The sequence below is a fragment of the Kitasatospora sp. NPDC058184 genome (genome assembly GCF_042883725.1).
Classification (GTDB): domain Bacteria; phylum Actinomycetota; class Actinomycetes; order Streptomycetales; family Streptomycetaceae; genus Kitasatospora.
In genome coordinates, this window is sequence record NZ_JBHVVE010000004.1 from 397,686 (window position 1) to 455,356 (window position 57,671).

At 72.5% G+C, this 57,671-nt stretch carries 43 protein-coding genes and 1 pseudogene (1 of these 44 only partly in view); 21 read left to right on the forward strand and 23 right to left on the reverse strand.

Features of this window, described 5'->3' with window-relative positions; all coding sequences use genetic code 11:
- A protein-coding gene (locus ACFVXH_RS10365) for a methylmalonyl-CoA mutase (protein WP_049651459.1) crosses the window boundary here: on the forward strand, positions 1 to 717 show its end. Its footprint begins 969 nt before the window's first position; 717 of the gene's 1,686 nt are visible here — the last part of the coding sequence; its start codon lies beyond the left edge, outside the window; its stop codon occupies positions 715 to 717.
- A 73-nt stretch (positions 718 to 790) separates the two neighbouring features.
- On the opposite strand, the gene ACFVXH_RS10370 is transcribed toward ACFVXH_RS10365, so the two are convergent.
- Positions 791 to 1,456, reverse strand: a complete 666-nt coding sequence (locus ACFVXH_RS10370) for a TetR/AcrR family transcriptional regulator (protein WP_079271888.1) — start codon at positions 1,454 to 1,456, stop codon at positions 791 to 793.
- Between the two features lie 365 nt (positions 1,457 to 1,821).
- Between ACFVXH_RS10370 and ACFVXH_RS10375 the strand changes: the two genes are divergently transcribed.
- From ACFVXH_RS10375 to ACFVXH_RS10390, 4 genes are all read left to right on the forward strand, one after another.
- A complete protein-coding gene (locus tag ACFVXH_RS10375) occupies positions 1,822 to 2,823 on the forward strand; it encodes a tetratricopeptide repeat protein (RefSeq protein ID WP_049651460.1) in 1,002 nt (333 codons plus the stop codon).
- 732 nt (positions 2,824 to 3,555) lie between these two features.
- Positions 3,556 to 4,218, forward strand: coding sequence for a DUF6230 family protein (locus ACFVXH_RS10380; RefSeq protein ID WP_049651461.1), 663 nt, complete (start codon positions 3,556 to 3,558; stop codon positions 4,216 to 4,218).
- 132 nt (positions 4,219 to 4,350) lie between these two features.
- The gene (locus tag ACFVXH_RS10385; protein ID WP_074001462.1) at positions 4,351 to 5,019 is read left to right on the forward strand and encodes a DUF6114 domain-containing protein; all 669 of its coding nucleotides are present in this window, start codon (positions 4,351 to 4,353) and stop codon (positions 5,017 to 5,019) included.
- Positions 5,016 to 6,386, forward strand: a complete 1,371-nt coding sequence (locus tag ACFVXH_RS10390; protein WP_387822066.1) for a hypothetical protein — start codon at positions 5,016 to 5,018, stop codon at positions 6,384 to 6,386. Before ACFVXH_RS10385 ends, ACFVXH_RS10390 begins: the two co-directional genes overlap by 4 nt.
- Positions 6,387 to 6,460: 74 nt before the next feature.
- Here the strand turns inward: ACFVXH_RS10390 and pyk are convergent, their stop codons facing one another.
- The 7 genes from pyk to ACFVXH_RS10425 all read right to left on the reverse strand — a co-directional run bounded on the left by pyk (position 6,461) and on the right by ACFVXH_RS10425 (position 19,553).
- Positions 6,461 to 7,888 carry a pyruvate kinase gene (gene pyk / locus ACFVXH_RS10395; protein WP_049656903.1) on the reverse strand — a complete coding sequence of 476 codons (1,428 nt, stop codon included), beginning with the start codon at positions 7,886 to 7,888 and terminating at the stop codon, positions 6,461 to 6,463.
- A gap of 94 nt (positions 7,889 to 7,982) precedes the next feature.
- Positions 7,983 to 9,206, reverse strand: a complete 1,224-nt coding sequence (locus tag ACFVXH_RS10400) for an acetate kinase (protein ID WP_074001464.1) — start codon at positions 9,204 to 9,206, stop codon at positions 7,983 to 7,985.
- Positions 9,203 to 11,371, reverse strand: coding sequence for a phosphate acetyltransferase (gene pta / locus ACFVXH_RS10405; RefSeq protein WP_079271889.1), 2,169 nt, complete (start codon positions 11,369 to 11,371; stop codon positions 9,203 to 9,205). The genes ACFVXH_RS10400 and pta overlap by 4 nt, the downstream gene beginning before the upstream one ends.
- Positions 11,372 to 11,548: 177 nt before the next feature.
- Positions 11,549 to 13,978 (reverse strand): 1,4-alpha-glucan branching enzyme, encoded by a 2,430-nt coding sequence (glgB, locus tag ACFVXH_RS10410; RefSeq protein ID WP_074001465.1) that lies wholly within the window; start codon positions 13,976 to 13,978, stop codon positions 11,549 to 11,551.
- Between the two features lie 155 nt (positions 13,979 to 14,133).
- Positions 14,134 to 15,624 carry a phosphotransferase gene (locus tag ACFVXH_RS10415; protein WP_380740405.1) on the reverse strand — a complete coding sequence of 497 codons (1,491 nt, stop codon included), beginning with the start codon at positions 15,622 to 15,624 and terminating at the stop codon, positions 14,134 to 14,136.
- A gap of 252 nt (positions 15,625 to 15,876) precedes the next feature.
- Complete coding sequence (gene treS, locus ACFVXH_RS10420; RefSeq protein WP_074001467.1) at positions 15,877 to 17,601, reverse strand: maltose alpha-D-glucosyltransferase; 1,725 nt, start codon at positions 17,599 to 17,601, stop codon at positions 15,877 to 15,879.
- Positions 17,598 to 19,553: an alpha-1,4-glucan--maltose-1-phosphate maltosyltransferase gene (locus ACFVXH_RS10425; RefSeq protein WP_387822192.1), complete on the reverse strand. Its 1,956-nt coding sequence runs from the start codon at positions 19,551 to 19,553 to the stop codon at positions 17,598 to 17,600. Before ACFVXH_RS10425 ends, treS begins: the two co-directional genes overlap by 4 nt.
- Positions 19,554 to 20,595: 1,042 nt before the next feature.
- On the opposite strand from ACFVXH_RS10425, the gene glgP reads away from it, so the two are divergent.
- Positions 20,596 to 23,262, forward strand: coding sequence for an alpha-glucan family phosphorylase (gene glgP / locus ACFVXH_RS10430; RefSeq protein WP_049651957.1), 2,667 nt, complete (start codon positions 20,596 to 20,598; stop codon positions 23,260 to 23,262).
- A gap of 139 nt (positions 23,263 to 23,401) precedes the next feature.
- Here glgP and ACFVXH_RS10435 read toward each other — a convergent pair whose 3' ends face one another.
- Positions 23,402 to 25,249 (reverse strand): ABC transporter ATP-binding protein, encoded by a 1,848-nt coding sequence (locus ACFVXH_RS10435; protein WP_117489576.1) that lies wholly within the window; start codon positions 25,247 to 25,249, stop codon positions 23,402 to 23,404.
- Positions 25,246 to 27,120 (reverse strand): ABC transporter ATP-binding protein, encoded by a 1,875-nt coding sequence (locus ACFVXH_RS10440; protein ID WP_387822076.1) that lies wholly within the window; start codon positions 27,118 to 27,120, stop codon positions 25,246 to 25,248. The genes ACFVXH_RS10435 and ACFVXH_RS10440 overlap by 4 nt, the downstream gene beginning before the upstream one ends.
- 234 nt (positions 27,121 to 27,354) lie before the next feature.
- On the opposite strand from ACFVXH_RS10440, the gene ACFVXH_RS10445 reads away from it, so the two are divergent.
- The gene (locus ACFVXH_RS10445) at positions 27,355 to 28,782 is read left to right on the forward strand and encodes a family 2B encapsulin nanocompartment shell protein (RefSeq protein ID WP_074001470.1); all 1,428 of its coding nucleotides are present in this window, start codon (positions 27,355 to 27,357) and stop codon (positions 28,780 to 28,782) included.
- A gap of 7 nt (positions 28,783 to 28,789) precedes the next feature.
- Here the strand turns inward: ACFVXH_RS10445 and glgX are convergent, their stop codons facing one another.
- Positions 28,790 to 30,955, reverse strand: a complete 2,166-nt coding sequence (gene glgX / locus ACFVXH_RS10450; RefSeq protein WP_387822080.1) for a glycogen debranching protein GlgX — start codon at positions 30,953 to 30,955, stop codon at positions 28,790 to 28,792.
- Between the two features lie 175 nt (positions 30,956 to 31,130).
- On the opposite strand from glgX, the gene ACFVXH_RS10455 reads away from it, so the two are divergent.
- The 4 genes from ACFVXH_RS10455 (at position 31,131) to ACFVXH_RS10470 (ending at position 35,995) form a co-directional block, all read left to right on the forward strand.
- Positions 31,131 to 32,417, forward strand: a complete 1,287-nt coding sequence (locus ACFVXH_RS10455) for an Ig-like domain-containing protein (protein ID WP_387822083.1) — start codon at positions 31,131 to 31,133, stop codon at positions 32,415 to 32,417.
- A 196-nt stretch (positions 32,418 to 32,613) separates the two neighbouring features.
- The gene (locus ACFVXH_RS10460; protein WP_234348164.1) at positions 32,614 to 33,867 is read left to right on the forward strand and encodes an Ig-like domain-containing protein; all 1,254 of its coding nucleotides are present in this window, start codon (positions 32,614 to 32,616) and stop codon (positions 33,865 to 33,867) included.
- A 185-nt stretch (positions 33,868 to 34,052) separates the two neighbouring features.
- Entirely contained in the window at positions 34,053 to 35,297 is a 1,245-nt protein-coding gene (locus ACFVXH_RS10465; protein ID WP_387822086.1) for an Ig-like domain-containing protein, read from the forward strand.
- A gap of 197 nt (positions 35,298 to 35,494) precedes the next feature.
- Positions 35,495 to 35,995: an ATP-binding protein gene (locus tag ACFVXH_RS10470; protein WP_387822089.1), complete on the forward strand. Its 501-nt coding sequence runs from the start codon at positions 35,495 to 35,497 to the stop codon at positions 35,993 to 35,995.
- A gap of 372 nt (positions 35,996 to 36,367) precedes the next feature.
- Here ACFVXH_RS10470 and ACFVXH_RS10475 read toward each other — a convergent pair whose 3' ends face one another.
- The 3 genes from ACFVXH_RS10475 to ACFVXH_RS10485 all read right to left on the reverse strand — a co-directional run bounded on the left by ACFVXH_RS10475 (position 36,368) and on the right by ACFVXH_RS10485 (position 38,456).
- On the reverse strand, positions 36,368 to 37,240 hold the full coding sequence (locus ACFVXH_RS10475; protein ID WP_387822092.1) for a hypothetical protein: 873 nt from the start codon (positions 37,238 to 37,240) through the stop codon (positions 36,368 to 36,370).
- 209 nt (positions 37,241 to 37,449) lie between these two features.
- Entirely contained in the window at positions 37,450 to 37,650 is a 201-nt protein-coding gene (locus tag ACFVXH_RS10480) for a DUF397 domain-containing protein (RefSeq protein WP_387822095.1), read from the reverse strand.
- Positions 37,647 to 38,456 carry a helix-turn-helix domain-containing protein gene (locus tag ACFVXH_RS10485; protein ID WP_387822098.1) on the reverse strand — a complete coding sequence of 270 codons (810 nt, stop codon included), beginning with the start codon at positions 38,454 to 38,456 and terminating at the stop codon, positions 37,647 to 37,649. Before ACFVXH_RS10485 ends, ACFVXH_RS10480 begins: the two co-directional genes overlap by 4 nt.
- A 159-nt stretch (positions 38,457 to 38,615) precedes the next feature.
- Between ACFVXH_RS10485 and ACFVXH_RS10490 the strand changes: the two genes are divergently transcribed.
- Both ACFVXH_RS10490 and ACFVXH_RS10495 read left to right on the forward strand, forming a co-directional pair.
- A complete protein-coding gene (locus ACFVXH_RS10490; RefSeq protein ID WP_259316736.1) occupies positions 38,616 to 39,050 on the forward strand; it encodes an ATP-binding protein in 435 nt (144 codons plus the stop codon).
- A 100-nt stretch (positions 39,051 to 39,150) separates the two neighbouring features.
- On the forward strand, positions 39,151 to 39,678 hold the full coding sequence (locus tag ACFVXH_RS10495) for a GNAT family N-acetyltransferase (protein ID WP_380777389.1): 528 nt from the start codon (positions 39,151 to 39,153) through the stop codon (positions 39,676 to 39,678).
- A gap of 82 nt (positions 39,679 to 39,760) precedes the next feature.
- Here ACFVXH_RS10495 and ACFVXH_RS10500 read toward each other — a convergent pair whose 3' ends face one another.
- Both ACFVXH_RS10500 and ACFVXH_RS10505 read right to left on the reverse strand, forming a co-directional pair.
- The gene (locus ACFVXH_RS10500; RefSeq protein ID WP_074001478.1) at positions 39,761 to 39,982 is read right to left on the reverse strand and encodes a hypothetical protein; all 222 of its coding nucleotides are present in this window, start codon (positions 39,980 to 39,982) and stop codon (positions 39,761 to 39,763) included.
- Between the two features lie 46 nt (positions 39,983 to 40,028).
- On the reverse strand, positions 40,029 to 40,733 hold the full coding sequence (locus ACFVXH_RS10505; protein WP_387822102.1) for a hypothetical protein: 705 nt from the start codon (positions 40,731 to 40,733) through the stop codon (positions 40,029 to 40,031).
- Positions 40,734 to 41,014: 281 nt separating this feature from the next.
- Between ACFVXH_RS10505 and ACFVXH_RS10510 the strand changes: the two are divergent.
- The 3 genes and pseudogenes from ACFVXH_RS10510 to ACFVXH_RS10520 all read left to right on the forward strand — a co-directional run.
- Positions 41,015 to 41,740, forward strand: a pseudogene (locus tag ACFVXH_RS10510) (ATP/GTP-binding protein); the annotation flags it as partial.
- Between the two features lie 16 nt (positions 41,741 to 41,756).
- Positions 41,757 to 42,152, forward strand: a complete 396-nt coding sequence (locus tag ACFVXH_RS10515) for an ATP/GTP-binding protein (RefSeq protein ID WP_387822198.1) — start codon at positions 41,757 to 41,759, stop codon at positions 42,150 to 42,152.
- 313 nt (positions 42,153 to 42,465) lie between these two features.
- A complete protein-coding gene (locus ACFVXH_RS10520; RefSeq protein ID WP_387822105.1) occupies positions 42,466 to 43,584 on the forward strand; it encodes a protein-L-isoaspartate O-methyltransferase in 1,119 nt (372 codons plus the stop codon).
- A 302-nt stretch (positions 43,585 to 43,886) separates the two neighbouring features.
- Here ACFVXH_RS10520 and ACFVXH_RS10525 read toward each other — a convergent pair whose 3' ends face one another.
- Positions 43,887 to 45,146 carry a hypothetical protein gene (locus ACFVXH_RS10525; RefSeq protein WP_049649075.1) on the reverse strand — a complete coding sequence of 420 codons (1,260 nt, stop codon included), beginning with the start codon at positions 45,144 to 45,146 and terminating at the stop codon, positions 43,887 to 43,889.
- Between the two features lie 566 nt (positions 45,147 to 45,712).
- Here ACFVXH_RS10525 and ACFVXH_RS10530 point away from each other — a divergent pair.
- Positions 45,713 to 46,576, forward strand: coding sequence for a DMT family transporter (locus tag ACFVXH_RS10530; RefSeq protein WP_387822108.1), 864 nt, complete (start codon positions 45,713 to 45,715; stop codon positions 46,574 to 46,576).
- Positions 46,577 to 47,649: 1,073 nt separating this feature from the next.
- On the opposite strand, the gene ACFVXH_RS10535 is transcribed toward ACFVXH_RS10530, so the two are convergent.
- A complete protein-coding gene (locus tag ACFVXH_RS10535; protein ID WP_387822111.1) occupies positions 47,650 to 48,264 on the reverse strand; it encodes a hypothetical protein in 615 nt (204 codons plus the stop codon).
- A gap of 90 nt (positions 48,265 to 48,354) precedes the next feature.
- Here ACFVXH_RS10535 and ACFVXH_RS10540 point away from each other — a divergent pair, with 90 nt between their 5' ends.
- On the forward strand, positions 48,355 to 49,128 hold the full coding sequence (locus ACFVXH_RS10540) for a class I SAM-dependent methyltransferase (protein WP_387822114.1): 774 nt from the start codon (positions 48,355 to 48,357) through the stop codon (positions 49,126 to 49,128).
- Positions 49,129 to 49,443: 315 nt separating this feature from the next.
- Complete coding sequence (locus ACFVXH_RS10545) at positions 49,444 to 49,926, forward strand: nuclear transport factor 2 family protein (protein ID WP_387822116.1); 483 nt, start codon at positions 49,444 to 49,446, stop codon at positions 49,924 to 49,926.
- A gap of 55 nt (positions 49,927 to 49,981) precedes the next feature.
- Here ACFVXH_RS10545 and ACFVXH_RS10550 read toward each other — a convergent pair whose 3' ends face one another.
- Complete coding sequence (locus ACFVXH_RS10550) at positions 49,982 to 50,737, reverse strand: TetR/AcrR family transcriptional regulator (protein WP_387822119.1); 756 nt, start codon at positions 50,735 to 50,737, stop codon at positions 49,982 to 49,984.
- Positions 50,738 to 50,887: 150 nt separating this feature from the next.
- Between ACFVXH_RS10550 and ACFVXH_RS10555 the strand changes: the two genes are divergently transcribed.
- The gene (locus ACFVXH_RS10555; RefSeq protein WP_387822122.1) at positions 50,888 to 51,526 is read left to right on the forward strand and encodes an NADPH-dependent FMN reductase; all 639 of its coding nucleotides are present in this window, start codon (positions 50,888 to 50,890) and stop codon (positions 51,524 to 51,526) included.
- 22 nt (positions 51,527 to 51,548) lie between these two features.
- Positions 51,549 to 53,114, forward strand: coding sequence for an MDR family MFS transporter (locus tag ACFVXH_RS10560; protein WP_387822125.1), 1,566 nt, complete (start codon positions 51,549 to 51,551; stop codon positions 53,112 to 53,114).
- Between the two features lie 69 nt (positions 53,115 to 53,183).
- Here ACFVXH_RS10560 and ACFVXH_RS10565 read toward each other — a convergent pair whose 3' ends face one another.
- The 4 genes from ACFVXH_RS10565 to gcvT all read right to left on the reverse strand — a co-directional run bounded on the left by ACFVXH_RS10565 (position 53,184) and on the right by gcvT (position 57,663).
- Positions 53,184 to 54,551: an L-serine ammonia-lyase gene (locus tag ACFVXH_RS10565; protein ID WP_074001486.1), complete on the reverse strand. Its 1,368-nt coding sequence runs from the start codon at positions 54,549 to 54,551 to the stop codon at positions 53,184 to 53,186.
- 161 nt (positions 54,552 to 54,712) lie between these two features.
- The gene (gene glyA, locus ACFVXH_RS10570; protein ID WP_049649095.1) at positions 54,713 to 55,981 is read right to left on the reverse strand and encodes a serine hydroxymethyltransferase; all 1,269 of its coding nucleotides are present in this window, start codon (positions 55,979 to 55,981) and stop codon (positions 54,713 to 54,715) included.
- 80 nt (positions 55,982 to 56,061) lie between these two features.
- Positions 56,062 to 56,442 carry a glycine cleavage system protein GcvH gene (gene gcvH, locus ACFVXH_RS10575; protein WP_049649096.1) on the reverse strand — a complete coding sequence of 127 codons (381 nt, stop codon included), beginning with the start codon at positions 56,440 to 56,442 and terminating at the stop codon, positions 56,062 to 56,064.
- A gap of 99 nt (positions 56,443 to 56,541) precedes the next feature.
- Complete coding sequence (gene gcvT / locus ACFVXH_RS10580; protein WP_049649097.1) at positions 56,542 to 57,663, reverse strand: glycine cleavage system aminomethyltransferase GcvT; 1,122 nt, start codon at positions 57,661 to 57,663, stop codon at positions 56,542 to 56,544.
- Positions 57,664 to 57,671: the final 8 nt, after the last annotated feature.

The window sequence follows — 57,671 nt, forward strand, 5'->3', positions numbered from 1 at the left end:
GCCGGCGTCTCGCTGACCGCGCAGCAGCCGTACAACAACGTGGTCCGCACCGCCGTCGAGGCGCTGGCCGCGGTGCTCGGCGGCACCAACTCGCTGCACACCAACGCCCTGGACGAGACCCTGGCGCTGCCCTCCGAGCAGGCCGCCGAGATCGCCCTGCGCACCCAGCAGGTGCTGATGGAGGAGACCGGCGTCGCCAACGTCGCCGACCCGCTGGGCGGTTCCTGGTACGTCGAGGCGCTGACCGACCGGATCGAGCAGCAGGCCGAGGCGATCTTCCAGCGGATCCTGGACAAGGGCCGGGAGGACCACGAGATCGGCCCGATCACCTCCGGCATCCTGCGCGGTATCGAGGAGGGCTGGTTCACCGGGGAGATCGCCGAGGCGGCCTTCCAGTACCAGCAGTCGGTGGAGAAGGGCGACAAGCGCGTGGTCGGCGTCAACTGCCACCCGCGCAGCGTCACCCCGGAGCTGGAGATCCTGCGGGTCAGCCACGAGGTCGAACGCGAGCAGGTCCGGGTGCTGCGGGAGCGCAAGGCGGCCCGGGACGACGCGGCCGTCCGGGCCGGGCTGGACGCCATGCTGGCGGCGGCGCGCTCGGGCGAGTCGATGATCCCGCCGATGCTGGACGCGGTGCGCGCCGAGGCGACGCTGGGCGAGATCTGCAACGCGCTGCGCGAGGAGTGGGGCACGTACCAGGAGAACGCGATGTTCTGAGGCCGCGGCCGACGCGGAGCCGCCGTACGGGATCCCGTACGGCGGCTCCGCCGTGTCTCCGGCCGGGGTGCTTTCAGCCCGCGAGCATCGGTCCGAGCAGCAGGTCGGTGAAGCGGCGGGTCCACTCCGGGGTGATCGGCTCGCCGCTGACCAGGACGCGGTGTTCGACGGTGCCCGCGATGGTGTCGAAGATGATGTCGACCTCCTCGCGGGCCGAGGTGTCGTCGGTGTCCGCCTCCAGCTCGCCGCGGGCCTGGGCGGCCGCCCGGCCCTGGCGGACCAGCCGCTTCTGCGGGTCCACGATGGCCTCGCGGATCCGCCGCCGCAGCTGCCGGTCGCGGGTGCCCTCGGCGAACAGCGCGAGCAGCGCGGCCTGGGTCTCCGGGCGGGCCAGCAGGTCGGCGAACTGGGCCACCACGGCCTCGATGTCGGCCCGCAGGCTGCCGAGGTCGGGCATCACCAGCTCGTCGAAGAGGGTGGCGACGGCGTCCACCACGAGCTCGTTCTTGGACGGCCAGCGGCGGTAGAGGGTGGTCTTGGCGACCCCGGCCCGGCTCGCCACGTGGCCCATGGTCAGTCCGCCCCAGCCGAGTTCGGCCAGGGTCTCGCGGGTGGCGTCGAGGATGGCGCGGTCGGCGGCGGCGCTGCGCGGGCGGCCCTTGGCCCGGGCGGTGCCCGCGGGCGCCGGGCAGTCCTGGTGCGTGCCCTGCGGGCTCGCTGGGGGCTGGGCGGCCGGCACCGGGCCTCCTTGCGCTCTACTGGTAAGTAACTTGGGTGGGGCTGGTAACGGTAGCGACTGTTCGTCCGTTCGGGCAGCGGGGCACCCCGGGAAAGTGGGGCAGGTCACGTCCCCGAACCACCGGAGGGGCTTGCGGCCGGGCCACCGGCTCCAGTTACGCTACGACTCGTAGCGAAAGCAGTGACAACCAGGCGCCGCGTCCCGTGGGACGGGAGCGGCGCGGGCGCGGGTGGGGATCCGCGCCGAACGGTCCAGGCTACCGGGGGAGGGGCACGGCGCCCGGGAACCCGCACCGCGCGGTCCGCGCGGGGCGACTTTCCGGAGGTTGGTGCCCGCGAGCAGCGCGGACGGGGGAGGATGGTGCCATGCAGCCACGGAATTCGCGTCTCAACAGCTCCGCCCTGCGCGGTGCGGTCGACCTCGCCGCAGTGAAGGCGGCCGGCGAAGCCGCCCAGAAGGCCGAGCAGGCCCGGGCCGAGCGGGCTCGTCAGGCGTCCGCCGCCGATGCGGACGGAGCCGCCCCCGCCCAGACCGCCCACCAGCTCGTCATCGACGTCACCGAGGACACCTTCGAGACCGAGGTCGTCCAGCGCTCCACCGAGGTGCCGGTCGTCATCGACTTCTGGGCCGAGTGGTGCGGGCCCTGCAAGCAGCTGAGCCCGGTCCTGGAGGGCCTGGCCGAGGAGTACGCCGGCCGCTTCGTGCTCGCCAAGATCGACGTCGACGCCAACCCGCTGCTCTCCCAGCAGTTCGGCATCCAGGGCATCCCGGCCGTGATGGCCGTGGTGGCCGGCCAGCTGGTGCCGCTGTTCCAGGGCGCGGAGAGCGCGGCCAACATCCGTCAGATCCTGGACCAGCTGATCCTGGTCGCCGAGCAGCGCTTCGGCGTGGCCGGCCTGGCCGGTGGCGCGGCCGCCCCGGGCGAGGCCCCGGCCGCCGCCCCGCAGCGCCCCGAGGACCCGGCGCTGTCCGCCGCGCACGACGCGCTGGACGCCGGCGACCTGGGCGGTGCCATCCAGGCCTACCGGAACGTGCTGGCCGAGCAGCCGGGCAACACCGAGGCCAAGCTGGGCCTGGCCCAGGCCGAGCTGCTGAAGCGGATCGAGGGTCTGGACCTCCAGGCCGTCCGGTCGGCGGCCGCCGCCGACCCGAAGGACGTCGGGATCCAGCTCAAGGCGGCCGACCTGGACCTGGTCGGCGGTCACGTCGAGGACGCCTTCGGGCGCCTGGTGGCCACCGTCGGGCGGACGGCCGGCGAGGACCGGGACACCGCCCGGCTGCGCCTGCTGGAGCTGTTCGAGGTGATCGGCCCGGAGGACCCGCGGGTCGTCGCGGCCCGTACGGCGCTGGCGCGCGTGCTGTTCTGAGCCCGCTCCGGGCCGGCTCCCGGGCCGGTTCTGGGTCCGGATCAGGTCCGCTGCCTGGCACGGCGGATGACCTGCGGTGTCGCTGGTGATTTGGCGACAATCCGGTCAACTGAACAGAGGTTTACCAAATCTTGATTTCACCCGTGGGTGGTCACCTTGTGTGACCACCCACGGGTGTTTCGCTTGCGTTTCCGGCAGATTTCGCCGTCACGTTTCCTTCAAGACGTCACGCAGGGTGCGGCCCGGGTCGATTCCATGATCAACGCCACCTGATGTTGCATTACCCGTCAGTAAGGAACCTCTTGTGCTTCGCCCGGGATTCAAGCACGATCGGCCACGCCCGGTCCCGGGCTCCACACCCCGACCCCGGTCGGCCACGCGGAGCGCGGGATCCCCACCGGGCGGTCCGTCGGCCCCGGCCGGCGGGAGGGAGGGCAGGGGGGTATCCGCGGTCCCACGGCGGTTCCTGTCCTTCGACCGGCCGCGCGGCCCTGCGCGGTCGCTGGTTGTCGCTCGGGGGTGATCGCCGATGTCGTCGGTCCTGCCCGCCGCCCCGCAAGGACGGCCGGTGCTTGGACGGGAGGTCCGCTGCACGCGGGCCGCTCCCGCGTCCGACGACGCCCAAGGCGCTCTCCGCTACCGAGGACGTAGCTCTCTCCCATCCCAGGTCCCCACCGGTGCGGGACGCGCCGCCGGGGAGCCGGAGATGTACGTCCTAGAAGGAGGACTCGCATGTCCCAGACCTACGGCAAGACCCGCTGGAAGCGCTTCGCCCTGGTGATGGTGCCGAGCATCGCGGCCACCGCCGCGGTGGGCGTCTCGATCGCCAACAACGCGCTGGCGGCTTCGTTCAGCGTCTCCGGCCAGAGCTTCAAGGTCACCACGCCGGAGCTGCACGGCAGGAACTTCGCCCAGTTCGGCTCGATCGACGCGGAGTCGAACGGCACGCCGCACCCGGTCGCCGTCTCGGCCTTCGACGAGGCCACCATCAAGGGCCTCTGCCAGTCGGTGGTGACCGACCCCAACGTCATCCCCGGCCTGCCGTGGAAGCTGCCCAAGATCATCCTGCGTCTGGAGGCCGGCAACAGCGAGGACGTCAAGAAGCAGGTCTACGCCAAGAACCTGCTGATCGACCTCGACCAGCTGAACGCCGACGCCGAGTTCTCCAACATCAACATCGGCCAGGAGGCGTCGACCCTCAAGGGCGAGGCCACCCAGGGCTGGAAGTCCAAGCTCGGCGGCCTGCCGTCCGGTCAGACCGGCTTCGCCCAGGCCGCCGAGAAGGCCGACCTGTACAACGTGCAGCAGACCGCCTGGGCCACCTCGGCCGGCACCTTCAAGCTCCCGGGCCTGAAGCTCGCGCTGCACACCGACGGTTCCGGCGAGTGCTACTAGGCCGTTGACGGCGGCGGGCCGGGCCCGGCCCGCCCGCCCCGACGGCACCCGCGGGACCGGGGACGGTGCGTGCGCCGTCCCCGGATCCCGTGTCTCCTCCATCCCTCGTTCACACCATCGAGGAGCTGCACCGTGTCCAGCGCCCTTGCCTCCTACCGGCCCGCCGAGCACGAGAACCCCGCCCAGTGGCTGCGCCGGGTGTTCCGTACGTTCCGTCGGACGCGGCCGTACTACGGCGGTCTGCTGGCCATGATCGCCGGCGTCCCGATCATGTACTTCCCGTACGCCAAGCTCTCGTTGGGCGGCATGACGGTGGCCATGGCCACCACGGCGGGTGCCGGGTCACTGATCATCGGCGTGCTGCTGATCGTGCTCGGGCTGACCGCCTGGTTCCAGCCGGCCGTACGGGTCTTCGCCGGCATCGCCACCACGCTGCTGACGCTGGTCTCCCTCCCGGTCTCCAACCTGGGGGGCTTCGGACTGGCCCTGCTGCCGGGCCTGATCGGCGGCGGGCTGATGGTCTCCTGGGCGCCGCTGCCGGAGCCCAAGGCCGCGAAGGCGGCCGGGCGCGGACGCTGGGGCCGGGCCAAGGGCGGCGCCGGGGACGCGGCGGCCGGGAACGCCGTGGCGCGGAGCGTCGCCACAGAGCCGGCCACCGACGGCGCCGTCGAGGCGCCCACCGCCGAACTGCCCGCCCAGGGCGGGCCGCAGGCCGCCGAACCCGCGGCCGCCGTCCCGAAGCAGGCCGACACCGCGGACCGGAAGCGGGCCGCCGCCGTGGACCAGGAGGAGGCGCGGTGACCGGGCCGGCCGAGCCGACCGTTCCCGCGCAGCGCTCCGGCCGGCACGCGGCCCCGCGCACGCCCGTACGGGTCCGGCTGAGGGGCCGGGCACTGGCGCTGGCCGCGGTGCCGACCGCGCTGCTGATGGCCGCCGCCTACACGCCCAACCCGGCGGTCGCCGAGTCGGCGGCGGGCAAGCCCTGCGGCACCGCGCCGGCCGCCGTGCCGGACGTCGCGCCGGTCGAGACGCCGGTGCCCAAGAGCGAGCTGCCCGAGCCGCCGCCGGGCCCGTCCACGGCGCCGAGCACCGCGCCGAGCACCGCGCCGGGTACCGCGCCCACCGCCGGCCCCTCGACGGACCCGGGCTCGGTGCCGACCCCCGCACCGACCACCGGCCCGGCCCAGCAGCCGACCTCGCCGGTCAAGCCGTCGGCCGCCGCGACGCCCACCACCACCGGCCCGGCGGCCCGGGCGGGGCTGATCGACGGCCTCGTCGACGGCGTCAACCGGCTGCTCACCCCGAACGGCTCGCCGAGCCCGACCCCGGGCGGCGCCCCGACCACCACCACCCCCGCGGCGCCCGCCGGCCCGGCCGCTCCGGCCGCCCCCGCCCCGCACACCGAGGCCCCGCACCCGGACGCCCCGGTGCAGGCCCCGGCCGCCGCCCCGCAGGCCGCGCCGCCCGCGACCCAGCCCGCCGCCGACGAGCCCTCGCCCACCGCCACGCCGAGCGGCAGGGCGAGCACCAAGCCGAAGCCCTCCGCGACCCCGTCCGCGGACGCCTCGGCGACGCCCTCCGCGGGCGCCTCTGGCAGCCCGTCCGGCACGCCGACCGAGAACCCCGACTGCGATGTGGACGCCCGGGGCCTGACCGCCGGCGCGCCCGCCCCCGGGCACGTCGTCCCGGAGCAGAACTGGACCCTGAAGACCAGCCGGCTCGCCCTGCACGGCGCGGCCTTCCACGGCGTCTACGACGTGAAGACCGTGACCGGCAGCAAGCGCGTCCTGAAGTTCGTGGTCGACAGCGTGGACATCGACAACCTCGACATGTCGACCCTGGAGGGCAACGGCGTCACCTTCCACGTCCAGGGCGCCCCGGGTTCCACCTCGACGATGCGCAAGGGCCCGGTCACCATGTACGTGGAGCGGCTGTCCGGCCACCTCTCCAAGGTGCTCGGCCTGCCGATCCCGATCGACCTGGGCGAGATCACCCTCACCCCGGACACCCTGCCGCGCTGGCTGTACGACCTGATCGGCTCCATCCCGATCCCGCTGGACCTGGAGCTGACCGGCGTCACCGCCAAGCAGGCCGGCCAGTTCGGCGGCACCCTGCGCATCCCCGGGATGCGCCTGTTCAACGACGACGCCCCCTACAGCGACAAGTAGCGGACGCCACAAGGACCGTGGGGCGGCCCTCCGGAAGGAGGACCGCCCCACGGGCGTTCAGGCCTGACGGGTGCTCACTCGCCCCGGGTGCCCAGGTGGTGCACCTGCACCATGTTGGTGGTGCCGGGGACGCCGACCGGGACACCGGCGGTGACGATGACGGTGTCGCCCTCGCCGAGCCGGCCGAGCTTCAGCAGCTCCCGGTCGACCTGCGCGACCATCGCGTCGGTGGTGGCCACCTGCTCCGTGACGTACGCCTCGACGCCCCAGCTCAGCGAGAGCTGGTTGCGGGTGGCGCTGTCCGGGGTGAAGGCGATCACCGGGATCGGCGAGCGGTAGCGGGACAGCCGGCGGGCGGTGTCGCCGGACTTGGTGAAGGCGACCAGCGCCTTGCCGTCCAGGAAGTCGCCCAGCTCGCACGCGGCGCGGGCGACGGAGCCGCCCTGGGTGCGCGGCTTGCGGCCCGGGTTGAGCGGCTGGAGGCCCTGGGCGAGCAGCTCGCCCTCGGCCGTCTCGCAGATCCGGGCCATGGTGCGGACGGTCTCGACGGGGTACTTGCCGACGCTCGACTCGGCGGACAGCATGACCGCGTCGGCGCCGTCCAGGATGGCGTTGGCGACGTCGGAGACCTCGGCGCGGGTCGGGCGCGAGGCGTGGATCATCGACTCCATCATCTGGGTGGCGACGATGACCGGCTTGGCGTTGCGGCGGGCCAGGGTGATCAGCTGCTTCTGGACCAGCGGCACCCGCTCCAGCGGGTACTCCACGGCCAGGTCGCCGCGGGCGACCATGATGGCGTCGAAGGCGAGGACGATCTCCTCCATGGCCTCGACGGCCTGCGGCTTCTCGATCTTGGCGATGACCGGCACGCGGATGCCGACCTCGTCCATGACCTCGTGGACGTCCTTGATGTCGTCCGCGTTGCGGACGAAGGACAGGGCGATCATGTCGACGCCCAGGCGCAGCGCGAAGCGCAGGTCGTCCTTGTCCTTCTCGGACAGGGCGGGCACGTTCACGGCCGCGCCGGGCAGGTTGATGCCCTTGTTGTTCGAGAGCACGCCGCCCTCGATCACCACGGTCTTCACCCGCGGGCCGTCGACGCTGACGACCTCCAGGGCGATGACGCCGTCGTTGATCAGGATCGGGTCGCCGGCCTTCACGTCGCCGGGCAGGCCCTTGTAGGTGGTGCCGCAGATGTGCTGGTCACCGGGGACGTCCTCGGTGGTGATGGTGAACTCGTCGCCGTTGTCGACGGTCACCGGGCCGTTGGCGAAGGTCGCCAGACGGATCTTCGGACCCTGGAGGTCGGCCAGGACGCCGATGGCCTTGCCGGTGTCCTCCGAGACCTGGCGGACCTTGCGGTACCGCTCCTCGTGGTCCGCGTGGTTGCCGTGGCTCATGTTCAGTCGGGCGACGTTCATGCCCGCCTCGACGATGGCCTTCAGCTGTTCGTAGGAGTCCGTCGCCGGACCCAGGGTGCAGACAATTTTCGCTCGGCGCATATGGATCAGTCTATCCGTTCGTGTTATAGGTGCATTCGGCACGCACCGGGAGGAATCGCCGACGAAAGCTTCCGAGGAGTGAGACGGATCCGTGTCAGTCCTCGGACTCCCGGCGTTCCCGGTGCACCAGCGCGAAGGTCTGTCGGGCGATCTCCAGCTCCTCGTCGGTGGGCACCACGGCGACCGCCACCCGGGCGTACTCGGGCGAGACGATCCGGGCCTCGCCGGACCGCACCGAGTTCAGTTCCGGGTCGACGGCGATGCCCAGTTCCTCCAGTCCCGCGGTGGCCGCCGCGCGCACCGGCGCCGCGTTCTCCCCGACCCCGGCGGTGAACGCGATCGCGTCCACCCGGCCGAGCACCGCGTAGTAGCCGCCGATGTACTTGCGCAGCCGGTGGACGTACGAGTCGAACGCGAGCTTCGCGTCCGCGTCCCCCTCGTCGGCCCGGCGCATGATCTCGCGCATGTCGTTCTCGCCGCACAGCCCGCGCAGGCCGCTGCGGCGGTTGAGCAGGTCGTCGATCTCGTCCACGGACAGCCCGCCGACCCGGTGCAGGTGGAACACCACGCCGGCGTCGATGTCGCCCGACCGGGTGCCCATGACCAGGCCCTCCAGCGGGGTCAGGCCCATCGAGGTGTCCACGCAGCGGCCGCCCGCGACCGCCGAGGCGGAGGCGCCGTTGCCCAGGTGCAGCACGATCACGTTGACCTCGGCCGGGTCCTTGCCGAGCAGCCGGGCGGTGGCCCGCGAGACGTACTGGTGCGAGGTGCCGTGGAAGCCGTAGCGGCGCACCCGGTGCCGGTCGGCGACGTCCTTGTCGATCGCGTACCGGGCCGAGTACTCGGGCATCGAGGCGTGGAAGGCGGTGTCGAAGACGGCCACCTGGGGGAGGTCGGGGCGCAGGGCCCGGGCGACCTCGATGCCGGTGATGTTGGCCGGGTTGTGCAGCGGGGCGACCGGGATCAGCCGGCGGATCTCCTTGAGCACGTCGTCGGTGATCACGGTCGGCTCGGTGAACCGCAGGCCGCCGTGCACCACCCGGTGGCCGATCGCGGCCAGCTCGGGGGAGTCCAGCCCGACGCCGTCGGCGGACAGCTCCTCGGCGACGGCCTTGAGCGCGGCGGCGTGGTCCGGGAAGGCCTGGACGGTCTCGCGCGGCCCGCCGGTGCGCGGGGTGTGCACCAGCCGCCCGCCGGCCTCGCCGATCCGCTCGACCAGCCCGGCGGCCAGCCTGGCCCCGTCCAGCATGTCGATCAGCTGGTACTTCACCGACGAGGAGCCGGCGTTCAGGACGAGGACGCGGGTGCCCTTGCTCATGCGGGGAGCTCCTTGCTGTCCGACGCGAGGTCCTGGGAGGTGCGGTCCTGGGAGGCGTGGTCCTGGGACTGGATGGCGGTGATCGCGACGGTGTTGACGATGTCCTGCACCAGCGCCCCGCGGGAGAGGTCGTTGACGGGCTTGCGCAGCCCCTGGAGCACCGGGCCGACCGCGACGGCCCCGGCCGAGCGCTGGACCGCCTTGTAGGTGTTGTTGCCGGTGTTGAGGTCCGGGAAGATCAGCACGGTGGCCCGCCCGGCCACCGGGGAGCCCGGCAGCTTGGTGGCCGCGACCCGGGCGTCCACCGCCGCGTCGTACTGGATCGGGCCCTCGACCAGGATGTCCGGCCGCAGCTCGCGGACCAGCTCGGTGGCCTTGCGGACCTTGTCGACGTCCGCGCCGGAGCCGGAGGTGCCGGTCGAGTACGAGAGCATCGCGACCCGCGGCTCCACCCCGAACTGGGCGGCGGTGGCGGCCGACTGGATGGCGATGTCGGCCAGCTGCTGGGCGTCCGGGTCGGGGTTGACCGCGCAGTCGCCGTACACCAGCACCCGGTCGGCCAGGCACATGAAGAAGACCGAGGAGACGATCGAGGCGCCCGGCGAGGTCTTGATCACCTCGAAGGCGGGCCGGATGGTGGCGGCGGTGGAGTGCGCCGCGCCGGAGACCATGCCGTCCGCGATGCCCTCCTGGACCATCAGGGTGCCGAAGTACGAGACGTCGGTGACCACGTCCAGGGCCAGTTCGACGGTCATCCCCTTGTGGGCGCGCAGCTTCGCGTACAGCTCGGCGAACTGGCGGCGCAGCGGGCTGGTGGCCGGGTCGACGATCCGCACCTGGGCGCGGTCGGCGGCCGGGTCCTCGGCCGGGAGGTCGATGCTCAGGCTCGACGCCTTGCGGCGGACGGCGTCCGCCTCGCCGAGCAGGGTGAGGTCGCAGATGTTGCGGCGCAGCAGGATCTCGGCGGCGCGCAGCACCCGCTCCTCGGTGCCCTCCGGCAGGACGACGTGCCTGCGGGTGCCCCGGGCGCGCTCCAGCAGCTCGTGCTCGAACATCATCGGGGTGACCCGCTCGGACCGGCCGACCTCGATCAGGTTGGTCAACTCGGCGGTGTCGACGTGCAGTTCGAACAGGCCGAGGGCGATCTCGGCCTTCCGGGGGCTGGCCGAGGTGAGCTTGCCCTCCAGGTGGGTCAGGTGGGCGGCGGTGGGCCAGCTGCCCTCGGGGACGACCGCGACCGGGGTGCCGGGGGCGAGCCGGGCGGCCAGCGCCATCACGTTGGGGCCGGGGTGCTGGCCGAGCGTCAGCAGCACGCCGGCGATCGGCGGGGCGCCGGCGGCGTGCGCGGCCAGCGAGCCGATCACCAGGTCGGCGCGGTCCCCGGGGGTGACCACCAGGGCGCCCTCGGTCAGCGCGTCCAGGAAGGTGGGCAGCATGGCGCCGCCGAAGACGTAGCCGCGCACGTCCCGGGCGAGGCCGGCGGCGTCCCCGAGCAGCACCTCGGCGCCGGTCGCCTCGACCAGCTGGGCGACGGTGGGCGCGGCCAGGGCCGGCTCCTCCGGGATGACGTAGGCGGGGACGGGCAGCTTCTCGGTGAGGGCGCGCTGGATGCGCTGCTTGGCGCCGGGGGCGACCCGGTTGGCGATCATCGCCAGGGTCTGGCAGCCGAGGTCGGTGTAGGCGCGGTGGGCGCCCAGCAGCTCGGCGACCACCGTCTCGGGGTCCTCGCCGTGCCCGCCGACCACCGGCAGCACGGCGGCGCCGAACTCGTTGGCCAGGCGGGCGTTGAAGGCGAGTTCGTCCGGGATGCTGGTGTCGGCGAAGTCGGTGCCGAGCACCAGGACGGCCTGGCAGCGCCGCTCCAGCGCGTGGAAGCGGTCGACCAGCGCGGAGACCAGTTCGTCCTGCCCGTGGGCGGCCTGGAGGGCGGCGGCCTCCTCGTAGCCGAGGCCGTACAGCTCGCTGCTGGGCAGGTCGAGCCGGTAGCGGCCGCGCAGCAGCTCGACCACGTGGTCGGAGCCCGGCTGCCCGGGGGCGGCGTGCACCAGCGGGCGGAACACCCCGACCCGGTCCACCTGGCGGGTGAGCAGTTCCATGACCCCGAGTTCGACCGCCTGGCGGCCGTCCCCCCGGTCGATGCCGGTCACGTACACGCTGCGCGCCACGTGGTTGTCTCCGTCCCGTCGTCTCGGAAAGTGGTCATATCGACCATACCTTCGCACCCCGAACGGGTGTCCGCGAGCAGAGCGACGGGGTTCGGGCAAGGGGCGGAGGTCCCGCCCCGGGTGCCCGCCGACGGGGCGGGCACCCGGGGCGTCCGGGGCACCGGAGGCGCCCGGCGCTCAGCGCGCGGGGCGGAGCCAGACGGTGGAGAGCGGGGGGAGGACCAGTTCGGCGGACCGGGGCTGGCCGTCCCACTCCACCGGCTCGGCCTTGACCGGGTGGGAGTTGCCGACGCCGCTGCCGCCGTACTCCTCGGCGTCGGTGTTCAGCGCCTCCTCCCACAGCTGGTCGCGGCCCGCCAGCCGGGGCAGCCCGACCCGGTGGCCGTGCCGGACGACCGGCGAGAAGTTGCAGACCGCGACCAGCGGCGAGCCGTCGGCCGCGTACCGGACGAAGGAGAGCAGGTTGTCCTCGGCGGCGCCGCCGTCGAGCCAGCGGAAGCCCTCCGGGACGGTGTCCAGCTCCCACAGCGCCGGGGTGTCGAGGTAGCGCCGGTTGAGGTCGCGGACCAGCCGGCGCACCCCGAGGTGCTCCTCGTGGGCCGGCCACCGCTCGTCGAGCACCCACCACTGCGGGCCCTGCTCGTGGTCCCACTCCGCGCCCTGGGCGAACTCCTGCCCCATGAACAGCAGCTGCTTGCCCGGGTGGGACCACATGAAGCCGAGGTAGGCGCGGTGGTTGGCGCGCTGCTGCCACCAGTCCCCGGGCATCTTGGAGACCAGCGCCCGCTTGCCGTGCACCACCTCGTCGTGCGAGATCGGCAGGACGTAGTTCTCGGAGTAGGCGTACACCATCGAGAAGGTGATCTCGTTGTGGTGGTACTTGCGGTGCACCGGCTCCTTGGACATGTAGACCAGCGAGTCGTGCATCCAGCCCATGTTCCACTTCAGCCCGAAGCCGAGCCCGCCGGCGTCGGTGGGGCGGGTGACCCCGTCCCAGGCGGTGGACTCCTCGGCGATGGTCACCGCGCCCGGGCAGCGCCGGTAGACGGTGGCGTTCATCTCCTGGAGGAAGGAGGCGGCGTCCAGGTTCTCCCGGCCGCCGAACCGGTTGGGGGTCCAGTCGCCGCCCTCGCGGGAGTAGTCGAGGTAGAGCATCGAGGCGACGGCGTCCACCCGCAGGCCGTCGACGTGGAACTCCTCGCACCAGTACACCGCGTTGGCGACGAGGAAGTTGCGCACCTCCTTGCGGCCGTAGTCGAACTCCAGCGTCCCCCAGTCGGGGTGCTCGGCGCGCAGCGGGTCGGCGGGCTCGTACAGCGGCTCGCCGTCGAAGCGGGCGAGCGCGAAGTCGTCCTTGGGGAAGTGCGCGGGCACCCAGTCGACGATCACGCCGATGCCGTGCCGGTGCAGGGTGTCCACCAGGAACCGGAAGTCGTCGGGGCCGCCGAGCCGGGCGGTGGGGGCGTAGTAGCCGGACACCTGGTAGCCCCAGGAGCCGCCGAAGGGGTGCTCCATCACCGGCATGAGCTCCACGTGGGTGAAGTTCAACTCCTGGAGGTAGCGCGGCAGTTCCTCGGCGATGGCGCGGTAGGTGGTGAGGTCCGGCCGCCAGGAGGGCAGGTGCAGCTCGTACACCGACATCGGGGCCCGGTGGTGCGCGGCGCGGGCCCGGCGGGCCATCCACTCGCCGTCCTGCCAGGCGTAGTCGGAGGAGGTGACCACCGAGGCGGTGCCGGGCGGGCACTGGGCGGCCCGGGCCAGCGGGTCGGCCTTGTCCAGCACCCAGCCCTGCCGGGTGTGCACCTCGTACTTGTAGGTGGCGCCCTCGGCCAGGCCGGGGACGAACAGCTCCCAGATCCCGGACGAGCCGAGCGAGCGCATCGGGTGCCCGGTGCCGTTCCAGTGGTTGAAGCCGCCGATCAGCCGGACCCCGACGGCGTTCGGCGCCCAGACCGCGAAGGCGGTGCCGGCCACCCCGTCGACGGTGCGCACGTGCGAGCCGAGCGCCCGCCACAGCTGCTCGTGCCGGCCCTCGGAGATCAGGTGCAGGTCGAGTTCGCCGAGGGTGGGCGGGGTGCGGTAGCCGTCGTGCTGGCGCAGCGGCTCGCCGTCGGGGTACGTCACCAGCAGGGTGTACTCCGGCGGTTCGCCGCCGGCCACCAGGCCGGTGAACAACCCGCTCTGCTGGTGGGTGAGTTCGGCCGGGCCGTGGGCGGTCTCGACGACCACCCGCTCGGCGAACGGGCGCAGCACCCGGATCGCCGTGCCGCCGTGCACCGGGTGCGCGCCGAGCAGCGCGTGCGGGTCGTGGTGCTGCCCGCCCACCAGCCGGTCGACCTCGGCCGGCGGCAGCGGCGCCTCGGGCAGCCGCAGCGCCCCGGTGGGGGCCGGGCGCTCGGCCCCCCGGGGCTGCGGGGCCGCGAGTGGGTCGGCCGGGGACGGGAGGGCGTCCGGGGGCTCCGAGCCGGTGCCGGCGCCCCCCTCCTCCTCGGCCGCCCGGTGCGCCCCGTGCTCGTGGCCGGTGTGGCCTTCGGCGGGGAGCGGTCCGGCCAGGAAGGTGGCCGGTACGGGGCGGGTGGGGCGGCCGGTCGGGTCGATCGGCGTCACGGCGGGGTCCTCCTGCGGCGGGGTGGGCGAACTCCTGCGGGCGGGACAGGAAACGGTCGGGACAGGAAACGGGTGGGACGGGAGACGCGTGGTGCGGAGACGGGCGGTGCGGGAATCGGGCGGTGCGGAAAAGGCGTGGGTACGGGAAGGGCCGGTCAGACGGACAGGGCGAGCCGGTTGATCGCGGCCAGCGGGATCGGCAGCCAGCTCGGCCGGTGCCGGGCCTCGTACACCACCTCGTAGACCGCCTTGTCGATCTCCAGCGCCCGCATCAGCTCCGGCGAGGCGGCCGGGTCGGCGCCGCCGCCGGCGGTGTAGCCGGCGCCGTAGGCGGTGCGGTTGCGCTGGGCCCAGGCGGCGGCCAGGTGGGCCAGTTCCGGGTCGACGGGGCCGCCGGCCAGCAGGTGGGCGGCCGCGTAGTCGAAGGAGCGCAGCATCGCGGCGACGTCGCGCAGGGCGGGCTGCGGTTCGCGGCGCTCGTTGACGGACTTGGCGGGCTCGCCCTCGAAGTCCAGCAGCACCCAGCCGTGCGGGGTGCGCATGGCCTGTCCGAGGTGGAGGTCGCCGTGGATGCGCTGGACCGGCAGGCCGTCCGGGTGGGCGTCGGCGAGCTGCTGGAAGGCGGTGCGCAGGGCGGCCCGGAAGCGCAGCAGGCCGGGGACGGCGGCGACGGCGCTGTCCAGCCGGTCGGCCATGGCGCCGGCCAGCCGTCCGGTCTGGGCGCGGTCGAGCCGGGCGACGGGCATCGAGCGGGCGAGGACCCGGTGCACCTCGGCGGTGGCCCGGCCGAGCCGGTGCGCCTCGATGGCGAAGTTGCCGGGGGAGCGGTCCCCCTTGAGCCGGCCGACCTGGTCGAGGGCGAGTTCCCAGCCGTCCTCGGCGTCCGGCAGGTAGCGCTGCAGCAGTCCGAGGGTGGCGGGTTCGGCGCGTTCCATCCGGCTCTCGAACCAGGCGGCGACCCGGGGGATGCGGGTGGAGCCGGCCCGGGAGAGCGCGAGCGACAGTTCGAGGTCGGGGTTGGTGCCGGGGTGGATGCGGCGGAACAGCTTGAGGATGTACGAGGTGCCGTAGATGACCGAGCTGTTGGACTGCTCGGCGGTGGAGGCGCGGCCGGGGAGGTTGGCGGGCAGTCCGGAGCCGGGGGTGCGGCGGAAGGAGAGCGCGCCGAAGCGGTCCCCGGTGGCCAGGTGTTCGAGCAGCCGTCCGGTGAGTTCGGGGTCGTGCACCGCGTCGTAGAGGGTCGCGCCGTCGTACGGGCCCTGGCTGAGCCGGCCGAGCACGGCGCCGGGCCCGATGTCCCCGAGCCCGCCGGAGCGGATGCCGAGCAGCAGCTGGTAGATGTCGCCGTGCGGGGCGCCGGCCGTGGTGGCGTGCTCGACCCGCAGCAGGAGGTGCAGCAGGGCCGGGTCGCCGACCTGCAGCGGGGTGCCGACGACCGGGGTGAGGCCGGTGATGGGCCTCCCCTTGCCGGCGTACCAGCGCTGGGTGGGCAGCCATGAGGCGATCAGTGGCAGGGCCGCCTGGACGAGTTCGCTGACGCCCAGGGCGGTTCTCCGGGCCCCGGCGCCCCGGGTGCCCGCGGGGGTGGCGGGACCGGTGGGGGCGTCGTCCTGGAGGTGGGCTTGAGAACGGGAGGTTTCGGACATGGCTCCCTTTCCCCGGAAGCACGCGGACTGCCCGACGGGTCGTGGCCGGGTCCGTCAGTCTTCCGGATTGCGGCGGCGCGGCGGTCGCGGCACGCGAGCACGGCTCGGGTGTCACGCCTTCGTGTGGGTGGCCGTTGGGCTGTTCTCCGTACGCGGTGGTGCAGAGAACTCCGGGGGCGCGGGGGTTCAACTCGCGCCCCCGGAGGGTCTGGTGGTGCTGTTCACGGCTGCTGTGCCACGTGCGGCGGATCGTTACTTCGATCGCCTGGTCCCGCTCAGGCGCGGGGGCTGCCGGAGCTGGAACCAGTAGAAGCCGTGCCCGGCCAGGGTGAGCAGGTAGGGCCACTCGCCGATCGACGGGAAGCGCACCCCGCCGATCAGCTCGACCGGGTACCGCCCGCCGTACTGCCGCAGGTCCAGCTCGGTCGGCTGCGCGAACCGCGAGAAGTTGTTCACGCACATGACCAGGTCCCCCTCGTACTCGCGCACGAAGGCCAGCACGGCGGGGTTGCTGGAGGGCAGTTCGGCGTAGCTGCCGAGGCCGAACGCCGGATTGAGCTTGCGGATCTCGATCATGCGACGCGTCCAGTGCAGCAGGGAACTCGAACTGCTCTGCTGCGCCTCGACGTTGGTCACCTGATAGCCGTACACCGGGTCCATGATGGGCGGCAGACTGAGCCTGCCCGGGTCGGCGGAGGAGAAACCCGCGTTGCGGTCCGGGGTCCACTGCATCGGGGTGCGCACGCCGTCCCGGTCGCCGAGCCAGATGTTGTCGCCCATGCCGATCTCGTCCCCGTAGTAGAGGACCGGCGAGCCGGGCAGGGAGAGCAGCAGCGCGGTGAACAGCTCGATCTGGTTGCGGTCGTTCTCCAGCAGCGGGGCGAGCCGGCGGCGGATGCCCACGTTGGCGCGCATCCGCGGGTCCTTGGCGTACTCCGCGTACATGTAGTCGCGCTCCTCGTCGGTGACCATCTCCAGGGTCAGCTCGTCGTGGTTGCGCAGGAAGATGCCCCACTGGCAGCCGCCGGGGATCTGCGGGGTCTTGGCGAGGATCTCGGACACCGGGTAGCGGGACTCCCGGCGCACCGCCATGAAGATCCGGGGCATCACCGGGAAGTGGAACGCCATGTGGCACTCGTCGCCGCCGGAGGCGAAGTCGCCGAAGTAGTCGACGACGTCCTCCGGCCACTGGTTGGCCTCGGCGAGCAGCACGGTGTCCGGGTAGTTGGCGTCGATCTCCTTGCGGACCCGCTGGAGGAACTCGTGGGTCTCCGGGAGGTTCTCGCAGTTGGTGCCCTCGCGGGCGAACAGGTACGGCACCGCGTCCAGCCGGAAGCCGTCGATGCCGAGGTCGAGCCAGAACCGCAGCCCGGCGATCATCTCGTCCTGGACCCGGGGGTTGTCGTAGTTGAGGTCCGGCTGGTGCGAGAAGAAGCGGTGCCAGAAGTACTGCTTGCGGACCGGGTCGTAGGTCCAGTTGGAGGTCTCGGTGTCGACGAAGATGATCCGGGCGTCCGGGTACTGCTTGTCGTCGTCGGCCCACATGTAGAAGTCGCCGTAGGGCCCGTCCGGGTCGGAGCGGGAGGCCTGGAACCACGGGTGCTGGTCGCTGGTGTGGTTCATGACGAAGTCGATCACGATGCGCATGCCGCGGGCGTGCGCGGCGTCGACGAACTCCATGAAGTCGGCGAGGTCGCCGAACTCCGGCAGCACCGAGGTGTAGTCGGAGACGTCGTACCCGCCGTCGCGCAGCGGCGAGGCGAAGAACGGGGGGAGCCAGAGGCAGTCGATCCCGAGCCACTGGAGGTAGTCGAGCTTGGCCGTGAGCCCCTTGAGGTCCCCGACACCGTCGCCGTTGCTGTCCTGGAAGGACCGCACCAGCACCTCGTAGAAGACCGCACGCTTGAACCACTGCGGGTCGAGCTTCTTCTTCGAGGTCTCGGGGAAGGTGTCGGGGACGGGCTCGTTCACTGTCACGCTGGGTTCCTCCGAACCGTGAGGAGGTGAGCCGGCTCGGCTGAGGGATCGAGCCGGACGTAGTTGTGCCGGCCCCAGGTGTAGACGGCGCCGGTGAGCTCGTCGTGCACCGCGTACGGGCCGTCGCCGTCGAGCGTGACGGTGGCCTCCTGGACGTGGTGCGGGTCGAGGTTCACCACGGTGACGACCTGGTCGGTGAGCCCCTCGGGGGTGGTCGCGGTCTTGGAGTAGGCGAGCACCTGGTCGTTGTCGGTGGGGTGGAAGCGCAGGTCGCGCAGCTGCTGGAGGGCGGGGTGGCGGCGGCGCAGCCGGTTCAGCACGGTCAGCAGCGGGGCCAGGGTGTCGGTGCGGCTCCAGTCGCGCGGGCGCAGTTCGTACTTCTCCGAGTGGAGGTACTCCTCGGAGCCCGGGTGGGCCGGCTCGTTCTCGTACAGCTCGAAGCCGGCGTAGACGCCGTAGCTGGGGGAGAGGGTGGCGGCGAGCACCGCGCGGATCGCGAAGGCGGCCCGGCCGCCGTGCTGGAGGTACTCGTGCAGGATGTCCGGCGTGTTGGCGAAGAAGTTGGGCCGCATGTAGGCGGCGGCGTCACCGCTGAGTTCGGTGAGGTAGTCGGTGAGTTCCGGTTTGGTGGTGCGCCAGGTGAAGTACGTGTACGACTGGTGGAAACCGATCTTCGCCAGGGTGTGCATCATCGCGGGGCGGGTGAAGGCCTCCGCCAGGAACACCACGTCGGGGTCGGTCCGGGCGACGTCGGCGAGCACCTTCTCCCAGAACACCACCGGTTTGGTGTGCGGGTTGTCGACCCGGAAGATCCGGACGCCGTGCGACATCCAGAACCGGAGGATCCGGATGGTTTCCTTGACGATTCCGTCCATGTCCTGGTCGAAGTTGACCGGATAGATGTCCTGGTACTTCTTCGGCGGATTCTCGGCGTACGCGATGGTGCCGTCCGTGCGGTGGCTGAACCATTCCGGGTGCTTGTTCACCCAGGGGTGGTCGGGGGAGCACTGGAGGGCGAAGTCCAGCGCCACCTCCAGGTGCAGCGCCTTGGCCTCGGCGACGAAGTGGTCGAAGTCCTCGATGGTGCCGAGGTCCGGGTGGACGGCGTCGTGGCCGCCCTCGGGGGAGCCGATCGCCCAGGGCGAGCCGACGTCGTGCGGGCCGGCCGTCAGGGTGTTGTCCGGGCCCTTGCGGAAGGCTCGGCCGATCGGGTGGACCGGCGGCAGGTAGACCACGTCGAAGCCCATCGCGGCGACGGCCGGCAGGCGTTCGGCGGCGCTGCGCAGGTTGCCCGGGCGCGGCGGCTCGACGCCGGCCGGGTCCACCACGGCGCCCTCCGACCGGGGGAAGAACTCGTACCAGGAGCCGAACAGCGCGCGCTCGCGGTCGACCTGGAGCGGCATCGGGCGGGAGGCGCTGAGCAGCTCGCGCAGCGGGTGGCGGACCAGCGCGTCGAGCACCTCGGGGGCGAGCGCGGCGGCCAGCCGGGACAGCGGCGGCAGGGTCTGGTCGCGCAGCGCGTCGGCGGCGGCCAGCACGTCGGCGCGGCCCTCCCTCTTGGGCACCCCGGCCGCGGCCTGCTCCAGCAGCCGGGCGCCCTCCTCCAGGACCAGCGCGGTGTCGATCCCGGCGGGCAGCTTCACCGAGGCGGTCCGGCGCCAGGTGGCGACCGGGTCGCTCCACGCCTCCACCAGGTACGACCAGCGGCCGGGCGCGGTCGGGGTGACGTGCGCGCCCCAGCGGTCGGTGCCCTCGGCCAGCTCGCGCATCGGCGTCCACGGGCCGCTGCGGCCGCGCGGGTCGCGCAGCACCACGTTGGCGTTGACGGCGTCGTGGCCCTCGCGGAAGACGGTCGCGGTGACCAGGAAGGTCTCGCCGACGACGGCCTTGGCCGGGCGGCGGCCGGCGTCGACGAGGGGACTGACGTCCAGGACGGGGATGCGGCCGATCACGGTGTCGCTCTCTGTCGTCTTGCGGGCGGAGGGCTTGCGAGCGGGGGCCTTCCGGGCGGCTGCCCCGGCGGCCGGGGCCTTCGCGGAGGCGGACCCGGCGGCCTCCGCGGTGGCGGCCTTCGGAGCTGCGGTCTTCGGGGTGGTGGCGGTGGTGCGGCGCGTGGTGGTGGTGCGCCTGCGGGGTGCCGCCGCCCGGTCCTCCTCGGCCGCGGGGTGCCGGGCCGTCGAGGGGGCTTCGGATTCGGAGGATCCGGCACGGACCGCCCCGGAGGCCCTCGGCGCCGGCATCGCCGGATCTGTCCGAGTGTCAGAATCCATCCGTCCGGCGGATTCCGCGACCGCTGCGTCGAGGCCTTCGGCCACCGGTGTGGACTGGTCCCGCGTGTCGCCGTGCATGCCAAGCTCCTGCCCGAGATCGGCGGCAGCTCCCCGCGGGCCTGGGTACGGGCCGGGGGAGTACCGGAGGACTGCTGGGTGGGGAGGACGTGCGACCGGAAGCCTGCCCGCGCCGCTGTTCCCGGCAACCTGCCCGGCGCCCGCCGAGCCGGCGGTGGGACGCCCCGGAGCCCGTGTGCGTCCCGGCGCACGCCTCCGCCGGGCGCGCCCCGGCCGACCCGGTCCACCCGTGAACGAGCGGGCCGGTAGGGAGGACACGCGTCCGTGCGCGGTGAGCGCCGAATGGGCTAAGAAGGACGGGAACGGACAACACGAAAAGGATTCGGACGTGCTGCTTCGCGGGGGACGCCACCCGTCGTCGTACTCCCCACTGCATCAACGACCTTCGGTCATCCTCGCACCGGCGACAAGGTTTTTGCAGCGGTACGACAGTAGTTTCGGGCCTTCTCCCGGGTGGATGCGCCATCGGAAATGAAGCCGTACCGAAGAGTTCACGTATTGGTAGCGCGGGCCCCCGAAATGTGCGCCTCGCGCGCCCCCCGTGCAGTCCAATGCGCCGAATGCGATCTCATCAATAGCCCGAACGGATGCCCAATAGTCCACTTGACGCACTGTCCGGCCGACCGCCACGGCTACGCTTCACGCCGTGAAGGCAATCCGCAGATTCACCGTCCGCACCGTCCTGCCCGAACAACTCCAGCCGCTGCACGAGCTGGCCCTCAACCTGCGCTGGTCCTGGCACCCCGAGACCAGGGACCTCTTCCGGTCCGTGGACCCGGAGGTCTGGGCCGCGACCGGCGAGGACCCGGTGCGGCTGCTCGGGGAGGTCCCGGCCGCCCGGCTGGCCGCGCTCGCCGCCGACCGGCGCTTCCTGCGCAGACTCGGCGACCTCGCCGACGACCTGCGCGAGTACCTGACCGGCCCCCGCTGGTACCAGACCCGGCAGCAGTCCGACGCCGCCCCGCTGCCCGCCGCGATCGCCTACTTCTCGCCCGAGTACGGCATCGCCGCCGCGCTGCCCCAGTACTCCGGCGGGCTCGGCATCCTGGCCGGCGACCACCTCAAGGCCGCCAGCGACCTCGGTGTGCCGGTCGTCGGCGTCGGCCTGTTCTACCGGCACGGCTACTTCCGCCAGTCCCTGAGCCGGGACGGCTGGCAGCAGGAGCGCTATCCGCTGCTCGACCCGGACGAACTCGCGGTCAGCCTGCTGCGGGAGGCCGACGGCACCCCCGGCCGGGTCGACCTGGCCCTGCCCGGCGGTCGCACCCTGGCCGCCCACATCTGGAAGGCCCAGGTCGGGCGGGTCCCGCTGCTGCTGCTCGACTCCGACATCGAGGCCAACTCGCCCGCCGAGCGGGACGTCACCGACCGGCTGTACGGCGGCGGCAGCGAGCACCGGCTGCTCCAGGAGATGCTGCTGGGCATCGGCGGCGTCCGGGCGGTGCGCGCCTACTGCCGGCTCACCGGGCACCCCGCCCCCGACGTCTTCCACACCAACGAGGGCCACGCCGGCTTCCTCGGCGTGGAGCGCATCCGCGAACTGGTCGCCGACGACCGGACCGGCCTCGACTTCGCCGCCGCCCTGGAGGCCGTCCGGGCCGGCACCCTCTTCACCACCCACACGCCCGTCCCGGCCGGCATCGACCGCTTCGACCGCGAGCTGGTCGCCCGCCACTTCGGCGGCGACGCCGCGCTGCCCGGCGTGCCGGTCGAGCAGGTGCTCGCGCTCGGCGCCGAGAGCTGGCAGGACGGGGACCCGAAGCTCTTCAACATGGCCGCCATGGGCCTGCGGCTGGCCCAGCGCGCCAACGGGGTGTCCACCCTGCACGGCGAGGTCAGCCGCTCGATGTTCAACGGCCTGTGGCCCGGCTTCGACCCGGCCGAGGTGCCGATCACCTCGGTCACCAACGGCGTGCACGCCGCCACCTGGATCGACCCGGCGGTGGTCCGGCTCGGCGCCGCCGAGATCGGCGCCGAGCGCGCCGAGGAGGCGATGACCACCGGCGAGAGCAAGCGCTGGACGGGTCTGGAGCGGATCGGCAACACCGAGGTCTGGCAACTGCGGCGCGCCCTGCGGGCCCAGCTGGTGGAGGAGGCCCGCCGCCGGCTGCACGCCTCCTGGCGCCGGCGCGGGGCCGGCGAGGCCGAGCTCGGCTGGGTCTCCTCGGTGCTCGACCCCGACGTGCTCACCATCGGCTTCGCCCGCCGGGTGCCCTCGTACAAGCGGCTCACCCTGATGCTGCGCGACCAGGAGCGGCTGCGCGCGCTGCTGCTGCACCCCACCCGGCCGGTGCAGATCGTGGTCGCCGGCAAGGCCCACCCGGCGGACGACGGCGGCAAGCGGCTGATCCAGCAGATGGTCGCCTTCGCCGACGACCCGGCGGTGCGGCACCGGATCGTCTTCCTGCCGGACTACGACATGGCGATGGCCCAGCGCCTCTACCCGGGCTGCGACGTCTGGCTGAACAACCCGCTGCGCCCGCTGGAGGCCTGCGGCACCTCCGGGATGAAGGCGGCGCTCAACGGCTGCCTCAACCTGTCCGTCCTGGACGGCTGGTGGGACGAGTGGTTCGACGGCCGCAACGGCTGGGCGATCCCCACGGCCGACGAGAGCGGCGGGGCGCTCGACCCGGACAGCGGCGAGGCCGAGCGGCGCGACGACATCGAGGCGGCCGCGCTCTACGACCTGATCGAGAACCAGGTCGCCGCCCGGTTCTACGACCGGGACGCGGACGGGCTGCCGCAGCAGTGGATCGCCATGGTCCGGCACACCCTGGTCACCCTCGGGCCCAAGGTGCTGGCCGGGCGGATGGTCCGGGAGTACGTCGAGCGGCTGTACGCCCCGGCGGCGCAGGCCCAGCGGGAGCTGGCCGGGCAGCACGGCCACGGCGCGCGGGAGCTGGCGCTCTGGAAGGCGACGGTCCGGGAGGCCTGGCCGGCCGTCCGGGTCGAGCACGTCGAGGCGGACTGCCCGACCGAGGCGCAGGAGCTGGGCAGTTCGCTGGAGCTGCGGGTGCAGGTCGCGCTCGGGACGCTGCGGCCGGGCGACGTCGAGGTGCAGGCGGTCTCCGGCCGGGTGGACGAGCGGGACCGGATCTCGGACGCCTGCCTGCTCGCCCTCAAGCCGGTCGGCGGGCCCGACCTGGACGGCCGGATCCGCTACGAGGGCTCGCTGGAGCTCTGCCGGACCGGCCCGTTCGGCTACACCGTCCGGGTGCTGCCCGCGCACCCGCGGCTGGCCTCGCCGGCCGAGCTGGGGCTGGTCGCGCTGCCGGCCGAGTCGGCCGGGATGGACGCGGGGCTGCTGCGCTGAGGCCGCGGGCGGCCGTCCACCGGTGGTGAACCGGGTGGGCGGCCGCCCGCGTACCTCCGTGCGGGAAATGGGGAATGCCCGGCCGGGTGCGTGACGGCGCACCCGGACGGGCACATTCGTGGGGTCCGGGGCCGGGGCCCTAGACCAGGCTGTCCCGCCAGGCCCGGTGGAGGGCGGCGAAACGGCCGGAGCCGTCGATCAGCTCCTGTGGGGAGCCATCCTCCACGATCCGGCCCTGGTCCATCACCAGGACACGGTCGGCGATCTCCACGGTGGAGAGCCGGTGGGCGATGATCACGGCCGTCCGGCCGGCCAGCACGGTGCGCATGGCCCGCTGCACGGCCTGCTCCCCGGGGACGTCCAGCGAGCTGGTCGCCTCGTCCAGGATCAGCACCGCCGGGTCGGCCAGCAGCGCGCGGGCGAAGGCCACCAGCTGGCGCTGGCCGGCCGAGATCCGGCCGCCGCGCTTGCGCACGTCGGTGTCGAAGCCGTCCGGCAGGGCGGCGATGAACTCGTACGCGCCGATGTCCCGGGCGGCCTGCTCGACCTCCTCCCGGGTGGCGCCGGGGCGGCCGACCGCGATGTTCTCGGCGACGGTGCCGGAGAACAGGAAGGACTCCTGGGTCACCATCACGACGCCGCGCCGCAGTTCGGGGGTGGCCAGGTCGCGCAGGTCCACGCCGTCCAGCCGGATCCGGCCGTCGGTCGGGTCGTAGAAGCGGGCCAGCAGCTTGGCGACCGTGGACTTGCCCGCGCCCGTCGCGCCGACCACCGCGACCGTCTGCCCGGCGGGGATCAGCAGGTCGAAGGCCGGCAGCACCTCCTTGCCCGTCCGGTAGGCGAAGCGGGTGCCCTCGAAGGCGACCGCGCGGCCCTGGCCGGAGGCCTCCGGCAGCTCGGCGGGTTCGGCCGGCTCGGCGACGGTCGGCTCGTGGGCGAGCAGGCCGGCGATCTTCTCCAGGGCGGCGGCGGCCGACTGGTAGCTGTTCAGGAACATCGCCAGCTGGTCGACCGGGTCGAAGAGCCGGCGCAGGTAGAGCGCGAAGGCGGTGAGCACGCCCAGCTCCAGCGCGTCGTCGACGACCAGGTAGGCGCCGAGCAGCACCACGCCGGCGAACCACAGGTTGGCGGTGAGGCGGGAGAGGCCGACGTAGCGGGCGATCTCCAGCAGGCCGTCCGCGGTGGCGGTGGCGGACTGCCGGTTGACCACGGCGAAGGCGGCGTCGTTGGCCTTCTCCCGGCGGAAGGCCTGCACCGGGCGGATGCCGTTCATGGTCTCGGTGAAGCGGACGATCAGCGAGGCGGCCGAGGTGCGCGAGCGCCGGTAGACCCGGCGCGAGCGGCGGCGGAAGGAGTGGGCGATCAGGGCCAGCGGCAGGAAGGACGCCAGCGAGACCAGGCCGAGCCGCCAGTCCAGCACCACCAGCAGCACCGAGATGTAGCAGACCGACAGCAGGACCGTCAGCAGCTCCTGGAGGCCCTCGGAGAGCAGCTCGCGCAGCGCGTCGATGTCGCTGGTGGCGCGGGAGATGATCCGGCCCGAGGTGTAGCGCTCGTGGAAGTCCAGGCTGAGCCGCTGGGCGTGCCGGAAGATCCGGCCGCGCAGCTCCAGCACGATGTCCTGGTTGACCCGGGCGCTGATCTTGATGAAGACCCACTGCAGCACCGGGCTGAGCAGCGCGCAGAACAGGTAGGCCGCGACCACGGCGATCAGCGGGCCGGAGTCGTGCTCGCGCAGCGCCGGGATGCCGCGGTCCATCGCCACCGCGACCAGCAGCGGGCCGGACTGGAGCGCGGCCTGCTGGACCAGGATCACCACCATCGCGACGGTGATCCGGGCCCGGTGGGTGCGCAGCAGCGAGCGCAGCAGCGCCCGGGGCGCGCCCGGCGGGACGGGGATGTCCTCCTCGTCGGCGGGCGGCGGGGGGAGCTCCTCCTCGGCCGGCGCGACGGGTTCGGCCCGTACGGGTTCGGCGGTGGTGGTCATGCGCGCGCTCCTTCCGGTGCGAGGGGGCCGTCGGGTATCAGGGCGGCCTCGCCCGACATCAGTTCCCGGTAGTGCGCGCAGTCGCGCAGCAGTTCCTGGTGGGTGCCGACGGCCTCGATCCGGCCGTCCGCCAGCACCGCGACCCGGTCGGCGAGCAGCACGGTGCTGGGGCGGTGGGCGACGACCAGGGCGGTGGTGGTGCCGAGGACCTCGCGCAGGGCCCGCTCGACGAGGGCCTCGGTGTGCACGTCCAGGGCGGAGAGCGGGTCGTCCAGGACGAGGAAGGCCGGGTCGCCGACCACCGCGCGGGCCAGCGCGAGGCGCTGGCGCTGGCCGCCGGACAGGCTCAGGCCCTGCTCGCCGACCTCGGTGTCCGGGCCGTTCGGGAGTTTCTCGACGAAGCCGGCCTGGGCGGTGTCGAGGGCGGTGCGCAGCTGTTCCTCGCCGGCGCCCGGGGCGCCCATCAGGACGTTCTCCCGGACGGTGGCGGAGAACAGGGTGGGCTCCTCGAAGGCGACCGAGACGAGTTCGCGCAGCCGCGGCCGGGGCAGTTCGCGGATGTCCCGGCCGTCCAGCGTGATGGTGCCGGCGGTGGCCTCGTACAGCCGGGGGAGCAGGGCGGTGAGGGTGGTCTTGCCGCTGCCGGTGGCGCCGACCAGGGCCATCGTCTCGCCGCTGCGGATGTGCAGGTCGACGCCGGCCAGCAGGTCGGGGCTGCCGTCGGGGGCGTCGGGGTAGCGGAAGCGGACGCCGGTGAAGCGGATGCCGTCCGGGGCGGTGGGCGCCGCGGCGGTGCCCGGGGCGGGGGCGTCCGCCTCGGGGGTGTCCGGTTCGTCCAGCACCTCGAAGAACCGGTCGGTGGCGGTGGCGGCCTCGTTGGCGTAGGCGAGCAGCCAGCCGAGCGACTCGACCGGCCAGCGCAGCGCGAGCGCGGTGGAGAGGAAGGCGACCAGGGTGCCGGCGCTCAGGTCGTCGTGGGCCACCAGGTAGGCGCCGACGGCGAGGGCGCCGGCGAGCGCGATCTCCGGCAGGCCGACGATGACGGCCCAGAGGTTGGCGAGCAGGTGCGCCTTGCGCAGTTCGGTGCGGCGCAGCTCCTGGGCCTGGGCGCGGAAGCGCTCGGTCATCGACCGGTGCCGGCCGAAGGCCTTGAGGATGCGGATGCCGAGGACGGACTCCTCGACCAGGGTGGCGATGTCCCCGTTCTGGTCCTGGGCGAGCCGGGCGGCGCCGGAGAAGCCGGACTCGAACCGCCGGGTGAGCACGAACAGCGGGACGACGGGCACCAGGGCGATCAGCGCGAGCCGCCAGTCCTGGGTGAACATCACCACGGTGCCGGCCAGGAACATCACCGAGTTGACGATCAGGAAGACCAGCGGGAAGGCCAGGAACAGCCGCATGGTGTACATGTCGGCGGTGGCCCGGGAGAGCAGCTGGCCGGAGCCCCAGCGGTCGTGGAAGGAGACCGGCAGCCGTTGGAGCTTGGCGAAGAGGTCCCCGCGCATCGCCGTCTCCAGCCCGGCCAGCGGGCGGGCCAGCACCACCCGGCGGGTGTAGAACAGCGCGGACTCGATCGTGCCGAGGACCAGCAGCAGGCCGACCAGCGGCCAGAGGCCGGCCAGGTCGTGCTCGGCGAGCGGGCCGTCCACGATCAGGCCGAGGACCACCGGGACGGCGAGGGTGCTGAGCATGCCGAGGGTGGCGGCCGTCACCGAGACGGCCAGCCGGCCGCGGACGGCGCGCGCGTACGGCCACAGGCGCAGCAGGGAGCGGACCGTGGAGTGCCGCGGCCCGGGCCCGGCGGGGCCGGTTCCGTCGCTCTGGGGGCTTCCCGGGGTCGGGTTCTCGGGGTCTTGTCTGTTCTCGGCCATCGCGGTGAGGGTAGGCAGACGGGCCGTCATTTCTCATCCGGTTTTTCGCCCCTGTCGGTGGCGCCCGGCGAGAACCGGCCACTCGGACGGGCGGTGCGGGCGCGAATTAGGGGGCGCGCGCCGCCATTCATGCAGGTAGGAGTGCGCCGTGCGCCTCTTGCGGGCGCCTGCCGATGAGCCGATGACACGTCCTGTACGGATGTCCAGTGGTGCGTGAGTGACAGGAGTGCACAGATGACGGTCGAAACCGAGCCCACCCCCGGCCCCGGCTCGGCAATCGTGCAGGTACGGGCCCAGCTCAGCCTGAGCACGACCGCGGCGAGGAACCTGGCGACGACGACCAAGTCGAAGCCGCAGATGCAGGAGATCACCTCCCGCTGGCTGCTGAAGATGCTGCCGTGGGTGCAGGTCAGCGCGGGGACCTACCGGGTCAACCGGCGGCTGAGCTACGCGCCCGGGCGCGGCCGGGTGAGCTTCGCCAAGACCGGCGCCGCGGTGACGGTGATCGCCCCCTCGCTGGCGGAGGTCCCGGCGCTGCGCGGCTTCGAGGACGAGGAGGTGCTGGCCGAGCTGGCCCGCCGGTTCGTGCAGCGGGACTTCGCGCAGGGCGAGGTGCTGGTGCAGGAGGGGGCGCCGATCGAGGAGGTGTTCCTGATCGCGCACGGCAAGGTGGACCGGATCGGCACCGGCAAGTACGGCGAGGTGACGGTGCTCGGCACGCTCGCCGACGGCGACCACGTCGGCGACGAGGCGATCACCGAGGGCGGCGGCAGCTGGCCGTACACCGTGAAGGCGAGCACCTCCGGGGTCGCGATGGCGCTGTCCTGGCCGGTGCTCCAGGAGCTGATCGGCCGTTCCGAGTCGCTGCGCGAGCAGCTGCTGGGCTTCGCCGCGGACGCGGCGCAGGCGCAGAACGAGCACGGCGAGGCGGAGATCGACCTCGCGGCCGGCCGGCAGGGCGAGTACGAGCTGCCCGGCGCCTTCGTGGACTACGAGCTGCGGCCGCGCGAGTACGAGCTGAGCGTCGCGCAGACCGTGCTCAAGGTGCACAGCCGGGTCGCGGACCTCTACAACCAGCCGATGAACCAGACCGAGGAGCAGCTGCGGCTGACCATCGAGGCCCTGCGGGAGCGGCAGGAGCACGAGATCATCAACAACCCGGAGTTCGGCCTGCTCGGCAACACCGACTTCGACCAGCGGATCCAGACCCGCGCCGGGGCGCCCACCCCGGACGACCTGGACGAGCTGCTGAGCATGCGCCGCGACACCGACTACCTGTTCGCCCACCCGCGCGCGATCGCGGCCTTCGAGCGGGAGTGCAACCGGGCCGGCGTCTACCCGTCCACCGTCGACGTCCTCGGCAAGCAGCGGCCGACCTGGCGCGGGGTGCCGATCTTCCCGTGCAACAAGATCCCGGTGTCCGACCAGCAGACCAGCGCGTTCATCGCGATGCGCGTCGGCGAGGACAACCAGGGCGTGGTCGGCCTGACCCAGATCGGCATCCCGGACGAGGTGGAGCCGGGCCTGAACGTCCGCTTCATGGGCATCGACGAGAAGGCGATCGCCTCCTACCTGGTGAGCACCTACTACTCGGCGGCGGTGCTGGTGCCGGACGCGATCGGCGTGCTGGAGAACGTCGAGCTCGGGCACGCCGGGAGCTGAGCCCCGGCTACGTGGCGGGGGCGGGCGCGCGCAGCAGCCGCAGCGAGCGCCCGCCCAGCACGACGGCGCCGGCCGGGGACGGTCCGTCCGGGCCCGTGGCGGCGGTGTCGACCAGGGCCTCCCAGCCGGGGGCCGGCGCCGCCGCGGGCAGGGTGAACACCACCGGGTCGTGGCCCGCGTTGAGCAGCAGCAGGAAGCCGTCGTCGCCGATCGGCCGCCCGGCCTCGTCCCGTTCGGGCAGCGCGGAGCCGGAGAGCAGCATGCCGAGGCAGGCGGTCGGCGCGAACCAGTCGGCCTCGGTCATCTCCGTGCCGCGCGGGGTGAACCAGGTGAGGTCGGGCCGGCCGCCGGGGGTGGTGGCCCGGCCGGAGAAGAACGCCCGCCGGTGCAGCACCGGGTGGTCCCGGCGCAGCCGGACCAGCCGGGCGGTGAGCGCGCACAGCTCCTGCCAGCCGGGCTGTTCCAGCAGCGACCAGTCCAGCCAGCCGACCTCGTTGTCCTGGCAGTAGGCGTTGTTGTTGCCGCCCTGGGTGCGGCCCAGTTCGTCCCCGGCGGTGAGCATCGGGACGCCGGCGGAGAGCAGCAGGGTGGCCGTCAGGTTGCGCAGTTGGCGCAGGCGCAGCCGGTTGACCTGCTCGTCGGTGGTCTCGCCCTCGGTGCCGTGGTTCCAGGAGCGGTTGTCGTCGGTGCCGTCCCGGTTGTCCTCGCCGTTGGCCTCGTTGTGCTTGCGGTCGTAGGAGACCAGGTCGCGCAGGGTGAAACCGTCGTGCGCCGTCACGTAGTTGACCGAGGCGTACGGGCGGCGGCCGGCCCGCTGGTAGAGGTCGGAGGAGCCGGAGAGGCGGTAGCCGAGTTCGCGGACGTCCGGGCGGGCGCCGCGCCAGAAGTCCCGGACGGTGTCGCGGTACTTGTCGTTCCACTCGGCCCACAGCGGGGGGAAGCCGCCGACCTGGTAGCCGCCGGGGCCGACGTCCCAGGGTTCGGCGATCAGCTTCACCCGGCTCAGCACCGGGTCCTGGGCGACGGCGGCGAGGAAGGGGTGGTCGGTGTCGACGGCGTCGCCGCCGTTCGTGCCGCCGCGGGCCAGGGCGGCGGCCAGGTCGAAGCGGAAGCCGTCCACGCCCATCTCGGTGACCCAGTACCGCAGCGAGTCGGTGACCAGCCGGATCACCTGGGGGCGGCGGGTGTCCAGGGTGTTGCCGCAGCCGGTGTAGTCGGCGTAGCCGCGCGGGCGGTTGGGCGGGAGGCGGTAGTAGGCGGCGTTGTCGATGCCGCGGAGGCTGAGCGAGGGGCCGAGTTCGGCGCCCTCGGCGGTGTGGTTGAACACCACGTCCAGGATCACCTCGATCCCGGCGGCGTGCAGGGCGCGGACCATCCGCTTGAACTCGCCGACCTGGCCGCCGCGGGAGCCGGAGGCGGAGTAGCCGGCGTGCGGGGCGAAGTAGCCGATCGTGTTGTAGCCCCAGTAGTTGACCAGGCCGCGGGCCTGGAGGTGGTCCTCGCTGGCGTACTGGTGCACCGGCAGCAGTTCGACGGCCGTCACCCCGAGGCGGGTGAGGTGGGCGAGGGCGGCGGGGTGGGCGAGGCCGGCGTAGGTGCCGCGCAGAGGCGGGGGGACGTCGGGGTGGCGCATGGTGAAGCCGCGCACGTGCAGCTCGTAGAGGACGGTCTCGGCCCACGGGGTCTTCGGGCGGCGGTCGTCGGACCAGTCGTCCTCGTCGTGGACGACCACGGACCTGGGCACGTACGGGGCGGAGTCGCGGTTGTCCCGGACGGTGTCGGCGACGTCCGCCTCGGGCCAGTTGCGGACGGCCGCGCAGGCGGCGTCGTGGGAGGTGTAACAGCCGTCGACGGCGCGGGCGTACGGGTCGAGCAGCAGTTTGGCGGGGTTCCAGCGGGCGCCGGTCCACGGGTCCCAGCGGCCGTGCACGCGGTAGCCGTAGCGGGTGCCGGGGCGTACGCCGGGGAGGAAGCCGTGCCAGACCTGGACGTCCTGCTCGGTGAGGTGGTGGCGGGTCTCCTGGCCGTCCTCGTCGAACAGGCACAGTTCGACGGCTTCGGCGGCGGGGGCCCAGAGGGCGAAGTTGGTGCCTCGCCGGCCCGTGCGGTCCAGGTGGTGGCGGGCGCCGAGGGGTTGGCAGCTGCCGGGGTTCAGCTGCTGTTCTGACGCCATGGCGGGGGCCTCCCTGGGCGGGGTGTTCTGGGTCCATTCACCTTCTCTTTCCCGGAATGTGTTGGCCGGAAGCGGTCCGGGGTTTCGGGAGCGGGGGTTTCGGGGGCGGCGTGTCTTCGTTGGGAGGGTTCTCGTTGTTCCGGGCATCGGACTTGAACAGTGGGAGGGCCCCGGGATGCGGCGCCGTGGACGGGTGTGGGCGCGGGGCGTGGCGGCGGTGGCCTGCTGCGTGGCGGTCCTGGCGGGGTGCGGCGGGCCTCCGGTCGTGCCGGACGGGGACGCGGTGGGGCCGGGTGGGCGTACGGCCCCGGCGGCGCCCTCGCGGGCGGTGCTCTCGGTGCAGCCGGTGGACGGGGCGCAGGACGTGCGGCCGGAGGGGGCCGTCCGGGTGACGGTGGCGCAGGGGCGGCTGGTCTCGGTGCGGCTGGCGGACGGGAAGGGCACGGAGGTGCCGGGCACGATCGCGGCCGACGGCGGCGAGTGGGCGCCGGACGGGCCGCTGCCGCTCGGGACGGCCTTCACGGTGGACTCCGTGGCGGAGGACGACCAGGGGCAGCGGGCGGCCCAGCACTCGGCGTTCACGACCGTCACCCCGACGCACACCTTCGTGGCGTTCTTCACCCCGGAGGACGGTTCCACGGTGGGGGTCGGGATGCCGGTCTCGCTGCGGTTCAGCCGTCCGATCACCGACCGGGCGGCGGTGGAGAAGGCGGTGCAGGTCACCGCCGATCCGCCGGTGCCGGTGGCCGCGCACTGGTTCGACGGGCAGCGGCTGGACTTCCGCCCGCAGGCGTACTGGGCGGCCGGGACGAGGGTCACGGTGGCGCTGCGGCTGAAGGACGTGCAGGGCGCGCCGGGGGAGTACGGCACCCAGAGCCGGGAGCTGCACTTCACCGTCGGGCGGGCGCAGGTCTCCACCGTCGACCTGGACGCCCACACCCTGACCGTCCGGGCGGGGCAGGGCGGCAAGGTGGTCCGGGTGCTCAAGGTCTCCGGCGGCAGCCGGGACCACTCCACCTACCGGGGGGTGATGGTGGTGTCGGAGAAGTACAAGGTGACCAGGATGAACTCGCAGACCGTCGGCATGGGCGACGAGTACGACATCAAGGACGTCCCGCACGCGATGCGGCTGACCGCCTCCGGCACCTTCGTGCACGGCAACTACTGGGCGGACCCGGGGGTGTTCGGCGCCGCCAACACCAGTCACGGCTGCATCGGGCTCTCCGACGCCAAGGGCGGGGCGAGCAAGGACTCCCCGGCGGGCTGGCTGTTCGAGCACACCCTGGAGGGGGACGTGCTGGAGGTGAAGGCCTCCTCCGGGGACTTCGTGCCGCCGCAGAACGGGCTGAACGGCTGGAACGTGCCGTGGGAGCAGTGGGTGGCGGGGAGTGCGCTGGGTCGGGGGGCGGCGGCCCCCGCGTCCGCTTCGGCGGCTCCTCCGTCGGCTTCGGCGCTGCCGTAAGTCCCGTTCGCCCGTTACGTCCTGTCTTCACCACGGTTTCACGCCCGCGTCAACCGACTCCTCTCAGGTTTCACTCGGACGGCTTAGCTATCCTGCTCCGGCGCGCCCGCAGCCCGGCCCGGAAAGATCCACGTCCGGTGCAACTCACGGGGGCACTCAACGCGTCAAGAGAGTGAATACCGGGAGGGGAGAAACCGTGAAGACGGGGAAGACGGCCGGCACCGCGATACGCACCACCAACCGCTACGGGCGGAAGAGTGCGATGGCGCTGGTCATGGGCGGGGTACTGCTGCTCACCGCGGCCTGTGGCGACGACAAGGGCAGTGGTTCGGGCGGTACGGGGGGTTCGGGCGGCGGCAGCGCGGCCTCGGCCGCGGCGGACGGGGGCGGGTCGGCCACGCCGAAGCCCTCGGCCGCGGTGCTGGCCGTGGAGCCGAAGGACGGTGCCCTGGACGTCCCGCCGAACGGGCTGCAGGTGTCCGTCTCGAACGGCAAGCTGACGACGGTCGAGGTGACCGACAAGGACGGCAAGCCGGTCGAGGGCGCGATCACCCCGGACGGCTCCGGCTGGAAGCCCGCGGGCGCGCTCGCGGTCGGCATGGCGTACAAGGTGAACGCCCAGGCGAAGGACGGCGAGGGCCTGGTGGCCGCGTCCACCACCTCGTTCACCACGCTGACGCCGGAGAAGAAGATCTCCACCAACGACAACATCAGCGACGGCGCCACCTACGGCGTCGGCATGATCGTCTCGGTGAACTTCAACAAGGACGTCAAGAACAAGGACGCCGTCGTCAAGGGCATCTCCATCGAGAGCAGCAACGGCACCGTGGTGAAGGGCCACTGGTTCGGCGACCGCCGGGTGGACTTCCGTCCGGAGGCGTACTGGGCGCCGGGCACCAAGGTGACCGTCAAGTACCGGCTGAAGAACGTCGAGGTCGCCCCCGGCATCTACGGCGACGTGGACAAGGACGAGCCGTTCACCATCGGCCGGTCGATGGTCTCCACCGCGGACGCCAAGGCGCACCAGATGACCGTCGAGCGGGACGGCAAGAGCACCACCCTGCCGGTCACCCTCGGCGCGGACGCCACGCCGTCCTGGGGCGGGACGATGGTGGTCATGTCCAAGGAGAAGGTCACCCGGATGAACTCGCAGACCGTCGGTCTCGGCGGCGAGTACGACATCCAGGACGTGCCGCACGCGATGCGGCTGACCACCTCCGGCACCTTCGTGCACGGCAACTACTGGGCCAGCCCGTTCGGCAAGACCAACGCCAGCCACGGCTGCGTGTCGATGCAGGACGTGAAGGGCGGCAGCGACTCCTCCGTCGCCGGCAAGTTCTTCAACGACTCGATGATCGGTGACCCGATCAAGGTCGTGAACACCAAGGAGAAGACCGTCGCGCCCTCCAACGGGCTCGGCGGCTGGAACGTCGACTGGGCCGCCTGGTAGGCCCCTTCGGCGTCCGTCGTCCGTCGTGCGGCCCGGTCCTCACTCGTTGGGGTCGGGCCGCCGCGGTTTCCGGGGCGAGCAGCCCCACGCATGGCGCAACCTTTCCGGTGGCCGGTTGCGTATACCGGTCGGGTCCGTCGGGTCCACGGGGAGTTTCTCGGATCTTCTGAGGGAGGGAATCGACGATGAGGTCGATACGCAGAGTGGTGGCCGTCGGTCTGGTCGGCGGGGCGATGGCGCTGACGGCCGCCTGCGGTGGGGGCAGCGGGGCAAGCGGGGGGAACGGGGGCGGGGGGAGCGCGGCCAAGGCCGATCTGGCGGCCGGCGCGGCGAGCGCCAAGCCCACGGAGGCGGCGCCCAGCAGCAAGACGCCGAAGGTCTCCACGGCCGCGGTGAGCATCGAGCCCAAGGCCGGCTCGGTGGACGTGGCGCCGAACGCGCTCAAGGTCGGCGCGACCGGGGGCAAGCTGACCACCGTCAAGGTGAGCGACAAGACCGGCAAGGAGGTCCCCGGGACGATCTCCGCCGACGGCGCCTCCTGGACGCCCGCGGCGGGCCTGGAGGTGGGCACCGCCTACCGGGTCAGCGCGATGGCCGCGGACGCCGACGGCGCGGTCGCCACGGCGGACAGCGACTTCACCACGCTGACCCCGACGGCGCTCGCCAAGGCCTCGGACAACGTGGACGACAACGCCACCTACGGCGTCGGCATGATCGTCTCGGTGAACTTCAGCAAGGACGTGAAGAACCGGGACGAGGTCGCCCGCGGCATCAGCTTCGAGACCAGCAACGGCACCGTGGTCAAGGGCCACTGGTTCGGCGACCGCCGGCTGGACTTCCGCCCCGAGCAGTACTGGGCGCCGGACACCAAGGTGACCGTCAAGTACCGGCTGAAGAGCGTCGAGATCGCCCCCGGGGTGTACGGCGCGGACCGGGACGAGCCCTTCACGATCGGGCGGTCCCAGATTTCGACGGTTGACGCCGCTGCGCACAAGATGACGGTCGTACAGGGTGGCCAGTCGAGCGAGATCGACATCAGCGCCGGCGCGCCCGAACACCCCACCTGGAACGGCACGATGGTGGTCATGTCCAAGGAGGGCGTGGTGCGGATGCAGTCCAGCAGCATGCCCGGCATGACCGGCGCGCCGTACGACCTCCAGGTCCCGCACTCGATGCGGCTCACCGACTCCGGCACGTACGTGCACGGCAACTACTGGAGCAGCAGCAGGACCTTCGGCGAGGACAACGTCAGCCACGGCTGCGTGGGCCTCAAGGACGTCGAGGGCGGCGGCTCCGGCACGTCGGCGGGCAAGTTCTACGACGGCTCGCTGATCGGTGACGTGATGATCGTGAAGAACTCGATCAGGAAGGAGACGCTCGACCCGTCGAACGGGCTGAGCGGCTGGAACGTCCCGTGGAGCGCCTGGTAAACCGCCGCTGAGGTGGGGGAGGGGTCAACCCGGGATTGACGGAAGTCGGCCCGGGGGGACCCCTTCTTGCATCCGGCATATGCCGACGCGGAGAGATCGTTTGCTCATTGTCCGTACGCGGCTGCTTGCGTTCCGCAATGATGGTCCGCATGGCGGGTTGGGGCGAAGCAGATCAGTCATTGGTTTCCGGGGCCGGCGTGGTCGCCGAAGTGTCCTGGATCGACGTCCAGGGCGGCGGGCTCTCGGCGTTGGAGCGGCTCACCTCCGCGGAGCTGGAGGAGATGTACTCCAGCAGACTGTGCGACCAGTCCGCGCCCAACGAGGTACGGCTGCCCTCCCGGCCGGAGTCGGGCCCGGTGGCCCGTCGGCTGGTGCTCTCGGTCCTGGAGTCCTGGGAGCTCCACCAGCACCTGGAGGCCAGTGAGTTGCTCACCAGCGAGCTGGTGTCCAACGCGGTGCGGCACGCGGCCGGACGCACCATCGGACTGCACGTCAGCCGCAAGCCCGGCTGGCTCCGGATCGAGGTCCGGGACTCCTCCCGGGCGCTGCCCTGCATGATCCTCGCCGAGGCCCAGCCGGTGAACGAGCGCGGGCGGGGGCTGAGGGTCGTCGACGACCTCGCCGACCGCTGGGGCGCCGACCTGCTGCCGCGGGGCAAGGGCGTCTGGTTCGAGCTGAAGGTGCGCGAGCGGGGCTGAGGCGTCCGGCCGGTCGGCGCTTTTTTTGTGGGGAAACGCGCAGGGCCCCCGGATTCGCCGTGGTCCGGCGGGCGGGGGCCCTTGCAAGTCATCGCGCCGGCCAAGGGGGTGCGTGCCGCGCGATGGGCGTCGGCAGTGCCAGGTCGGGCCCGCCGAAGTCATCAACCCAGGGCGGCGTGCGGTGTCGCCCGCCGTTGGGCTGCTTCGACTATCGCATGGATCTCAGCATGCGGGCAAACCGGATGACTTCGAATGCAAGGCATGTTACGTAGTTCACCTTTGGATTTTGCATAGGTTAACGCTGCCGCCTGTGAATATTCATGATCACGGGCCTGCTTGCCTGTGACGGCGAGGTCTGCCGGGGGCTCGGTATCAAGGGGCTCGCAGGGGCAGGGGCGGGGCGCTGTCCCGCCGGAGCGCGCCCCTGACGCGGGCGGCGTGGCGGTGGACGGCGGCCGGGGAGAGGGTGCCGGGGCGGGGTGGTGCGGCCGGTGGGGCGCCGGGGGTGCTGCGGCAGGCGCGGCAGAGGCCGCCGAGGAGGGCGTGCGGGCGGCAGGGGGTGCGGCAGTCGGTGCACTCGGGGATGGGGACCGGCTGCGGGGGTCGCGGGGACTGCGGGCGCTCGGGTGGCAGCTTGTCGATCAGGCGGCGCCGGGTGAAGCCCGCCGGGCTGTGGATGTCCGGCGGCAGGTTCGCGGTGAGCGCGGCGGTGAAGAGGGGGAGCGTGGTGCCCCGGTCCAGCCACTCGGCGGCCAGCGGTTCGAGCGCGGCGCAGTCGGCGGCGGAGAGGGCGAGGCGGGGGTCCACGAGGCCGAGGCCGGCGAGGGCGGCGTAGGCGGCCGAGGTGGGGGAGGTGCGGTTGAGCGTTCGCTCCCTGGGGGGATCGGGTGCGGCGGGCGTTGACGCCTCCCCGGTGGAGAGGAAGTGCGCCCACCAGCCGTCGGAGCGGGGCGTCCGGGAGAAGTAGGTGCGGAAGACCCAGCGGCACTGGCGGGAGTCGAGGCGCTCACGGACGCGGCGCAGGTGACCTGCGGTGGAGAGCTTGGTGAGGGCGGAGCGGCAGGCCATCTGCCCGTAGTGGGGCTGGAGGACGGCGAGGGTCTTCGCGTCCATGGCGGCGCCGTCGGGGAGGCGGTCGATGAGCGAGGCGAGGTAGGCCTCGCGGGCCGGGAGGTGGGCGAAGTCGCGCGCGGAGCGGGGGAGTTGCTCCGGGGCGGACTGCTTGCCGTACCCAGGGGTGGCCATGGCGGTATCGTCGTGGGTAGCCACAGGATCGAGTCCGATCGATCGTGCCGGTCAGACCCCCGTTCGGTGTTGGTAGCACCGGCGGGGGTTGTTTCGTTGGTGCGCACGCTACACGGGGGAACCGGCTGTGGTGTAGTCGTGACGATAAGTCATATGTGCTGCGTGCGAGGGTGGTTGGGAGGTAGTTACCTCACCGTTCCATTAAGGGGTCACTCGGCTCGTGCTGCTTGAGCTTCGGAGGCGAAGGCGATGAAGGCGGACCAGGCTTCGGGGGAGAAGGTGAGGGTCGGGCCGGCCTTGTCCTTGGAGTCGCGGACGTGGATGGTGGAGGGGGAGGCGGCGACCTCGACGCAGTTGCCCTCGTCGTGGTCGCTGTAGCTAGAGCGGAGCCACGGTTTGGTGGTGTTCATAGTTGCTCCAGTGTCTTTCGGACGAGCTGTGCCGATTCCTTCGCGTTCAGCGCCTGCGCGCGGATCATTGCGTGGCGTCGGCTGAGCCTGCCTACGAGTTGTGGTTCGGAGTGGAGTGCGTTCGTTTCATGTGTCTCAACATACGCATACTGCTCGTTGTTGACCGTTTCCAAGATGACGAGCGATCCCGAGAGGCCGGTAGGGGGTAGCTCTCCGGTGGGTACGATCTGGACCCGCGTGTTGCGTGAGTCCTCGAAGTCAAGCAGCCGGTGAAGCTGCTCCTTCATGACCTCCCTGCCGCCGACGGAGGTGTGAAGGGCTGCTTCGTAAATGGTGAAGCTGAACATCACCTCGGGCTTCGCGAGCAGATCCTGCCGCTTGAGACGGAATGCCAGGCGTTCTTTAGCGGTGGCGTCGTCCACGGGTGGCAAGTGGCGACTGAGTACCGCCCTGGCGTAGTTCTCGGTCTGCAGCAGGCCCGGGATGTAGAGGGCCTCATAGAAGTAGAAGGCAATCGCCTCCTTCTCGACGTCGAAGAAGACATCACTGCGCGCTGGCTTGGTCTCGGGGAGAAGATACGGCTCGGCCGCCACCAGCATCCCCTTCGCGTCGCACAGTTCATCCGCCGCCTGAAGCACCTTGAGCGTTGGCCGCCGCCTCCCTGCCTCCATCGACCGGACGCTCTCGATGTCGTAGCTGGCTGCCTGGCTCAACTGTTCTCGCGTCACGCCCGCCGTCGCCCGCCACCGCTTGAGCTGGTCGCCGCAGTACTTCCACGACATCGGGTTCTCCTTCGGCACGCTCACGGCCGGTACCCCTCCCTGCCCTGGTCACAGGGCGGTCAAGCTGTCGCTGTACATGCGGTGTAACTGTTGAGGCTATGCCTGGATGCCGACGATCGAAGGGTGAAATGGCCGAACTCAGCTCTCCCGAGTGACGCCGTCCGTACACACCCAAGGACCCTGATGCTCACTCAGCCCGCCGACGTCGTCGAGTGGATGTTCCCCCGGCTCCCCCGTAGCGCCGGCCGTGCCCGTATCCGGTTCATCCGGCAGGCCTTCGAGTGGGAGGTGCCCATCGACTCCGCCGAGACCGGGCTGATCCTCCTCAGCGAACTCGTCACCAACGCCTGCCGCCACGCCCGTTCCCCGCGTGACCGGATGATCGGTGTCCGCGTTCTCCTCCCCACCGACTCCCTGCTCCGGATCGAGGTCTCGGACGCGAACTCCACCCTCCCGACCCCGTGCGAGGCCACCCCGGAGGACGAGTCCGGCCGGGGCCTCGAACTCGTCGCCGCCCTGGCCACGTCGTGGGGCGCCCACCTGCGCGGTGACGGCTACATCGGCAAGACGGTCTGGTGCGAACTCGCCCTCCCCACCCCGGCCAACCCGCACGGCTGAGCCCGCGACCTGCGGAGACGCGCAACTGGCGCTCCGCCGGAGCGCGTCCTGATCTTCGACGGCGTCGGCAACCGGCGCCCGAGAGGATCAGGAGACCTGTATGCGCCCGCTGCCCTGGCCGCCCGCCCCGATCAGGACCGAGCGGCTCGTACTCCGCGAGCCCGAGGCCCGGGACCGTGCGGCGTTCGTCGAGCTGCTGGCCTCGGCGGAGGTGAACACCTACCTCGGTGGCCCCAAGCCGCGGGACGAGGTCGAGCGCGAGATGCCCGGGGCGCCCAGCCGGAGCCCCGGGGTCTTCGCCGTCGATCTCGACGGGGAGACGATCGGCCAGGTCCTGCTCCGCAAGGAGGCGGGGCGCCTCGGCCGGGTCGGTGAGCAGGCCGAACTCGGCTACCTGTTCCTGCCGCAGGCCTGGGGTCGCGGCTACGCCGCCGAGGCGTGCGCGGCGGTCCTCGACTGGTTCACCGGCGTGCTGCCCGGCGAGCCTGTGGTGCTCGCCACCCAGACCGCCAACCTCCCCTCGATGCGCCTCGCCGCGAAGCTTGGCTTCGCCGAGGTGGAGCGCTTCGAGGCCTTCGGCGCCGACCAGTGGCTCGGCCGGTGGTCCCCGGAGCCGCACCGGGACTGACCGTCCCCGCCGCCGGTCCCGTCGCCGGCCGCGCGAGAAGTCGGGTGGGCCGACTTCTCGCGCTCACCCCGTGGTGGGGGCGTCAGTTCCACGGTTCCCGGTCCGGGTCCTCGCCCAGCACGTGAGCGGCGGCCGCACAGAGGTCCCGGCCGTACAGCTGGTTGCTGCCGTACCCGGAGCCCCACAGGTCGGTGGCGGCCCGGGCCACGGCGCGCCAACTGAACTCCTCGTCGACCCGCCAGGTGCGAACCTGCACGGCCATCTCCGTGGTGACCGTCGACGGGTCCACAAGGTTGGGTTTCATCTCAGCGGCTCCAGGTCGTGTCCGACGATTCCGGCCGGACCGTCGATCAGTCCTTCTCCTCGACCTCGACGGCCGCCCGGATGTCCAGCGTGCGCCGGGCCAGTTCCCCGGGCTTGCCGGCGCCCGTTTCGTCGACGACGATGCCGACGGTGTTGCCGTCCGCCCAGGCACAGGTGGCCAGGGACGCGGCCGGGGATTCGATCACCGCGCAGTCCAGCGCGCCGCCGAGGGGGCCGGCCGGGTAGTCCTGGCGCCCGACCACCACCGGGTCGTCCGACGGGGCGCCCGCCGTCTGCGTCTCCGTGCCGAAGTACTTGTCCAGCTCCCGCCGGACGTCCGGGAAGCTGCCGGTCAGCCCGATCACGGTCAGCGTGGTTTCGGTCGACCCGGCGGCGCCGTAGCCGGCCACCGTCAGCTCCCGGTACGGCCGCAGGGCCGTCATCTGCCGCTCGTAGTCGGCGCGCAGGGTCAGGACGCTGTCGTCGTCCGGGAGCCGCACCTGGTCGCCGATCCGGTCCGCGAGCACGATCCGGTGCCGCGTCGGCGCGCCGAACCCGGTCACCGCCGCGACGGTCACCGCGGCGAACAGGCCGACGACCACGCCCGCCGCGATCAGGGCGTTGCGGGGCACCCGCCGGTACCAGGGCAGCGGAGCCACCGGCTCCAGGGTGTTCGCCCAGATCGCCCGGAGGCCGCTGGGCTCCTCGGCCCCCTGGGCACTCTCGGACCCGGTCGTATCGTCACTCTGCACGGGCCCGGATCCTACGGCAGCGCCCGCAAGGCCCGCCGGGGTTTTCGCGGCGCCGACGCCACCGGTGGCACCCGCATCCCCAACCTCACGGGACGGAACACCCGGGGCCGTCGTGGGTGGCGCGGCCATCCGCCGGCCGCGAGAGAAGTCGGCCCGGCCGACTTCTCGCGCCGGTCGGGGGCCTCGGCGAGTGAGGTCTGTTCACTTGCACAGAAAGGCCCCACAGCCCGCGAAGGGGGGATCACAGATGCCACCGCTCGATCATCGATGCCCTGGTGTACATGACCAGGACGGTCGTCAGCTCGCATCGCGACGCGGAGCCGGACGGGGGCGTGGCCCGTCAACCCTTCCGGCTCGAAGAGGCGGCGCGCGGGGAACCGTCCTGGTACGTGGTGGACCTGCTGATCGACGGGATCCGCTACACCTACGGGTTCAGCGTGGACGACGACCGGGTGGTCGACGAATGGCTGCACAGCTTCCCCCACGGCAGGAAGCGCAAGATCTTCGAGCGTTCGGTCGACGGGCTGGAGATCGGTGACTCGCAGCACCGGCGAGAGCTGGAGCTGGTCGAGAACATCACCGAGCCCAACGTCCTCTTCATGTCCCTCGCGGCACGCTCCCGGCAGGACGACTTCCGCCCGGTGTACGACTGGTTCGCCCGAAGCCTCCAGTTCAGCCGGCGAATGCAGGGCCCTGGCCGCATCGGTACAGCGCGGATCCTCGAAAACCCGGACCGGCACCCTGAGTTCGTCGCGCTCCTGCGTGCCGCAGACCTCGGGATCGCGGAATGCGGCACGGAGCGCGTGCTGCTCGACGAGGAAGAGCTGCGGAAGCGCTACGGTACGCGCATTCCGCCATGGCGGCTGGAGGAACTCGAAGAGCACGGACCGCGTGAGGTCATGCGCCCCTGGATAGGCCATCGCGGGCGCGACGGGATCGTCAGGATGGACGTTTCCGAGGAGTCCGAGGGCACCCAGGCCCTCCTGCGGCAGGCACCTCTCTTCATGGGGGCGCTCCGTCGGGGTGGCACCTTCGTGGTGGACGAGATCGATTCGAGCCTCCACCCGCCTGACAGCGCGCCTGATCGGGCTGTTCCAGGATTCCGCGACCAACCCGAACGGTGCTCAGCTGATCTTCACCTCGCACGATGCCAGCCTGCTCGGCCGAACCGACGGCGAGGACGTCCTGCGGCGGGACCAGGTCTGGTTCGTGGAGAAGAACGAGCACGGCGAGACGGAGCTGTTCGCCCTCGCCGACTTCAAGCCGCGCCAGGAGGAGAACCGCGAGCGGCGGTACCTCGGCGGGAGTTACGGCGGCGGGCCGTACATCGGCGACGATTTTGCCAGCGCCGTGGCGGCGCGGGGGGACGATGATGGCAAGGGTGGCGAAGCCGAGCGGACGCAAGCATCCCTGTTTTGACACGTCACGGGCCTGATGCGCAGGAAGTCGGCCGGGTCGACTTCCTGCGCGCACGCGCCCCTGGCAGCTCCCGCACGCCTCTACCTCCTGGTGCGGTGCCGCGCCAGAGTGATTGCCGACCGTTGCACCCGACCGAAGGGGAAGCCACGATGGGTGAGCACGAGAAGCCGCCGCCGGACCCCGGGCAGGGAACGCCCCCGCCCGGCAACGCCGATGGCGAGGTCCCGCCCCAGCCGCCGTCCGACGGAAAGCACCGCAAGTAGTGGCCGCTGACGAGGGCTTGGCCGCGTGCCGGACGCGCCTGGACTCGGCGATGGAGCGGGGCGGGGCGTGGCCGGTCGACTCGCCATGGCTACGCGACGCCTTCGCCGTACTGCCGCGTGACCGGTTCGCGCCGGACCGGTTGTGGCGGTGGGACGGTCGGGCCTACGTGCCGGTCGACCGCGCGGTGGATCCGGCCGGTTGGGCGGACGAGCTGTACTCCGGGGTCTACTCGGCGGCCGTCACCCAGCTCGACGGCGGCCGGCCGTCCTCGTCGCTGTCCGCGCCCTCCGTGGTGGCGGACATGCTGGACAGCCTCCGCGTGGAACCGGGGCACCGGGTGTGGGACCTCGGCACCGGCCAGGGCTGGACGGCGGCACTGGCCGCCTGGCGGGCCGGGCCCGGCCTGGTGGTCGGCACCGAAGTCGACGAGCGCCTGGCCGCGTCCGCCCGCACCCGGCTCGCGGTCGCCGGGCTCGACGCCGAGGTGACGGCGGGCGACGGCACCGACGGCGGGGTGCCGGGGGGTGGCCAGGTCGACCGGCTGCACGCCACCTACGCCGTCGAGACCGTCCCCTGGTCCTGGGTGAAGGCGGTACGACCGGGCGGACGGATCGTCTACCCCTGGGGCCGGCTCGGACACATCGCCCTCACCGTCGCCGACGACGGACAGTCCGCCACCGGCTGGGTCCAGGGCCTGGCCCAGTTCATGGGCGACCGGCACGCTCCGGCCCAGCCGGACGGTGGGCCCGCCGCCTACGCGCAGGTGCGCGGTGACACCGAACCCGAGACCAGCAGGGCGTTGAACCGCGACCCGGTCGGCCTGGAGGACTGGCACCTCCGGTTCGCGCTGCGCGTCGCCGTCCCGGACGCCGTGCTGCTCACCGCCCGGGATGCCGACGGCACCAACGCCTGGATCCACGACGGCCACCGGTCATGGGCCACCCTCGTCGCACGGAGCGACGGTGAGCTGCCGCAGCTCCTCCAGGGCGGGCCGCGCCGCCTCGGCGACGAGGTGCTGGCCGCCTGGTCCCAGTGGGAGGCGTTGGGCCGCCCCGACCTGTACGACTACGGCATCACCGTCACCCCTGGCTCCCAGTGGGCCTGGCAGGGCGCCCCGGACACCGGCCCGAGATGGCCCATCGTCGGCCTGCACCCGGCCGCGCGGTGACCGTGCGACCTGCCAAGGAGCCCCGGCGCTCACGCCCGGGGCGGCCGCCGCGTCGCGCTGGTCGGGCCGCCCCCTCGGGCAACGGAGCCGCGCTGAACGACGTTCTCCGGCGGTTCGGGCCGGACGAGGGCTTCGCGGCGGATGTGGCGTCCGCTCGCGCCGAGTTCGCCGTGCTCGCCGTGTTCGCCGACGACGCGGCCAGGGGCGCCGTCACCGCCGCTGACCCTCTCTCCACCTGAGGGGCCTGCGCGAGAAGTCGGACTGGCCGACTTCTCGCGCTTCGGGGCGCGTCGATGACGCCCTCAGGAGATCGAGAAGCCCATCTGGTTGACCACCGGCGTCATCGGCACGTACAGCACCTGCGCGTAGCAGGTCGTCTGGTGCGCCGTCGATCCGGGCGGGCAGGCGACCTCCGACCTGGCGGCGACGATGACGCCGCGGGCCTCCATGTCGCCGTTCGGGCCGGAGGGGTTCGCCAGTGCGGGGCCGCCGCTGTCGCCCTTCGCGGCGACCGCCCGCCGGTCGCCGCCCTTCGACTCCGCGATGTCCACCGGCTTGATCTTGGTGCCCTCGTCGTTCGTCGTCTCCACGTCGACCCGCTTGACCTGCACGTCGCACCTCCACCCCGACTGGGCGCCGCTCAGGCAGATCAGGTCCCCGACGTTGTTCCGCCCGGCGCCGTACGTGTGCCGGGACGAGCCGCCGTTGTCCGACCAGGAACCGTCGTAGAACCGGCCGCCGCCGTTCCCGTTGACCGCGATCATGCCGACGTCCAGGCCGTTGCCGACCGCGGCCAGGTCGCCGATGTAGCTGCCGGTGCCGTTGTAGTACCGGCCGCCACCGCAGTGCGCGGCGGTCAGCACCACCTTCGTCCCGCCCTTCCAGCCGCTGAACGCCGTCGAGCAGAACGACGCCTTTCCGGTGTTCACCTCGGCGCCCGCGTAGTACGGCGCGCTGTCGGAGTGCCGGTTGCCGGACAGCGCCACCGGTGTCTCCTCGACGCCGGCCGACACCGGCATCCCGGCGATCTCGGCGGCCCGCGAGGAGTACGCCTGCACGGTCGCGTCGCCGCCGGTCAGCTGCTTCGCCGGCGCCGGCGCGTACGTGATCGCGATGGCGGTGCCGTCCTCCTGCGGGCCGATCGACGTCCACGCGTCCCGCGCCACCGCGGCCGTGAACCGGTCGATCGCGGCGCGCATCTCCGCGCGGGAGTACGGGCTCGGATGGACGTCGACGGTGTAGCCGGGGCCGACGTCCGCGGCGTTCGCGTCCAGCAGGGAACGGACCTGGGCCGGGGTCTCGCCCTTCCAGTAGATGTCGGCGTGCTGGTTCGCCGCGTCGATCACCGTCCCGGCGTAGCCGGCCGCCGCCGGATCCCGGGACTCCACCCACTCCTGCACCGGGTCCGTCATGTGGTGGAGCAACTGCTGGGCCTTCGGATCGCGGAGCACCGGCAGGGTCACCGACAGGTAGGGCTCGTCCTTCACGACGTCGGCGGCCATCAGGGCGGAGGCGACCACGGTGGTCAGGGCCAGGGACAGCACGAGGCTGGAGCGGCGCACGAGCGGGTCCTTCCGGTGGGCCGATGGGGTCGACACTCAGCGTAGGGAGGAATGAACGGTCCGCTACGGTCCGGAAGTCGAGGGCGGGCCGCCGGTGGTTGCACGGCCGAGGAGACGCGCCCCCGGGAGGGGCGTGACGGCCTCCCGGGGGCGCGTGGGGCGGGCGGTCAGGCGTTCTGCGCCCCGAACCCCGCGACTGCCGCGAGGAGACCGTTCCTGCGGGGTGAGGACGCGTCAACGGCCCTCGCCGCGTGAGAAGTCGGACCGGCCGACTTCTCACGCCCGCCGGTCGGTACCATCGACGCGTGAACCTGTACTGGCACGTCGTGCTGCCACCGCTCAGCGCCTGATCGGGCGCGCGCTTCGGTGGCTTGACCCCCCACGACCCCGGCTCGGCCCGACAGCGGCCGCCGTGGGTTGGCGGCGTGCGCCCGTTCTCGGAAACCCGTTCCCCTGACGGTCTTCGACGACGGAAGTTCACGACTGTGCCGAATCGTTTGTCCTCACCTGCCCGCACCCTCCCCACGGCCCCCCGCCGCGCCCGCCGTACCCGCCCGCGCGGCGGCGTGGCGCCGATCCTGACCGCCGCCGTGCTCTGGGGCACCACCGGGACGGCCAGTTCACTGGCACCCGCAGGCGCCCCGGCCGCGGGAATCGGAGCCGCCGGGCTGGTCCTCGGCGGGCTGCTCCTCTTCCTCACCGACCGCACCGCCCGCGTACTGCCCCGCGAGTGCGGACCGCACGAGCGGTGGCTGCTCGCGGCCGGCGCCATCGCGGTCGCCGGATACCCGGTGACCTTCTACCCGGCGGTGAGCCGTACCGGCGTGGCCGTCGCCACCGTCATCGCGCTCGGCAGCGCGCCCGTGTTCACCGGACTGCTCGGCTGGCTCACCCGACAGGGACGGCCCGGCGGACGCTGGGCCGGGGCCACCGCGCTGGCCGTACTCGGCTGCGCCCTCCTGGTGCTCGGCCCCGAACTCGCCGGGGGCGGCACGACGGTGGACCTGCCGGGCGTGCTCCTGGCCGCGCTCTCGGGACTCTCGTACGCCGTCTACTCGCTGATCGGCGGGCGGCTGATCGCCGGCGGACACCCCTCCGGCGGGGTGATGGGCGCGATGTTCGGCGGCGGAGCGCTGATCGTCCTCCCGGTACTGCTGTGCGGCCCCACGGGCTGGCTGCTCACGCCGCGCGGGGCAGGCGTGGTGCTGCACCTCGCGGTGATCACCACCTTCCTCGCCTACTGGCTCTTCGGCCACGGCCTACGCCACACCACCGCCCAGACCGCCACCACCCTGACCCTCGCCGAACCCGCCGTCGCGGCGGTACTCGGCGTAGCCGCCCTCGACGAACGCCTGCCCACCGCCTCCTGGTACGGCCTCGCCATCCTCGCCGGAGGCCTGGCCTTCCTGGCCCTCCCAGCCCGCCGATAGCGGCCCCGGGGGTGCTCGCACTGCAGGAACGCTGCCGAGGGGACAACCGCGCGATGTGGCCGGGCACTTTCCCCGGCTGCTGTCCCGGATCGCCTGTGGGGGCGCAGGTCTGTCGGTGAACTGACCGATGCCGTACGCCCGCTGAGGTTCGTCGTCCGTGCCGTTCCTACTCGACCTGCTCGGGGCACCGCACATGGTCCGCAAGGCCGAGTCGCCGTCGCGGGCTCGCCGTCGTGGCCGGAGGGCTAGCCTTCCTGATGCTCCCGGCTCGGCGGTAGGGAGTGTTGGTCTGCGCGAGAAGTCGGGCCGGTCGACTTCTCGCGCGAGGGCCCCGGTTCGTTCGCGGTGCGGGAACTCTGCGGAGGGCGGTTTTCGGGGTCAGCTGGGGAGAACCGCGTGATGCGAAGGGGGCTCCGGCCGACCGCGTTCCCCTGTTGCTGTCCCGGATCGCCTACCGGGACGAGGGCGCGGCCCGCAGGGCTGTAGGTGAACTGGCCGATGCCGTCTGCGCGCTGGGGTTCGTTGTCGGCGAGGCGATGGCTTCTAGGGTCCCGTTCCTGCTCGAACTGGTCGGGGCGCCCCACCTGGTCTGCGAGGGCGAGATTGCCGTCGCGGGCTCGCTGTTCTGGCCGGGGGTTGGCCTTCTTGGTGCTTCCGGGGTGGCGGTAGGAGTGTTGGTCTGCGCGAGAAGTCGGGCCGGCCGACTTCTCACGCGCGGGTCCCGGGTTACTCGCGGTGGGGGAAGGCAGCTGGGGCGGTTTCCGGGGGCCGCCGGGGTGAGCTGTGGGATGCGACGGGGGATCGGGGCGGCGAGCTGTCGGCCGCAGCCCGGCTTGGAGGCGGCCGCGCGGAGGGTTGTCCTGGCGGGCCGGTCGGTTGCGGGCTCGCTGTTCTGGCCGGGGGTTGGCCTTCTTGGTGCTTCCGGGGTGGTGGTAGGGAGTGTTGGTCTGCGCGAGAAGTCGGACCGGCCGACTTCTCGCGCGAGGGCCTCGGGGCACTCGTGGTGGGGGGAAGGAGGGATGCTCCGCCGTTTCCGGAGGCGTGACCGGGGACCGGTGGTCGCGGGGTGGTCCTCAGGTGTCGAAGGTGATGGCGGGCGTCCCGGAGTTCCGGGTGAGGAAGTGCAGCAGCTCGGCGAAGCCGCGCGCGTCGTCGAGGGCCTTGTGGGTGTGCCGCACGCCGCCGAGCCAGTGCGGGGGCAGTGCCGGTGCCGGGAGGTCCGCGGGCGGTCGGCCGGTCAGTGCCGCCGTGTACGAGCGCAGGCACAGGGCCGGGCCGTGGAAGAGGAGATCCTGCTCGTAGGGGCCCTGGTGCAGTCCGAAGGAGGTGAACCGGCGCAGGTAGTAGTCGATCCAGGTTCCGTCGAACGACAGGGGTGCCGCGGCGAACGCCCGCCGGCCGGGTAGGGACCGGACCCACTCGACGTACCCGGTCATGACGTCGGTGACGGGCTCCGGGTTCGTCGTCGCGGCCTCCCAGGCGCCCGGCTCGGAGTCGAACCACTCCTTCGTGCGCGGGTTCGGGGCCGATCCGGGAAGCGGTTCGAGGACGGCTTCGAACTCGCCGAAGGTCCGGCCGTCCATGGTCGTGGCCACGGACGCGAAGGACCGCATCGAGTTCGGTCCCGGCCACGGGCCGTCCACCTCGATGTCGGTCACCACGTAGGTCCAGTCGCTGAGTTCGGTCATGCGGCCGACGGTACCGCCACGGCCTCCCCCGTCGGTGCGGGTTCACGCGAAGCGGTTGCCTCCGGTGGTCCCGTTTGATGGGCTGGTCGGATGGGACACACGGGGCAGGAGAGCCGGACGGCGAGGTACGACCGGATCGGCGTCGGGTACCGGCAGGTCCGTCGGCCCGATCCGCGGCTGCACGCGTTGATCGGGTCGGCGCTGCGGGGAGCGCGCACGGTGGTCAACGTCGGTGCGGGGGCTGGATCGTACGAGCCGGAGGACGCCGAGGTCACGGCCGTCGACCCGTCGCAGGTCATGCTCGACCAGCATCCGGAGGAGCGGAAGGTCAAGGCCTCGGCCGAGCAACTGCCCTTCGAGGACGGGGCGTTCGACGCGGCGATGGCCGTCCTGACCGTCCACCACTGGTCGGACCAGCGGCGCGGGCTGGCCGAGTTGCGGCGGGTCGCGCGGCGGCAGGCGGTGTTCACCTGGGACCCGGCGCACCGGCCGCAGCTGTGGCTGCTGGAGGACTACCTGCCGGAGATCAGGGAGTTGGAGGACTCCCGCTTCACGCCGCTGGAGCAGGTGGTGGAGGCCCTGGACGCGCACACCGTGCTGTCCTTCCCCGTTCCCTGGGACTTCACCGACGGCTTCCAGATCGCCCACTGGCGGCGGCCCGAGCACTACCTGGACTCGGTGGTCCGGCAGGCCAGTTCGACCTTCGCGCAGCTGCCGCCGGAGGTGGTCGAGCCGGCCGTCGAACGGCTGCGGGCCGACCTCGCCTCGGGGGCGTGGCACCGGCGGTACGCCGACCTGCTCGGCCGGGACAGCATGGACTACGGCTACCGCCTGGTCCTCGCCGGCGAGCGGCCGGCCGGGTAGGCGTTGTCGGCGGCTGCCGCCGCACAGGAAGTCGGACCGGCCGACTTCCCGTGCAGCGCGGCTGGTTGACCGAGGGCCGTGAACGGAGCGCAGGACTCGCAGGTGCCGATTCCGGGGGTCCGAGGACGGCCCCTCGGTGCCGGGCGAAGCCTGCTGGGGCGCGGCGGCTGAACGGTCGGTGGATCGGGGGCAGGGCGAGGTGGCCCGCCTCCCGGCGGCGGCTAGGGTTGGGGCCATCGATCGATGCGCGGGGGCCAAGTCGATTGCCGCAGAGGGATCCTGGCGTCCCCGTCCGCTGCCGAAGGGGCCGCCGTCATGCCGGATTCCGCCACGCCCAGCCCGCCCAGCACACCCAGCCCGCTCGACCTGCTCGTCCGCTACCGGCGGGCGATGCTCGACCTGGACGCGGACGCGCTGGCCGAACTGTACGCCGAGGACGGGGTGCACGAGTTCCCGTTCCTGTTCCCCGGGATGCCGGAGCGGTACCGGGGGCGGGAGGAGATCCGGGCCGGCTACCGGGCCGCCTGGGGTGCGAGTGCGGCGCGGCCGCGGGAGATCCGGGAGGTGGCCGTCCACCCGGGGGCCGACCCGGAGGTGCTGACCGTCGAGCAGCAGGTGGTCGGGACGCTCGCCACCACCGGAGAGCCGTTCACCGTGCCTGGCCTGCTGGTGATGCGCGCCCGGGACGGCCTGCTGGTGCACGTGCGGGACTACATGGACGGCCTGGGCGTGGCCCACGCGATGGGCCGGCTGGGTGCCGTCGCCGCGCGGCTGGGGGCCGGGGCGGCCGGCAGGTAGGAAGGGCGGAGTGGGAAGTTGGACCGGCCGACTTCCCACTCCGTGAGCGGACCGGTCAGAGGGCGAAGTGGGCGGCGATGCCGTCGAGGACGCAGTCGAGGCCGGTTTCGAACTGCCAGTCGGGGTCGTCCTTGCGGGTGGCCGCGTGGAGGTAGCGCTGGTAGTTGGGGTAGCGGCCGGTGCCCATCAGCCAGGTCATCCGGGGGGCGAGGCCGGCCCGGGTCTGGTCGCCGTCGGACCAGCCGCGCTCGCGGCGCAGGGTGTCCAGGGTGACCTCGGTGGTGACCGAGCCGTGGACGTAGCCGGTGACGGTGCGGAACACCGCCATGGTGGTGTCGGCGTCCAGGCCGTGCTCGGCCAGGGCGGCGAACGCGTGCTCGGGGACGGCGAGTTGGTTCGGGCTGAGGGAGAACGGGGTGGCCGCCCGGACGGTCCACGGGTGGGCCAGGTGCATGGCCCGCAGGTGGAGGGCGAGGGCGCGCATGGTCTCCCGCCAGTCCTCGGCGGGGGCGGCGTCCAGGGGGAGTCGGCCGTAGACGAAGTCGACCATCAGCTCGATGAGTTCGTCCTTGCCGGAGACGTACCGGTAGGCGGCCATCGGGGCGACGCCGAGTTCGGCGGCCAGTCGGCGCATGGTGACGGCGTCCAGGCCCTCGGCGTCGGCGACGGCGACGGCGGCTTCGGCGATCCGCTGCGGGGTCAGGGTGGTGCGCGGGGCGGGGGCCGGGCGGTCCAGGCGCTCCCAGAGTGACGCCGGGGGCCTGTCGTCGCCGGCGGGGGTGTCCCCGGTGGGGGCCTGCTGAGCGGGCATGGGGGCGGGCTCCTTCCGACTGGGGGTCGGTCCCACCGTAGCACCCTCCTGTGTACGGCGTATCGGCAGTGGACGCCGTACACGTCGATGTGTACGTTGTATTCGAGACGGATACGCCGTACACACCAGCCATCCCGGAGGGGGACTCCCATGTCCACGGAGCAGAAGTCCAGCGAGCAGAAGTCCAACGAGCGGACGTCCAACGAGCAGAACCTGAAGGTCGCCGTCCTCGTCGGCAGCACCCGCGACGGCCGCTTCGGCCCGGTGGTCGCCGACTGGCTGCTCGGCCACCTCGAAGCGCGCGGCGACCTGACCGCCGACCGGATCGACCTGGTGGAGACCCCGCTGCCCGTCACCTTCCCGTCCTTCGGCGGCGAGCTCTCCCCGGACGACGCCGCGCTGCTGGCCGCCGTGTCGCCCCGGCTGGAGGCGGCCGACGCCTTCGTGATCGTCACGCCCGAGTACAACCACAGCTTCCCGGCCCCGCTGAAGAACGCCATCGACTGGCACAACCGGCAGTGGCACGGCAAGCCGGTCGGCTTCGTCTCGTACGGCGGCCTGTCCGGCGGCCTGCGGGCGGTCGAGCAGCTGCGGGTGGTGATGGCCGAGCTGAACGCCGCCACGATCCGCAACACGGTCAGCTTCCACGGCGCCTCGCAGTGCTTCGACGCCGAGGGCAAGGCGATCGACCCGGCCGCCGACACCGCCGCCAAGACCATGCTCGACCAGCTCACCTGGTGGGCGCAGGCACTGCGGGACGCCCGCCGGGCCCGCCCGTTCGCGGCCTGAGCCGGGGAAGGGGGCGGACGGCATGGCCACGGAACAGAGCGGGGGCCAGAACAAGGAGCAGGCCGACGAGCGGCCCAAGCCGCCGCTGCTCGGCGTCGTCGGACTGATGCTCGGCATCTTCCTCTCGGCCCTCGACGGCCAGATCATCGGCACCGCGCTGCCGACCATCGTCGGCGACCTCGGCGGGCTGGAGCACCTCTCCTGGGCGGTCACCGCCTACCTGCTGACCTCCGCCGCCGCCACCCCGCTCTGGGGCCGGCTCGGCGACCTGTACGGGCGCAAGGGCGCCTACCAGTGGGCGGTGGTGGTGTTCCTGGCCGGCTCGGTGCTGGCCGGACTCGCCCAGGACATGGGGCAGTTGATCGCCTTCCGGGGCCTCCAGGGGATCGGCGCGGGCGGGTTGATGGTCGGCGCGCTCTCGGTGATCGGGGTGCTCGTCCCCGCCTCCGACCGGGCGCGGGTGCAGTCGGTGGTCGGCGTGCTGATGCCGATCGCCTTCGTCGGCGGACCGCTGCTCGGCGGCTTCCTCACCGAACGGCTGAGCTGGCGCTGGGCCTTCTACGTCAACCTGCCGGTCGGGCTGGTCGCGCTGCTCGCGGTCGGCGTCGGGGTACGGCTGCGGACGGAGCGGGTGCGCGCCCCGTTCGACTGGGCCGGGGTCGCCCTGCTGACCACCGGCATCCTCGCGCTCACCCTGGTGAGCAGCTGGGGCGGCACCGCCTACTCCTGGACCTCCCCGGTGCTCCTCGGCACGGCGCTCGTCGCGGTGGTCGCGCTGGGCTGGTTCGCCCGGACCGAACTGCGCGCCCCCGGGCCGCTGATCCCGCCCGCGCTGTTCCGCGACCGCAACTTCACGGTGGCGCAGGTGCTCGGCTTCCTCACCGGCGCGGTGATGATCGCCCTGGTCGGCTACCTGCCGCTCTACCTGCAGCTGGCCCGGGGCGCCTCGCCCACCGCCGGCGGGCTGCTCCTGCTGCCGCTGATGCTCGGCATGATGGGCACCCAGCTGGTGACGGCGCGGCTGATGGGCCGGCCCGGCGGCGAGCGGCGCTACCCGCTGCTGGGCGGCGCGGTCACCCTGGCCGGCGGCGCGCTGCTGCTGCTCCTGCGCACCGACACCCCGATCGCCGTGGCCTCGGCCCTCACGGCCGTCGCCGGGATCGGTCTCGGCCTGGTGATGCAGAGCACCCTGCTGACCTCGATGGGGGCGGTCCGGCCGCAGGACATGGGCGCGGCGATGGGCGTGGTCACGCTGCTGCGGAGCATCGGCGGCTCGCTCGGCATGGCGGCGCTCGGCGCGGTCTACACGGCGCGGCTCACCGACTCCCTCACGGAGCGCCTCGGGTCCGCCGAGGCCGGCCGGCTCACCGGCGGAGGGCTGACCCCGGCCTCCCTCGACGGGCTCCCGGCGGCCGTCCGCGACGCCGTCGGGGCGGCGGTCACCGGCGGCCTGCACGGCACGGTCGTGGGCGGGGTGCTGCTGGCGGCCGCGGCGACGGCCCTCGCCTGCCTGGTCCGCCCGCGGCAGGGAGCGGCCAGGGAGATCAAGCCGGCCGACACCCCCGCGAAGGCGGCCACGGCCGGGTGATCCGGAGCACGCGCAGGCCCCCGGGCGGAACGGGGGACCGCCCGGGGGCCTGCGGAAAAGCCGGTCAGCTCAGCACTCGATGACGTTCACGGCGAGCCCGCCGCGCGAGGTCTCCTTGTACTTGATCTTCATGTCGGCCCCGGTCTCCTTCATCGTCTTGATCGCCTTGTCCAGCGAGACGTGGTGCCGTCCGTCGCCGCGCAGCGCCATCCGGGCCGCGGTGACGGCCTTGACGGAGGCCATGCCGTTGCGCTCGATGCAGGGGATCTGGACCAGGCCGCCGACCGGGTCGCAGGTGAGGCCGAGGTTGTGCTCGATGCCGATCTCGGCGGCGTTCTCGACCTGCTCGGGGGTGCCGCCGAGGACCTCGGCGAGGCCGCCCGCGGCCATCGAGCAGGCGGAGCCGACCTCGCCCTGGCAGCCGACCTCGGCGCCGGAGATGGAGGCGTTCTCCTTGAAGAGCATGCCGATGGCGCCGGCGGCGAGCAGGAAGCGGACGATGCCGTCGTCGTCGGCGCCCGGGATGAAGTTCAGGTAGTAGTGCAGGACGGCCGGGATGATCCCGGCGGCGCCGTTGGTCGGCGCGGTGACGACCCGGCGGCCGGAGGCGTTCTCCTCGTTCACGGCCATCGCGTAGAGGGTCACCCACTCCATCGCGTTGGCCGGCCCGATGCCCTCGGCGCGCAGCGCGCGGGCACCCGAGGCGGCCCGGCGGCGGACCTTCAGCCCGCCCGGCAGGATGCCCTCGCGGGACATGCCGGCCCGCACGCACTCCTGCATCACGGACCAGATCTCCAGCAGACCGGTCCGGATCTCCTCCTCGCTGCGCCAGGCCTTCTCGTTCTCCAGCATCAGGCCGGAGATCGACAGCCCGGTCTCCCGGCTGAGCCGCAGCAGCTCGTCGCCGGTGCGGAAGGGGTACTTCAGCACGGTGTCGTCGGGCTTGACCCGGTCCGCGCCGATCGCGTCCTCGTCCACCACGAAGCCGCCGCCGACCGAGTAGTAGGTCTTCTCCAGCAGGGTCGAGCCGTCCGCCGCGTACGCCCACAGGGTCATCCCGTTGGCGTGGTACGGCAGCGAGCGGCGGCGGTGCAGGATCAGCTGGGTGTCCGGGTCGAAGTCGATCGGGTGCTCGCCGAGCAGGTTGATCCGCTTCTCGGCGAGGATCCGCTCGACGTCCTTGTCGGCCTGGTCGACGTCGACGGTGCGGGGCGAGGCGTTCTCCAGGCCGAGCAGGACGGCCTTCGGGGTGCCGTGGCCGTGGCCGGTGGCGCCGAGCGAGCCGTACAGCTCGGCCCGTACGCCCGTCACCCGGTCCAGCAGGTCCTCGGTGCGCAGTCGGCGGGCGAACATCCGGGCGGCGCGCATCGGGCCCACGGTGTGGGAGCTCGACGGGCCGATGCCGATGGAGAAGAGGTCGAAGACGCTGATGGCCACGGGGGACGTCCTTGTCTGGTCTCGTGGAAGGACTTGCGGGCAGGGAGGGGCCGACACGGGACGGGGCACCGCGCGCACTTCCAGTGTGCGCGGTGCCCCGGGGTGCCTGGTACGCCGGAGGGGTGAGGCCGGTCACCCCGCCCGAACGATCACCGGAGTGATCAGAGGTTCGGGTAGAGCGGGTACTTCGCGGCCAGGGCGGAGACCCGGGCCTTCAGCGCGTCGGCGACGGTCTCGTCGAAGGCGGGCTTGAGCGCCTCGGCGATGATGTCGGCGACCTCGCGGAAGTCCTCGGCCTGGAAGCCGCGGGTGGCCAGGGCCGGGGTGCCGATGCGCAGGCCCGAGGTGACCATCGGCGGGCGCGGGTCGTTCGGGATGGCGTTGCGGTTGACGGTGATGCCGACCTCGTGCAGCCGGTCCTCGGCCTGCTGGCCGTCGAGCTGGCTGTTGCGCAGGTCGACCAGGACCAGGTGGACGTCGGTGCCGCCGGAGAGCACGCTGGCGCCGGCCTCGGCCACGTCGGCCTGGAGCAGGCGCTCGGCGAGGATGCGGGCGCCGTCCAGGGTGCGCTGCTGGCGCTCCTTGAACTCCTCGGAGGCCGCGACCTTGAAGGCGACCGCCTTTCCGGCGATCACGTGCTCCAGCGGGCCGCCCTGCTGGCCGGGGAAGACCGCGGAGTTGATCTTCTTGGCGAACTCGGCCTTGGACAGGATGACGCCGCCGCGCGGGCCGCCCAGGGTCTTGTGGGTCGTGGTGGTGACCACGTCCGCGTAGGGCACCGGGTTCGGGTGCAGCCCGGCGGCCACCAGGCCGGCGAAGTGCGCCATGTCCACCATGAGCAGCGCGCCGACCTCGTCGGCGATCCGGCGGAACGCGGCGAAGTCGAGCTGGCGCGGGTAGGCGGACCAGCCGGCGATGATCAGCTTCGGCTGGTGCTCCTTGGCGAGGCGCTCGACCTCGGCCATGTCGACCTGGCCGGTCTTCTCGTCCACGTGGTACGCGGCCACGTTGTAGAGCTTGCCGGAGAAGTTGATCTTCATGCCGTGGGTCAGGTGACCGCCGTGGGCCAGGCTCAGGCCCAGGATGGTGTCGCCCGGCTGGATCAGCGCGAACATCGCGGCGGCGTTGGCCTGCGCGCCGGAGTGCGGCTGGACGTTGGCGTGCTCGGCCCCGAACAGGGCCTTGATGCGGTCGATCGCGATCTGCTCGACCACGTCGACGTGCTCGCAGCCACCGTAGTAGCGGCGGCCGGGGTAGCCCTCCGCGTACTTGTTGGTGAGCACCGAGCCCTGGGCCTCCATGACCGCCACCGGGGCGAAGTTCTCGGAGGCGATCATCTCCAGGGTGGTCTGCTGGCGGTGCAGCTCGGCGTCGACCGCGGCGGCGATCTCCGGGTCGAGGGCGTGCAGGGACTGGTTGAGAACAGTCATGGTGTGGTCTTCCCGGGAGGAGGAGGGAAAGGGGCCAGGGCGGGACGGACCGCGGTGCGGCGGCCCGTCCCGTCGGGGGCTCAGCCCTGGGGGTTGGTGAGCGCGTCGTACTCGTCGGCGCTGAGCAGCTCGTCGGTGGCCTCGACGCGCACCTTGAACAGCCAGCCGCCCTCGAAGGGGTCGCTGTTGACGAGGGCGTTGTTGTCCAGGACGTCCGGGTTGACCTCGGTGACCTCGCCGGTCACCGGGGAGAACAGGTCGCTGACCGACTTGGTGGACTCCAGCTCGCCACAGGTCTCGCCGGCGGTCACGGTCTCGCCGACCTCGGGCAGCTGCACGTAGACGATGTCACCGAGCGCGTCCGCGGCGTGCTTGGTGATACCGATCGTGGAGACACCGTCCACGGCGGCCGTCAGCCACTCGTGCTCCTTGGTGTACTGAAGGTGCTGGGGGTTGCTCATGGCGTCATTCTCCAGGATGGGAAGCGGGTACGACGAAGCGGGCCGCCGCGCGGACGGCTGCGACGTGCGCGTATGGGAAAACGGGGGGCGTGCGAGGGGTCAGCGGGCGCGCTTGTAGAACGGCAGCGCCACGACCCTGACGGGCTCGTGCTTGCCGCGCACGTCCACCGCGACGGTGGTGCCGGGGGCGGCGTGGGCGGCGTCGACGTAGGCCATCGCGATCGGCTGCCCCAGGGTCGGGGACGGCGCGCCGGAGGTGATCCGGCCGATCGGCTCGCCCTCGGTGGAGACCACGGTGTACTCGGCGCGCGGCACCCGCTTGCCGTCGGAGACCAGGCCGACCAGCACCTTCGGCGGGTTGGTCTCGGCCGCGGCGGCGGCCGCCTCCAGGGCCTTGCGGCCGACGAAGGCGCCCTCGTTGGTGGTCTTGTCGAAGCGGACGACCCGGCCCAGGCCGGCGTCGAACGGGGTCAGGTCGGTGGACAGCTCGTGCCCGTACAGCGGCATGCCGGCCTCCAGGCGCAGCGTGTCGCGGCAGGACAGGCCGCAGGGGACCAGGCCGCGGTCCGCGCCGGCGGCGGTCAGCGCCTGCCAGACCGGCTCGGCGTCGGCCGGGTGGCAGAAGATCTCGAAGCCGTCCTCGCCGGTGTAGCCAGTGCGGGCGAGCAGCACCTCGCGGTCGGCCACGAAGGCCGGGAGGATCGCGTAGTACTTCAGGCCGGGCAGGTCGGCGTCGGTGGTGTCGGCCAGGATGCCGGTGGCCTCCGGGCCCTGGACGGCGATCAGCGCGTAGGTGTCGCGGTCGTCGGTGACGACGGCGTCGAAGCCCTTGGCACGGGCGATCAGCTCGTCGAGGACCAGCTGGGCGTTGGAGGCGTTGGCGACGACCAGGAAGGCGTCCTCGCGCAGGCGGTAGACGATCAGGTCGTCCAGGATGCCGCCGTCCTCGGCGCAGATCATGGTGTAGCGGGCGCGCAGCTCGCCCAGCGCGGAGACGAAGCCGACCAGGGCGTGGTCCAGCATCTCGCCGGCCTGCGGGCCGGTGACGGTGATCTCGCCCATGTGCGAGAGGTCGAACAGGCCGGCCTTGGTGCGGACGGCGAGGTGCTCCTCGCGCTCGCTGCCGTAGCGCAGCGGCATGTCCCAGCCGGCGAAGTCGGTCATGGTCGCGCCGAGGGCGCGGTGCAGCGCGTCGAGCGCGGTCAGGCGGAGGGACGACATGGCCAGGA

Coding starts and splice junctions, on each gene's coding strand:
- ACFVXH_RS10375 (WP_049651460.1), top strand. CDS start 1,822: ATGCAGCCACGGAATTCGCGTCTCAACAGCTCCGCCCTGCGCGGTGCG.
- ACFVXH_RS10380 (WP_049651461.1), top strand. CDS start 3,556: ATGTCCCAGACCTACGGCAAGACCCGCTGGAAGCGCTTCGCCCTGGTG.
- pyk (WP_049656903.1), bottom strand. CDS start 7,888: ATGCGCCGAGCGAAAATTGTCTGCACCCTGGGTCCGGCGACGGACTCC.
- ACFVXH_RS10400 (WP_074001464.1), bottom strand. CDS start 9,206: ATGAGCAAGGGCACCCGCGTCCTCGTCCTGAACGCCGGCTCCTCGTCG.
- ACFVXH_RS10415 (WP_380740405.1), bottom strand. CDS start 15,624: ATGTCCGAAACCTCCCGTTCTCAAGCCCACCTCCAGGACGACGCCCCC.
- ACFVXH_RS10435 (WP_117489576.1), bottom strand. CDS start 25,249: ATGACCACCACCGCCGAACCCGTACGGGCCGAACCCGTCGCGCCGGCC.
- ACFVXH_RS10440 (WP_387822076.1), bottom strand. CDS start 27,120: ATGGCCGAGAACAGACAAGACCCCGAGAACCCGACCCCGGGAAGCCCC.
- ACFVXH_RS10445 (WP_074001470.1), top strand. CDS start 27,355: ATGACGGTCGAAACCGAGCCCACCCCCGGCCCCGGCTCGGCAATCGTG.
- glgX (WP_387822080.1), bottom strand. CDS start 30,955: ATGGCGTCAGAACAGCAGCTGAACCCCGGCAGCTGCCAACCCCTCGGC.
- ACFVXH_RS10455 (WP_387822083.1), top strand. CDS start 31,131: ATGCGGCGCCGTGGACGGGTGTGGGCGCGGGGCGTGGCGGCGGTGGCC.
- ACFVXH_RS10465 (WP_387822086.1), top strand. CDS start 34,053: ATGAGGTCGATACGCAGAGTGGTGGCCGTCGGTCTGGTCGGCGGGGCG.
- ACFVXH_RS10475 (WP_387822092.1), bottom strand. CDS start 37,240: ATGGCCACCCCTGGGTACGGCAAGCAGTCCGCCCCGGAGCAACTCCCC.
- ACFVXH_RS10480 (WP_387822095.1), bottom strand. CDS start 37,650: ATGAACACCACCAAACCGTGGCTCCGCTCTAGCTACAGCGACCACGAC.
- ACFVXH_RS10490 (WP_259316736.1), top strand. CDS start 38,616: ATGCTCACTCAGCCCGCCGACGTCGTCGAGTGGATGTTCCCCCGGCTC.
- ACFVXH_RS10495 (WP_380777389.1), top strand. CDS start 39,151: ATGCGCCCGCTGCCCTGGCCGCCCGCCCCGATCAGGACCGAGCGGCTC.
- ACFVXH_RS10500 (WP_074001478.1), bottom strand. CDS start 39,982: ATGAAACCCAACCTTGTGGACCCGTCGACGGTCACCACGGAGATGGCC.
- ACFVXH_RS10520 (WP_387822105.1), top strand. CDS start 42,466: ATGGAGCGGGGCGGGGCGTGGCCGGTCGACTCGCCATGGCTACGCGAC.
- ACFVXH_RS10535 (WP_387822111.1), bottom strand. CDS start 48,264: ATGACCGAACTCAGCGACTGGACCTACGTGGTGACCGACATCGAGGTG.
- ACFVXH_RS10540 (WP_387822114.1), top strand. CDS start 48,355: ATGGGACACACGGGGCAGGAGAGCCGGACGGCGAGGTACGACCGGATC.
- ACFVXH_RS10545 (WP_387822116.1), top strand. CDS start 49,444: ATGCCGGATTCCGCCACGCCCAGCCCGCCCAGCACACCCAGCCCGCTC.
- ACFVXH_RS10550 (WP_387822119.1), bottom strand. CDS start 50,737: ATGCCCGCTCAGCAGGCCCCCACCGGGGACACCCCCGCCGGCGACGAC.
- ACFVXH_RS10555 (WP_387822122.1), top strand. CDS start 50,888: ATGTCCACGGAGCAGAAGTCCAGCGAGCAGAAGTCCAACGAGCGGACG.
- ACFVXH_RS10560 (WP_387822125.1), top strand. CDS start 51,549: ATGGCCACGGAACAGAGCGGGGGCCAGAACAAGGAGCAGGCCGACGAG.
- glyA (WP_049649095.1), bottom strand. CDS start 55,981: ATGACTGTTCTCAACCAGTCCCTGCACGCCCTCGACCCGGAGATCGCC.
- gcvH (WP_049649096.1), bottom strand. CDS start 56,442: ATGAGCAACCCCCAGCACCTTCAGTACACCAAGGAGCACGAGTGGCTG.
- gcvT (WP_049649097.1), bottom strand. CDS start 57,663: ATGTCGTCCCTCCGCCTGACCGCGCTCGACGCGCTGCACCGCGCCCTC.